At 60.5% G+C, this 56566-nt stretch carries 53 protein-coding genes (2 of these 53 running past the window's edge); 21 read left to right on the top strand and 32 right to left on the bottom strand.

The features are described from left to right. Window positions 1–860 carry the 3' portion of a CaiB/BaiF CoA transferase family protein gene (locus tag CAURIM_RS04575; RefSeq protein ID WP_201828463.1) on the top strand. Its footprint begins 151 nt before the window's first position, so only the last 860 of its 1011 coding nucleotides appear in the window; its start codon lies beyond the left edge, outside the window; the stop codon is at window positions 858–860. A 9-nt stretch (window positions 861–869) separates the two neighbouring features. Here the strand turns inward: CAURIM_RS04575 and CAURIM_RS04570 are convergent, their stop codons facing one another. Beyond that, entirely contained in the window at window positions 870–2369 is a 1500-nt protein-coding gene (locus CAURIM_RS04570) for a GntP family permease (RefSeq protein ID WP_201828464.1), read from the bottom strand. Between the two features lie 75 nt (window positions 2370–2444). Here CAURIM_RS04570 and CAURIM_RS04565 point away from each other — a divergent pair, with 75 nt between their 5' ends. Beyond that, the gene (locus CAURIM_RS04565) at window positions 2445–3026 is read left to right on the top strand and encodes a TetR/AcrR family transcriptional regulator (RefSeq protein ID WP_070447129.1); all 582 of its coding nucleotides are present in this window, start codon (window positions 2445–2447) and stop codon (window positions 3024–3026) included. 52 nt (window positions 3027–3078) lie between these two features. Here the strand turns inward: CAURIM_RS04565 and mmsB are convergent, their stop codons facing one another. Next, entirely contained in the window at window positions 3079–3966 is an 888-nt protein-coding gene (mmsB, locus tag CAURIM_RS04560; protein ID WP_070447131.1) for a 3-hydroxyisobutyrate dehydrogenase, read from the bottom strand. Window positions 3967–3978: 12 nt separating this feature from the next. Continuing rightward, window positions 3979–5493 (bottom strand): CoA-acylating methylmalonate-semialdehyde dehydrogenase, encoded by a 1515-nt coding sequence (locus CAURIM_RS04555; RefSeq protein ID WP_070710703.1) that lies wholly within the window; start codon window positions 5491–5493, stop codon window positions 3979–3981. A gap of 232 nt (window positions 5494–5725) precedes the next feature. On the opposite strand from CAURIM_RS04555, the gene CAURIM_RS04550 reads away from it, so the two are divergent. Together CAURIM_RS04550 and CAURIM_RS04545 are read left to right on the top strand one after the other, a co-directional pair. Next, entirely contained in the window at window positions 5726–8365 is a 2640-nt protein-coding gene (locus tag CAURIM_RS04550) for a GNAT family N-acetyltransferase (RefSeq protein WP_201828465.1), read from the top strand. Further along, window positions 8362–9495 carry an acetoin utilization protein AcuC gene (locus tag CAURIM_RS04545; protein WP_201828466.1) on the top strand — a complete coding sequence of 378 codons (1134 nt, stop codon included), beginning with the start codon at window positions 8362–8364 and terminating at the stop codon, window positions 9493–9495. Before CAURIM_RS04550 ends, CAURIM_RS04545 begins: the two co-directional genes overlap by 4 nt. 41 nt (window positions 9496–9536) lie before the next feature. On the opposite strand, the gene CAURIM_RS04540 is transcribed toward CAURIM_RS04545, so the two are convergent. Next, window positions 9537–10286 (bottom strand): SDR family NAD(P)-dependent oxidoreductase, encoded by a 750-nt coding sequence (locus tag CAURIM_RS04540; protein WP_201828467.1) that lies wholly within the window; start codon window positions 10284–10286, stop codon window positions 9537–9539. A gap of 81 nt (window positions 10287–10367) precedes the next feature. Beyond that, window positions 10368–11576, bottom strand: coding sequence for an acyl-CoA dehydrogenase family protein (locus CAURIM_RS04535; protein ID WP_070717932.1), 1209 nt, complete (start codon window positions 11574–11576; stop codon window positions 10368–10370). Window positions 11577–11808: 232 nt separating this feature from the next. Between CAURIM_RS04535 and CAURIM_RS04530 the strand changes: the two genes are divergently transcribed. The 3 genes from CAURIM_RS04530 to CAURIM_RS04520 all read left to right on the top strand — a co-directional run bounded on the left by CAURIM_RS04530 (window position 11809) and on the right by CAURIM_RS04520 (window position 14902). Next, window positions 11809–12369 (top strand): TetR/AcrR family transcriptional regulator, encoded by a 561-nt coding sequence (locus tag CAURIM_RS04530; protein WP_070646208.1) that lies wholly within the window; start codon window positions 11809–11811, stop codon window positions 12367–12369. A gap of 159 nt (window positions 12370–12528) precedes the next feature. Continuing rightward, window positions 12529–14259 carry an AMP-binding protein gene (locus tag CAURIM_RS04525; RefSeq protein ID WP_201828468.1) on the top strand — a complete coding sequence of 577 codons (1731 nt, stop codon included), beginning with the start codon at window positions 12529–12531 and terminating at the stop codon, window positions 14257–14259. A 142-nt stretch (window positions 14260–14401) separates the two neighbouring features. After that, entirely contained in the window at window positions 14402–14902 is a 501-nt protein-coding gene (locus CAURIM_RS04520; protein ID WP_070646202.1) for a MarR family winged helix-turn-helix transcriptional regulator, read from the top strand. 11 nt (window positions 14903–14913) lie between these two features. Here CAURIM_RS04520 and CAURIM_RS04515 read toward each other — a convergent pair whose 3' ends face one another. From CAURIM_RS04515 to CAURIM_RS04495, 5 genes are all read right to left on the bottom strand, one after another. Next, window positions 14914–15678: an enoyl-CoA hydratase gene (locus CAURIM_RS04515; RefSeq protein ID WP_201828469.1), complete on the bottom strand. Its 765-nt coding sequence runs from the start codon at window positions 15676–15678 to the stop codon at window positions 14914–14916. Between the two features lie 66 nt (window positions 15679–15744). Next, on the bottom strand, window positions 15745–16806 hold the full coding sequence (locus CAURIM_RS04510) for an enoyl-CoA hydratase/isomerase family protein (protein WP_201828470.1): 1062 nt from the start codon (window positions 16804–16806) through the stop codon (window positions 15745–15747). A 40-nt stretch (window positions 16807–16846) separates the two neighbouring features. Then, entirely contained in the window at window positions 16847–18025 is a 1179-nt protein-coding gene (locus CAURIM_RS04505; RefSeq protein WP_070710694.1) for an acetyl-CoA C-acyltransferase, read from the bottom strand. Window positions 18026–18223: 198 nt separating this feature from the next. Further along, on the bottom strand, window positions 18224–19789 hold the full coding sequence (locus CAURIM_RS04500) for an aspartate-alanine antiporter-like transporter (RefSeq protein WP_201828471.1): 1566 nt from the start codon (window positions 19787–19789) through the stop codon (window positions 18224–18226). A gap of 125 nt (window positions 19790–19914) precedes the next feature. Further along, window positions 19915–20784, bottom strand: a complete 870-nt coding sequence (locus tag CAURIM_RS04495) for a patatin-like phospholipase family protein (RefSeq protein ID WP_070646186.1) — start codon at window positions 20782–20784, stop codon at window positions 19915–19917. 35 nt (window positions 20785–20819) lie between these two features. On the opposite strand from CAURIM_RS04495, the gene CAURIM_RS04490 reads away from it, so the two are divergent. Both CAURIM_RS04490 and CAURIM_RS04485 read left to right on the top strand, forming a co-directional pair. Next, on the top strand, window positions 20820–21227 hold the full coding sequence (locus CAURIM_RS04490) for a hypothetical protein (protein WP_201828472.1): 408 nt from the start codon (window positions 20820–20822) through the stop codon (window positions 21225–21227). Between the two features lie 6 nt (window positions 21228–21233). Then, a complete protein-coding gene (locus CAURIM_RS04485) occupies window positions 21234–21779 on the top strand; it encodes a gamma carbonic anhydrase family protein (protein WP_201828473.1) in 546 nt (181 codons plus the stop codon). 148 nt (window positions 21780–21927) lie between these two features. Here CAURIM_RS04485 and CAURIM_RS04480 read toward each other — a convergent pair whose 3' ends face one another. Then, entirely contained in the window at window positions 21928–22584 is a 657-nt protein-coding gene (locus CAURIM_RS04480) for a hypothetical protein (protein ID WP_070710690.1), read from the bottom strand. A gap of 246 nt (window positions 22585–22830) precedes the next feature. Here CAURIM_RS04480 and CAURIM_RS04475 point away from each other — a divergent pair, with 246 nt between their 5' ends. Genes CAURIM_RS04475 through CAURIM_RS04465 form a run of 3 tightly spaced genes read left to right on the top strand, consistent with a single transcriptional unit; the run spans window position 22831 to window position 26357 of the window. Then, a complete protein-coding gene (locus CAURIM_RS04475; RefSeq protein ID WP_201828474.1) occupies window positions 22831–24027 on the top strand; it encodes an NAD-dependent epimerase/dehydratase family protein in 1197 nt (398 codons plus the stop codon). Between the two features lie 6 nt (window positions 24028–24033). Next, window positions 24034–25197 (top strand): glycosyltransferase family 4 protein, encoded by a 1164-nt coding sequence (locus CAURIM_RS04470; RefSeq protein WP_201828475.1) that lies wholly within the window; start codon window positions 24034–24036, stop codon window positions 25195–25197. Continuing rightward, window positions 25197–26357 (top strand): DUF6882 domain-containing protein, encoded by a 1161-nt coding sequence (locus CAURIM_RS04465; RefSeq protein ID WP_201828476.1) that lies wholly within the window; start codon window positions 25197–25199, stop codon window positions 26355–26357. The genes CAURIM_RS04470 and CAURIM_RS04465 overlap by 1 nt, the downstream gene beginning before the upstream one ends. 7 nt (window positions 26358–26364) lie before the next feature. Here CAURIM_RS04465 and CAURIM_RS04460 read toward each other — a convergent pair whose 3' ends face one another. Continuing rightward, window positions 26365–27399 (bottom strand): enoyl-CoA hydratase/isomerase family protein, encoded by a 1035-nt coding sequence (locus CAURIM_RS04460; RefSeq protein ID WP_201828477.1) that lies wholly within the window; start codon window positions 27397–27399, stop codon window positions 26365–26367. 97 nt (window positions 27400–27496) lie between these two features. Here CAURIM_RS04460 and CAURIM_RS04455 point away from each other — a divergent pair, with 97 nt between their 5' ends. After that, the gene (locus tag CAURIM_RS04455) at window positions 27497–28294 is read left to right on the top strand and encodes an HAD family hydrolase (RefSeq protein ID WP_265342643.1); all 798 of its coding nucleotides are present in this window, start codon (window positions 27497–27499) and stop codon (window positions 28292–28294) included. A gap of 60 nt (window positions 28295–28354) precedes the next feature. Here the strand turns inward: CAURIM_RS04455 and CAURIM_RS04450 are convergent, their stop codons facing one another. Beyond that, window positions 28355–28636: a hypothetical protein gene (locus CAURIM_RS04450; RefSeq protein WP_201828478.1), complete on the bottom strand. Its 282-nt coding sequence runs from the start codon at window positions 28634–28636 to the stop codon at window positions 28355–28357. A 115-nt stretch (window positions 28637–28751) separates the two neighbouring features. Here CAURIM_RS04450 and CAURIM_RS04445 point away from each other — a divergent pair, with 115 nt between their 5' ends. After that, window positions 28752–31367 carry an acyltransferase family protein gene (locus CAURIM_RS04445; protein ID WP_290206314.1) on the top strand — a complete coding sequence of 872 codons (2616 nt, stop codon included), beginning with the start codon at window positions 28752–28754 and terminating at the stop codon, window positions 31365–31367. Between the two features lie 72 nt (window positions 31368–31439). Here the strand turns inward: CAURIM_RS04445 and CAURIM_RS04440 are convergent, their stop codons facing one another. Both CAURIM_RS04440 and CAURIM_RS04435 read right to left on the bottom strand, forming a co-directional pair. Beyond that, the gene (locus CAURIM_RS04440) at window positions 31440–31760 is read right to left on the bottom strand and encodes a putative quinol monooxygenase (protein WP_070447180.1); all 321 of its coding nucleotides are present in this window, start codon (window positions 31758–31760) and stop codon (window positions 31440–31442) included. A 98-nt stretch (window positions 31761–31858) separates the two neighbouring features. Continuing rightward, complete coding sequence (locus CAURIM_RS04435; protein ID WP_236659297.1) at window positions 31859–32446, bottom strand: hypothetical protein; 588 nt, start codon at window positions 32444–32446, stop codon at window positions 31859–31861. A gap of 158 nt (window positions 32447–32604) precedes the next feature. Between CAURIM_RS04435 and CAURIM_RS04430 the strand changes: the two genes are divergently transcribed. Continuing rightward, a complete protein-coding gene (locus CAURIM_RS04430; RefSeq protein ID WP_201828479.1) occupies window positions 32605–33519 on the top strand; it encodes an AEC family transporter in 915 nt (304 codons plus the stop codon). Between the two features lie 22 nt (window positions 33520–33541). Here CAURIM_RS04430 and CAURIM_RS04425 read toward each other — a convergent pair whose 3' ends face one another. Beyond that, window positions 33542–35377, bottom strand: a complete 1836-nt coding sequence (locus CAURIM_RS04425; RefSeq protein ID WP_201828480.1) for an ABC-F family ATP-binding cassette domain-containing protein — start codon at window positions 35375–35377, stop codon at window positions 33542–33544. 90 nt (window positions 35378–35467) lie between these two features. Here CAURIM_RS04425 and CAURIM_RS04420 point away from each other — a divergent pair, with 90 nt between their 5' ends. Next, window positions 35468–36778 carry a hypothetical protein gene (locus tag CAURIM_RS04420; RefSeq protein WP_201828481.1) on the top strand — a complete coding sequence of 437 codons (1311 nt, stop codon included), beginning with the start codon at window positions 35468–35470 and terminating at the stop codon, window positions 36776–36778. A gap of 45 nt (window positions 36779–36823) precedes the next feature. On the opposite strand, the gene CAURIM_RS04415 is transcribed toward CAURIM_RS04420, so the two are convergent. The 4 genes from CAURIM_RS04415 to CAURIM_RS04400 form a co-directional block, all read right to left on the bottom strand. Next, window positions 36824–37762, bottom strand: coding sequence for a 4-(cytidine 5'-diphospho)-2-C-methyl-D-erythritol kinase (locus CAURIM_RS04415; protein ID WP_201828482.1), 939 nt, complete (start codon window positions 37760–37762; stop codon window positions 36824–36826). Continuing rightward, window positions 37759–38601, bottom strand: a complete 843-nt coding sequence (gene rsmA, locus CAURIM_RS04410) for a 16S rRNA (adenine(1518)-N(6)/adenine(1519)-N(6))-dimethyltransferase RsmA (RefSeq protein WP_201828483.1) — start codon at window positions 38599–38601, stop codon at window positions 37759–37761. The genes CAURIM_RS04415 and rsmA overlap by 4 nt, the downstream gene beginning before the upstream one ends. A gap of 33 nt (window positions 38602–38634) precedes the next feature. Beyond that, window positions 38635–39783 carry a resuscitation-promoting factor gene (locus CAURIM_RS04405; protein ID WP_201828484.1) on the bottom strand — a complete coding sequence of 383 codons (1149 nt, stop codon included), beginning with the start codon at window positions 39781–39783 and terminating at the stop codon, window positions 38635–38637. 245 nt (window positions 39784–40028) lie between these two features. Further along, window positions 40029–40853, bottom strand: a complete 825-nt coding sequence (locus CAURIM_RS04400) for a TatD family hydrolase (protein ID WP_201828485.1) — start codon at window positions 40851–40853, stop codon at window positions 40029–40031. Window positions 40854–40877: 24 nt separating this feature from the next. Here CAURIM_RS04400 and CAURIM_RS04395 point away from each other — a divergent pair, with 24 nt between their 5' ends. Further along, window positions 40878–41372 carry a GNAT family N-acetyltransferase gene (locus tag CAURIM_RS04395; RefSeq protein ID WP_201828486.1) on the top strand — a complete coding sequence of 165 codons (495 nt, stop codon included), beginning with the start codon at window positions 40878–40880 and terminating at the stop codon, window positions 41370–41372. A gap of 8 nt (window positions 41373–41380) precedes the next feature. Continuing rightward, window positions 41381–41884, top strand: coding sequence for a GNAT family N-acetyltransferase (locus CAURIM_RS04390; protein WP_201828487.1), 504 nt, complete (start codon window positions 41381–41383; stop codon window positions 41882–41884). A gap of 182 nt (window positions 41885–42066) precedes the next feature. On the opposite strand, the gene CAURIM_RS04385 is transcribed toward CAURIM_RS04390, so the two are convergent. The 6 genes from CAURIM_RS04385 to rsmI form a co-directional block, all read right to left on the bottom strand. Continuing rightward, window positions 42067–42327 (bottom strand): HigA family addiction module antitoxin, encoded by a 261-nt coding sequence (locus CAURIM_RS04385; RefSeq protein ID WP_236659298.1) that lies wholly within the window; start codon window positions 42325–42327, stop codon window positions 42067–42069. A 34-nt stretch (window positions 42328–42361) separates the two neighbouring features. Then, window positions 42362–42643 carry a type II toxin-antitoxin system RelE/ParE family toxin gene (locus CAURIM_RS04380; RefSeq protein ID WP_201828489.1) on the bottom strand — a complete coding sequence of 94 codons (282 nt, stop codon included), beginning with the start codon at window positions 42641–42643 and terminating at the stop codon, window positions 42362–42364. Between the two features lie 100 nt (window positions 42644–42743). Further along, window positions 42744–43937, bottom strand: coding sequence for an MFS transporter (locus CAURIM_RS04375; protein WP_201828490.1), 1194 nt, complete (start codon window positions 43935–43937; stop codon window positions 42744–42746). Between the two features lie 4 nt (window positions 43938–43941). Further along, window positions 43942–45774: a methionine--tRNA ligase gene (metG, locus tag CAURIM_RS04370; RefSeq protein WP_201828491.1), complete on the bottom strand. Its 1833-nt coding sequence runs from the start codon at window positions 45772–45774 to the stop codon at window positions 43942–43944. A 75-nt stretch (window positions 45775–45849) separates the two neighbouring features. After that, a complete protein-coding gene (locus CAURIM_RS04365) occupies window positions 45850–47691 on the bottom strand; it encodes a BCCT family transporter (RefSeq protein WP_201828492.1) in 1842 nt (613 codons plus the stop codon). Window positions 47692–47986: 295 nt separating this feature from the next. Further along, window positions 47987–48835, bottom strand: coding sequence for a 16S rRNA (cytidine(1402)-2'-O)-methyltransferase (gene rsmI, locus CAURIM_RS04360; protein WP_201828493.1), 849 nt, complete (start codon window positions 48833–48835; stop codon window positions 47987–47989). Window positions 48836–48873: 38 nt separating this feature from the next. Here rsmI and pmt point away from each other — a divergent pair, with 38 nt between their 5' ends. Further along, the gene (pmt, locus tag CAURIM_RS04355) at window positions 48874–50487 is read left to right on the top strand and encodes a protein O-mannosyltransferase (RefSeq protein ID WP_201828494.1); all 1614 of its coding nucleotides are present in this window, start codon (window positions 48874–48876) and stop codon (window positions 50485–50487) included. On the opposite strand, the gene CAURIM_RS04350 is transcribed toward pmt, so the two are convergent. Both CAURIM_RS04350 and CAURIM_RS04345 read right to left on the bottom strand, forming a co-directional pair. Then, window positions 50484–51173 (bottom strand): zf-HC2 domain-containing protein, encoded by a 690-nt coding sequence (locus CAURIM_RS04350; protein WP_201828495.1) that lies wholly within the window; start codon window positions 51171–51173, stop codon window positions 50484–50486. The genes pmt and CAURIM_RS04350 overlap by 4 nt on opposite strands. Beyond that, window positions 51160–51573 (bottom strand): DoxX family protein, encoded by a 414-nt coding sequence (locus CAURIM_RS04345; protein WP_070529327.1) that lies wholly within the window; start codon window positions 51571–51573, stop codon window positions 51160–51162. The genes CAURIM_RS04350 and CAURIM_RS04345 overlap by 14 nt, the downstream gene beginning before the upstream one ends. Window positions 51574–51592: 19 nt before the next feature. On the opposite strand from CAURIM_RS04345, the gene CAURIM_RS04340 reads away from it, so the two are divergent. Next, entirely contained in the window at window positions 51593–52129 is a 537-nt protein-coding gene (locus CAURIM_RS04340; RefSeq protein ID WP_236659299.1) for a methylated-DNA--[protein]-cysteine S-methyltransferase, read from the top strand. A 24-nt stretch (window positions 52130–52153) separates the two neighbouring features. Beyond that, window positions 52154–52771 (top strand): DNA-3-methyladenine glycosylase I, encoded by a 618-nt coding sequence (locus tag CAURIM_RS04335; RefSeq protein WP_201828496.1) that lies wholly within the window; start codon window positions 52154–52156, stop codon window positions 52769–52771. Between the two features lie 47 nt (window positions 52772–52818). Here CAURIM_RS04335 and sepX read toward each other — a convergent pair whose 3' ends face one another. From sepX to CAURIM_RS04315, 4 genes are all read right to left on the bottom strand, one after another. Beyond that, on the bottom strand, window positions 52819–54066 hold the full coding sequence (gene sepX, locus CAURIM_RS04330; protein ID WP_201828497.1) for a divisome protein SepX/GlpR: 1248 nt from the start codon (window positions 54064–54066) through the stop codon (window positions 52819–52821). Between the two features lie 168 nt (window positions 54067–54234). Next, the gene (locus CAURIM_RS04325; protein ID WP_201828498.1) at window positions 54235–54951 is read right to left on the bottom strand and encodes a GNAT family N-acetyltransferase; all 717 of its coding nucleotides are present in this window, start codon (window positions 54949–54951) and stop codon (window positions 54235–54237) included. Between the two features lie 22 nt (window positions 54952–54973). Continuing rightward, window positions 54974–56266: a molybdotransferase-like divisome protein Glp gene (gene glp, locus CAURIM_RS04320; protein WP_201828499.1), complete on the bottom strand. Its 1293-nt coding sequence runs from the start codon at window positions 56264–56266 to the stop codon at window positions 54974–54976. A gap of 88 nt (window positions 56267–56354) precedes the next feature. Continuing rightward, window positions 56355–56566 carry the 3' end of a UTP--glucose-1-phosphate uridylyltransferase gene (locus CAURIM_RS04315; protein ID WP_201828500.1) on the bottom strand. 718 nt of this gene lie beyond the right edge of the window, so 212 of the gene's 930 nt are visible here — the last part of the coding sequence; its start codon lies off the right edge, out of view — the gene reads right to left on this strand; its stop codon occupies window positions 56355–56357.

Raw genomic sequence — 56566 nt, 5'->3', positions numbered from 1 at the left:
TCTACCGCGGGCAAGAAGTTCTAGAGGCAGACCTCAAGGATCCAGCAGACGTCGACAAGCTGCGTGAGCGCCTAGCCACGACCGATATCCTCATCGAAGGTTTCCGCCCCGGTGTCACTGAGCGCCTTGGTCTAGGCCCAGAGGAGGTGCAGGCGATCAACCCGGCGCTGGTCTACGGGCGTATCACCGGCTGGGGCCAATCCGGCCCGCTCGCCCACACTGCCGGCCACGACATCAACTACATCGCGGTCTCCGGTGCGCTGCACCCCATCGCGGCAAGCGACGGTACTCCTGTTCCACCGGTCAACTTCCTTGGGGATTTCGGCGGCGGAGCGATGTACCTGGTAACAGGCCTTCTGGCGGGCGTGCTGCAGGCAAAGAATACCGGCCGGGGCTGCGTGGTGGATGCCGCTATTGTCGATGGTGCCGCCAACCTCACCGCCATGCTGCATGCCTTCCGCGCCGAAGACCAGTGGCAGGAACGCGGGACAAACCTTCTAGACGGAGGCGCTCCGTTTTATAGCGTGTACCGCACGGCTGATGATCAGTGGATGGCCGCCGGTGCCATTGAGCCGCAGTTTTATGCGCTCATGGTGAAAGGACTCGGCCTTGAAGAGGAACTAGACCGCTACGAGCAGAACGACCGCGACGCGTGGCCAGCCATGAAGGAGATCATCGCGCGGCGTTTTGCGAAAAAGACCCAAGCGGAATGGATCGAAATCTTCCGCGGTAGCGATGCCTGTGTCACCGAGGTTGTCTCCCCCGAGCACGTTCTGGAACACCCGCACCTTGCCGCGCGCGACACTTATGTGGACGCCAAGGGCTACACGGAGCCGGCCGCGGCGCCACGCTTTCTCTAGCTCAGTTTTCTAACTAAGGCCCGGGATGAGCGCGTTGATGCCGAGCATCAACGCCAGCGTTGCCAGCGGGATAACGATGGTCACCACGGCAACATCCTTATAGGACAGACGGTGCGTCATACCGCACACAATCAACATGGTGAGTACCGCACCATTGTGTGGCATGGAATCGAAGGACACCGAGGCCATCGCAGTCACGCGGTGCATCAGCTCGAGGCTGATCCCCTGTTCCGTCGCTAGCTGGGCGAGCTGATCACCCAGGGTCTGCATCGTGATGGATAGACCACCCGAGGAGGAGCCGGTAATACCGGAAATGACGGCGGTAGACACCGTGGAGACCACCAAGGCATTATCGGAGATCCCCATCATGTTGCTTTTAACCACGCTAAAGACCGCCAGGGCTGCAATCACCGCGCCATAGCCCACCTCCGAGGCCGTGGTCAGGCACGGCAGAATAGCGTTCTTGGCGCCATCGGAGAATTCCTTAACGGACTCGGCCGCCCGCTTCGGGAACATCGCCACGATGACAAACACCGCGCAGGCCAGAGCTACCGTCGGCGACCAAATACCCAACAACGAATCGAGGTCGGTCTCACCGTATTTCTCTTCGCCAAGATAAGACGTATCCAGAACCTTGGACACGCCGTAGACCATGGCGAAGTTCACCGCGATGACAACGGCGATGGGAACCAGGCCCAACAATCCCTGCACGTGGACGGAGGGTTCAGTTTCTGCCCGAGCATGAGTAGATACTCGGCCACCGGAGTTGGTGTCAAAGGATTCTCCGCCGATTTCTACGCTGGCTTCTTCCCCGCTGTCGCCGATTCCCTCAGGTGTTTCGATGACCTTGCCGTCAGCATCGAGCGGCTCAAATGTTTCCCCACCCGCGCGCAGGGTGCGCACGCGGTACTCCAGCCACGCGGTTCCCACCGCCAGCATGATCGCAGAAGAGATGAGACCGAAGCGGGGTGCCGCGTAGACGTTGGTACCGAAGTAACTGGTGGGGATTGCGTTATGGATCTGCGGCGAACCGGGAAGCCCGGCCAGCGCGAAGGTGATGGTTCCCAGCGCAATCGCTCCGGGCATGAGCCGTTTGGAAATCCCAGATTCCTTAAACAGGGCGGTCGCGATGGGCACGATGGTAAAAGCCACAACCCACGCAGATACACCGCCATAGGTGAGCAAGGCTGTGGCGACGACCGTCGAGAACATCGCGCGCTTTGGCCCGAATAACGCGGTAATCCCGCGAGCTAGGTACCGGGCAAGCCCCGTGGAAGTCATGAGGAAGCCGAAAATCGCGCCGAAGAGGAAGAGCGGGAAATACTTGGTCACGAAGTTTCCGGCTGCCGGCATAAAGATCTGGGTATAGGTAGCCAGGATCGGCTCCCCAGAGAAAACCACCGCGATCAAGGCCGCGAAGGGGGCGACGACCACCACGGAGTGCCCGCGGTAGGCCATCACGACGAGGAAAATCAGGGAAAGAACCACCCCGATGAATGAGATAACCATAATTTCTACCTCACTGTCTTGGTCATCTGAGGCAAGAGGGCGAATCACCCTTCCTGCGCATGCGTCGCCGGTACCATGTCCTCTATGGAGGAGAAAACAGCTTCGACGCGGGAGAGAATTCTCGAATGTTCACGCGAGCTTTTCAGTGAGCGGAGCTTCTCACAGGTCTCAATGAAAGACATCGCGGAGGAAGCGAATGTTTCTGTCGCGCTGATTGTGAAGCACTTCCACAACAAGGAAGGGCTCTTTGAGGCCACGGTGGATTTCACTGCTTCCTCGGCAGCGCTCTTTGCCGGTCCCTTCAGCGAATTAGGCCGCACCGCGGTGGTTGAAACCCTTACTGCTCCACACAACGCGCCCTACTCCATGGCCCGGACTATTTCCGTGGCGAGCGGTGACTATCAGACGCTCGGCGCCATTGGTAAGAGAATTAAATCCGACTTGCTGGAGGTCTTGGCTTCTCGGATTCGTGAAGAGTCCGGGAAGCACTCGCCTTCGCCGGAGCTGCGGGCCCAATCCGCGCTGGCCCTTCTCATGGGACTGTCGTTCATGCGGCGTTTTGGTGATACCGAGTTTGCGGCCTTTCCTACCGAGGAACTCATCGAGTACTATGCCCCGCTGCTCCAGGGCATCCTCGACGGTGGCCAAGCGCCCTAGCGCTCTCAGCAGGCTAGAGCGCCTAGGAGGCCTTAGAAGCACTTAGGAGCGCTTAGGCTGTTCCTTTGGAACGAACTTCGGAAATGATGGCGGAGAAGTCGAGGCCGCCGTGGCCTTCGTCCACAAAGGAGGAGTACTGCTCCTCCGCAATCCGGCCCAGGACAGTGTCGGTCTTGGTGTCTTCCGCCGCGGCCATGGCCAGTTTGAGGTCCTTGAGCATGAGAGCGGCGGCGAAACCTGGCTTGAAATCGTTGTTCGCCGGTGAGCTCGGCACGATATCCGGAACCGGGGCGTTGACAGACAGCGACCACGAATTGCCGGTGGCGTTGGAGACGACGTCGTAGAAGGCTTGGTGATCCAACCCCAAGCGCTCGCCGAGGACCAGGGCTTCAGCTAGGACAATTTGTTGGACCGCGAGGATCATGTTGTTGCATGCCTTGACCGCTTGGCCGTTGCCGATGTCACCGCAGTGGGTGACTGACTTGCCCATGATGTCGAGCAGCGGTTTGACCTTCGCAAAGTCTTCGGCTGTGCCGCCGACCATGAAGGCGAGCGTTCCCGCTGCCGCCCCGGCGATGCCGCCGGAGACTGGTGCATCAAGAAAGGCGGAGCCAGCCTTGCCCACCGTCTCCGAAAGCTCACGTGCCTCCGCGACCGCGATGGTGGAGACATCAACGTAGGTCTTTGCATCCTCGTTGGCTGCGAGGACCGACTCGATGACCTGCTTGACCAGCCCACCATTAGGCAAACTGGTAAAGACTACCTCGGCGCCCTGCGCGGCTTCCTCCGCGGTCTCGATGATGGTGACGCCCTGCTCGGCGGCGCGCTCCCGAGCCTCTTCCACGACGTCGAATCCGCGGACCTCATGCCCGGCCTCCGCCAAGTTGACGGCCATAGGGCCGCCCATGTTGCCCAATCCGATAAACGCGATAGTCGTCATTGTGTTCTCTCCTTACATGACCGGCATGGTGAACTGAGGACCTGCGGACTCATCATTAGGCCAGCGCGAGGTGATGGTCTTAGTCTTGGTGTAGAAGCGGAAGGAATCCGGTCCGTGCTGGTTGAGGTCGCCGAAACCGGAGGCCTTCCAGCCACCAAAGGTGTGGTAGGCAATCGGCACCGGAATCGGAACGTTGACGCCCACCATGCCGACCTGGACGTTCTTGCAGAAGTCGCGGGCCGCGCCGCCGTTCTGGGTAAAGATGGCGACACCGTTGCCGTAGACGTGGTCGTTGGGGTAAGACACGGCCTCTTCCAGGGTTTCGGCGCGGACCATGACCAGCACCGGGCCGAAGATTTCCTCGCTGTAGACGGACATGTCGGCGGTAACGTTGTCGAAGAAGCTCGGGCCGGAGTAGAAGCCGTCCGCGAGGGAATCCTCGTTATAGGTCTTGTCAGACATGTCCAACTCGCGGCCGTCGGCAAGCAACGTGGCTCCTGCCTCCACGCCCTCGGCGATGAGCCGGTGTACGCGATCGCGTGCCTCTGCCGTGACCAAGGGGCCATAGTCGGCCTCAGGATCGAGGCAGTGGCCTACCTTAAGTTCTGGAATCTTGGCCAGGATGGCATCGCGCAAACGGTCTGCCGTGTCCTGTCCCACGGGGACTACCACGGACAGGGCCATGCAGCGCTCACCCGCGGAGCCGAAGGCAGCGCCCACGATGGCGTCGGCGGTGGCGTCAATGTCGGCGTCGGGAAGCACGATGGCGTGGTTCTTCGCACCGCCGAAGCACTGAGCGCGCTTGCCTGTGGCCGCGCAGCGCTCGTAGATGTACTGCGCAATCGGGGTGGAGCCGACAAAGCCCACGGCCTTGATGGTGTCGGAGTCGAGGATGGCATCGACTGCCTCCTTGCCTCCGTGCACCACGTTGAGAACACCGGCCGGGCCGCCTGCCTCAATGAAAAGCTCCGCTAGGCGTACCGGTACGGAGGGGTCGCGCTCAGAAGGCTTGAGTACGAAGGCGTTGCCCGCTGCCAGTGCCGGGCCGGCCTTCCACAGCGGAATCATGGCCGGGAAATTGAACGGGGTAATACCGGCGACCACACCAAGTGGCTGGCGCATCGAGTAGGTATCGATACCGGTGCCAACCTCCGAAGAATACTCACCCTTGAGCTGGTGCGGGGCGCCAAGCGCGAACTCCAGCACGTCGACGCCGCGCAGGACGTCTCCCTTAGCATCCGGGAAAGTCTTACCGTGCTCCAAGGAGAGCTGCGTGGCCAGTTCATCCATGTTCTCGTGGATGAGACGGATCCATTCCATGATGATGCGGATACGCTTCTGTGGGTTTAGTGCTGCCCAGCCTGGCTGAGCCTTCGCGGATTCCGCGATGACGCTGTCCACATCGGCCTTGTTCGCCAGAGCGACGGCGGCCTGCTCCTTGCCGGTCGAAGGGTTCAGGACGGGCTGGGTGTTGCCCGACGTCCCCTCGAACGTTTCTCCATTGACATAGTGATACACAGTGCGCATGGCGCGTCTCCTTCCTGGAACCTCCGGCTCCTTCTATGGCTTGGGTCACACACTAACCGCAGTCCACAGCCGCACGCCATGGATAATGAGACATAACACACTATTCACCCCCTAGAGTGAGTTGACATACACGCTTTGTCCTGCACTTTCCCCATACGCCTCCCCTCGAAGTAGTGGGGTGAATGCCATTCACCTGGCCTGTGCCCGAGAAAGCGCGGGCTAAGGTGATGACATGGACCACACGGAGCAGCCTGCGACCACCACCCCCGACGGGCCCGGACTAACGAGCTGGGAAGCCGATGTCATCCTCAACGATGGCGATATCGCTACCTTGCGTCCCATCACGCCGGGCGACCGCGATGCCATTCGCGTTTTCTATGATCGCGTCTCGGATCAGTCGAAGTATCTGCGCTTCTTCGGCACGCACCCCACGCTGACCGACGATGATCTTGACCGCTGGCTCCATACAGACGGCTATGACAAGGTCACGCTCGTCATGGTGGAGCGCGGCAGTATCGTGGCGGTGGCCGGATACTCCATTGTCGAACAGTTCTTGCCGGCGCGCGTGGGCGATGTCTCCTTCCTAGTCCAGGATTCCCACCACGGCAAAGGCGTAGCCAACATCCTTCTTGAACACCTGGCGGAGATCGGACGCGAAGGAAAAGTGGAGCGCTTTTTCGCAGAGATGCTCACCCAAAACCGCAGGATGGTGCAGGTCTTCGTGCGTGCAGGCTACTCCGCGAAGCCGGAGCTTGAGGATGGATTCATTCGAGTGGATTTCCACATCGCTCCGAATGAGAATTCCCGCGATGTTATGGAACGCCGCGAGCTGCGCGCCGAAGCCAACTCAATTCACCGTTTGCTCACCCCAAGCTCCGTGGCGGTGGTTGGCACGCTCTCCAGCCAGCAACTGGGCAGCGCCGGCTTCACTGGTTCACTGCATCACCTGCACAGCGTCGATGAACTCCATGACCTTGCTGAACCGGTAGACCTCGTTGTCATCGAATTTCAAGGGCGTGGCGGCGCCAACGTCATGGAGGCGGCTGCCGCCGCAGGCGCTAAAGGGGTCATCGTCATCTCTCGCAGCCAGAACCCTAACCTTTCGCGCGAGGAGGCCCGCGACATCGTACTCGCGGCTAGGGACTACGGTCTGCGCGCCCTCGGCCCCGCTGCATTGGGCCTCATCAACACCGATGACTCGGTTCGCCTCAACGCAAGCCCCGCGCCCATGCCACGGGCCGGCCAAGTAGGACTCTTTACCCAATCGGCTGGCGTGGCGACACTGGCTCTATCCCATGCGCTGCAACTTGGCTGCGGTTTAAGTAACTTCATCGCCGCTGGTTCCTTCGCCGATGTCACCGGCAATGACGTTATGCAGTTCTGGAGCCAAGATGAAAACACACGCATCTGTCTGTTGTCCCTCGACTCGATAGGTAACCCACGTAAGTTCTTCCGCGTTCTGCGTCGCCTAGCGCTGGACAAGCACGTCGTGGTGTTTCTGCCTTCGCGCGCGCTGAAATCCGCCCGGCACTACGCAGTCGATGGATTGTCTGCGGCCAGTCCGGCCGCACTGGATGAGATCATCCGCTACACCGGAGCCATGGTGGTCACCAGCCGCGATGCCATGCTTGACATCGCCCAGCTCCTCGCGCGCCAACCCGTGCCGCAGGGCCGTCGAATTGCCGTGATGTCGAATTCCTCTGGACTCACCGCGCAGATGGAGCAAGCAGCCTGGCGCTTCGGGCTACGCCCGCGCGCTACCACCGTCGTCGACGATCCCGCTCCCGCCATCACTGAGGAGGCACGGCGGGCTTTGGCGGACCCGAATATTGACGCAGTGCTGTGTGCCGTCGTAGAAGTCGGCGAGTTTATCCTCAAGGATGCTTATTCAAGTTTGTCGCAGCTGGCATCCACGACGACGGATACCCCGCTTATCGCCAGCTTTGTTGGCTTCGACGTCCCCGATTTCCGCACCGCTCCGGGCCCAGAGAAACCCGGCCAGCTGCCGGTGTTTGACACCTATGCCGACGCCATCGAAGCATTAGCGACCATCATCGATAACGAACGCCGACGCGCCCTCGCCCGCCCCAACCCTGCCGATGAATTCGCCACCAGCGAGGGTCTGGCTGAAGCACGCGGGGTCGTTGCGGAGGTGCTTCTGGATTCGCCCACCGGGAGGTGGACAACCGATGAGGAGTGCGCGCGAATTCTGAGCGCCTATGGCATCGACATTGTTCCTTGGAATCCGGTCAGCACCCTTGAGGAGGCCATTGCGGCTGGGCACGAGTATGGATGGAATGTGGTCCTCAAGTGCACCTCGCAGATAGTGCGGGGCCGCTCGGAACTTCCCACTGTCGTGCGCAACATCCATGACGAGGAGTCCATGAAGCGCGCGTGGAGCACCATCACTCAACTCACGCGTGATCTCCACTTAGGCGAGGATCCTGCCATCTTGATACCGGTGGTACAGCGCATGGTCACGGCGGGCGCCTCCCTTACTCTGCGGGCCATCGAAGATCCCGTTGTGGGCCCGATGGTTTCTGCAGGTTTCTCCGGACTGCCCTCGGATCTGTTGGGGGACGTCGAGTGGCGCGTGCCTCCGCTACGCCGAACGGATGCCCTGGACATGCTCAGCTGCTTGAAGGCCTCTCCCCTGTTGACCGGCTATCGCGGTACCAAGGCCGCCAAGCTACATCGCGTCGAAGAGGTCATGATGCAGCTGGCACAGCTCAAAGACGACATTGCCGCACTCGTTGACATCGAGCTCTCCCCTGTCATCGCCGGGGTGACACAGACTGATGTGGTGGGGGCCCGCATGCGCATCGCCCCGCTGGGTGATGTCCGCGATCCCCTCGCGAGGTCCTTGTCATGAGTCAGTCAAAACCGCTGCTTTTCGCTTCGGAGGAAATGTACCGCTACTCGCTTGGTCCAGAGCATCCGATGGGGCCGGACCGGGTCGCCGCGGCGATGTCACTGGCTCAGCACTTCGGCGTGCTCGAGGAATTCGATATCGAGTGCCCCGACCCGCTGAACACCTCACACTTGCAGCTCGTGCATAGCCCCGACTACATCGCCGCCACCCGCGCCGAGGTGCCCACTAAACGTTTCGGTCTGGGCACCGAAGACAACCCGATTAGTCATGGCTTGTCGACGGTCGCCGCGCGCATCGCCGGCGGTACCCTAGCGGCCGCACGGGCTGTGTGGGAAGGCCGCGCACCACGCGCAGTCAACCTATCCGGCGGGCTGCACCATGCTTTTGCCGATTCCATGTCGGGGTTCTGTATGTACAACGATGCCGCGATTGCCATCCGGTGGCTGCTGGCTCACGGTGCCCAGCGCGTGGTCTACCTGGATTTAGACGCTCACCACGGCGACGGCGTGGAGAAGATCTTTTGGGACGATCCCAACGTGCTCACGATTTCAGTGCATGAATCGGGACTATATCTCTTCCCCGGCACGGGCTATGCGCACGAGATTGGCGGGCAGGGCGCGGAAGGTACCGCCGTCAACGTGGCCCTGCCCCGTGGGGTTACGGATGAGGAATGGCTGCAGGTGGTCCACGCCATCGTCCCTCCACTGCTCAAGAAGTTCCGCCCCGATTTCATCATTTCCCAACACGGCGCGGATCCGCACCGTTCGGATCCCCTTGCTGACCTAGAGCTCACCATCGATGCGATGGCCCAGGCTTACCGCTCGGTGGCGGTGTGGGCGCAGCAGTTTGCGGCTGGGCGGTGGGTCGCCCTCGGTGGCGGTGGCTATCGAATCGATGCCGTCGCACGCGCGTGGACGCATGTACTCGCCGCGGCCGCCAATGTGGAGCTCACTGCCTCCTCCCGGATGCCAGGCGGCTGGGAGGGCTCCCCTATTTTGGGCGATGAGGGCGCGAGCGCCACCATCGAGGACTTCGACCCCACCAAGGTCATGGCAGAGAGGCCGCACGCAGCGCTGGTGCAGACCACGCGCGCCATCTTCCCCTACTGGGGTTTACCTGCTTATGGTTAGACCCCGCGTGAGGCCTTAGCACTGAATACGCGGCATTCGCCTTAACGCGGCGGCATACGCAGCGCACCATCCAAGCGAATCGTCTCACCATTGATATAGGGGTTTTCAGCAATCGACAGGACCAGGGCAGCGAATTCCTCCGGCTTAGCTAGCCTGGCGGGGAATGGCACGGTGGCTTCCAACTGCTCACGGAACTCCGGAGTGATCTGCTCCATCATCGGGGTGGATACCACCCCCGGAGCGATGGCATTGACGCGAATGCCCAGCGATGCCAAATCTCGAGCCCCCGTAATCGACAGGGCGGCCACCGCACCTTTCGACGCCGCGTAGGCGGCCTGCCCAACCTGCCCTTCAAAGGCTGCGACGGAGGCCGTGTTGATGATGACGCCGCGCTGGCCGTCCTCATCGAATGGTTCTGCCTGAGCCATTGCCTCAGCGGCAGCAGTCATGACGTGGAAGGTACCCATGAGGTTGACGTTGATGGTCTTGGAAAACAGCTCCGGATCATGTGGTCCTTTGCGTCCAAAGATGCGTGCCGAGGGGCAGATTCCCGCGCAGTTCACGGCCACGCGCATGGGTGCTTCCGTTGCTGCACTGAGGACCGCCTCCCGTACCGCGGCGGCATCGGTGACGTCGACGGCTGTGTAGTTGATGTCGCTGTGCTGTTCCTCTGGGACGGACAAGTCGAGCACAGTGACCGTGGCTCCGTGTTCCGCGAGTGCTGCGGCCGTTGCCGCTCCAAGGCCGGATGCCCCGCCGGTCACGACGGCTGATACTTCGTGTAGGTTCATGGTTTTCTCCTTTTGAGAAGAGCGAGGGGTGGGTTCCCTGGTGCTGTGAATCTGTGGCGGTGAGTACGAGGACAGAGCTACTTAAACGAAGGCAGATACGCCAGTCACAGCACGGCCGACGATGAGCGAGTTGATGTCGTAGGTGCCCTCATAAGTGAAGAGAATCTCGGCATCATCCATCATCTTCGACAGGTCATACTCCGTGAGGATGCCGTTTCCACCGCCAATGTTGCGGCCCGCTGCGGCGGATTCGCGCGCTAAGCGTGTGGTGGTTGCCTTCGCCAGGGCGGCAAACGGCATTTCCAGCTTGCCCTGTTCCTGGACCTCCGCCAGCTGGGCCATCATGGCAAGCGACGCAGTAGCGTTGCCCAGGATACGGGAGAGCTGCTCCTGGACGAGCTGGAATTTAGCAATGGGCCGGCCGAACTGCTCGCGCTTAACCGCGTACTCGCGGGCCTTGTCGAAAATGCCCAGCTGCAACCCAGCGCCCTGCCAGCCCACCCAAGCACGGGAATAGCACAAGAAGTCGTTGACGTTGGCGAAGGATTCGGCACCAGGGATCAGGTTCTCATGGGGAATGAGAACGTCGTCGAAGTGCAGATCTGCATTCTGCATGATGCGCAAACCCATTTTGCGCGAGATCTTGTTACGCGTCACGCCGTCGCGGTCGAGCTCAACGATGAAGGCTTTAATCTCATTATCCGCCGTATCGCGGGCGAAGGTGATGGCGAAATCAGCAAAAGTACCGGCGCCGATCCAACGCTTCGATCCATTGATAACCCAGCCCTCGGCGGTGCGCTCCGCCGTTGTGGCTAGTCCGCCAGCGATGTCGGATCCGTGGTCCGGCTCGGTCAGCGCGAAGCACCCCACTTTGGTGAACTGGCGCAAGCCTGCCAACCAGGTGTCTTTTTGTTCCGGGGAACCAAGCTTGTCGATGAGTCCGAGAACAAGCTCATTGTGAATACCCACCAACGCCGATAGTGACACATCTGCGCGGGTAACCTCCGCGTACACCAACCCGCGGTAGAGGCGTGAGGTATCCGTGAGCTCGACTTCCCCTAAACCCATCTCCGCCATGCGAGGAAGAAGGTCGAAAGGCAGCTCTTCACGGTCCCAGTATTCCCCCACGACCGGGCGAATCTCCGTCTGCAGAAACTCGTGGATCTCTGCCAGGCGCGCTTGCTCCTCGGGAACTAGGCGGTCAGCGACTGCGAAGATATCAGCGTGAGGGTACTTAATCTTCTCCAAGTGTTTCCCACTGGGATGTTGCGGTCCAAGGATTGGGGGCATAGTTTTCTACCTTTCTAGCTGAGAGTTTGTGGTGGCCACATGGATTTTCTTAAAGCAATGCGGCGATCTGTGGGACGGGAAATCAATGGGAACTACGCATTGAGTGGGTACGATAATACACCGTTTCGTACCGCACACGGCGTGTTCTATGATCGATTGGCACACCGCCATACGTCAAGCCCCACGAGAAATGGGTGCCCGAAGGCCGGAATCAACACAGACGGAGCGACACATGACCAAACCACTCACACCGCGGCAGCGAGAGCTCTTTAACGCCCTTTTGCAGGACTTTCTAGTCGAGGGTTTCGAGTCCTTCACCATCGACGGTGCAACCAAGCGCTACCAATGCTCCAAATCCACCATTTACGCACTAGGGCCATCGAGAGATGCCATCATTCGGCGCGTACTGGTCAGCTTCTTTAAAGAAATTGCACGCCGTACCGCCGTGAGCAAGACACCCACCTACACGCAGGCGCTTGAGAACTACTTTTCCTCCATGACCACCGCCCTAGAACCTGCCAGCCCGGAGTTTATGCGCGATCTCGCCTCCGAACCCGCTGCCCAGGAGGTTTTTAGCCTCAACACGCGCAGGGCTACCGAAACTATCCACGAGCTACTCAAGCAGGGCGTCGCAGCGGGAGAATTCACTGCGGAATACACAGATTTTGTCTCTCACCTGATTCAGCGCTCCATGACCGACATCCAGCAGGGCTTTTACTCGGATACTTTAGCTCCAGCCGAGGCCTATCACACCCTTGGACAGCTCATCCTTCACGGAATTTCATTGCGCTAGCCTGCGACTTCGGTACGCGTTACCCAAAATCTCTAGCAATTACTTCGAACTCGAAGTAAAGTAGTGTGCGACCCACGTCACATAGACGCACGGTTTGGGATACGGGCCATAGACATTGCAGCGTCCTTTCCCCCATGAGCACAAGCTAGAGGAGAACCAATGACCACGGTGACCGAACAATTCCAAGCAGCACGCGACCTGCTGGTTTCTTTTCAGACTGACTATGAAGAGGCCCGAAGCAACTTCGAGTGGCCGCGCTTCGAACACTTCAATTTCGCACTCGATTGGTTCGATCACCTTGCCACTGCAGAAGACTCTAAAGACCGCGAGGCACTCGTCATTTGTGAGACCGATGGCAGCAGCACCCGCCGTACCTTCGCTGAAATGTCGGCTCGCTCTGCGCAGTTGGCTAATTGGCTCGAGGGTCAAGGCGTCCAGCGCGGTGATCGCGTCATGCTCATGCTCAACAACCAAGTAGAGCTGTGGGAGTGCATGCTGGCCTGCATCAAAGCAGGCTTCGTCCTTAATCCAGCAACCGCCATGCTCGGTGCAGCGGATTTGCAGGACCGCACCGACCGCGCCAACATTTCCTGGGTTGTGGCTAACGCTGAGGATGCCGAGAAGTTCCAAGACGTCACCGGTGATTTCACCATTATTCAGGTGGGTGATGAACCAAATGCACAGTCGGCACACCCCACCCTGCGCTACTCGGATTCTTTCACCGGCCCAGAGGTCTACACGCCAAAGCAAGACACCAAGGCTGACGAAACTCTCCTGCTCTACTTCACTTCCGGAACCACATCGAAGGCGAAGCTCGTCGAACACACCCATACCTCTTATCCGGTCGGCCACCTGACCACGATGTACTGGATTGGCTTAGCGCCTGGCGATGTCCACCTCAACGTCGCTGCCCCTGGCTGGGCTAAGCATGCATGGTCGAACTTCTTCGCCCCCTGGATCGCCGGGGCCACCATCTTCCTGTACAACTATGCCCGCTTCGATGCCGCAGCCCTCATGGACAAGATGGAAGAAGAAGGAGTAACCAGCTTCTGTGCTCCACCGACCGTCTGGCGCATGCTTGTCCAAGCAGACTTGGGACGTATGAAGACCCCACCGAAGAAGCTAGTCGCTGCGGGTGAGCCACTAAACCCCGAGCTCATCAGCACCATCAGCGAGGCCTGGAACACCGATGTTCGCGATGGCTTCGGACAGACGGAAACTACCCTGCAGATTGCCAACACCCCAGAACAAAAGGTCAAGCCAGGCTCAATGGGTCGCCCACTGCCGGGGTGGGAAGTCGTGCTCAAGGATCCCGCTACGGATGAGATTGGAGATACCGGCGAAATCTGTTTGAAGATTGATCCCCGCCCGGTCGGTCTAACGGTGGGCTACTTCAACGACCCCGACAAGAACGCGGAAGTCTTTCGCGATGGTTACTACCACACGGGCGATACAGCGGAGCGCGATGAAGATGGCTACATCTTCTACATTGGTCGTGCCGATGATGTCTTCAAAGCCTCCGACTACCGCCTGTCCCCCTTCGAGCTCGAGTCCGTCGTCATCGAGCACCCAGCTGTCGCCGAAGTAGCGGTAGTTCCCTCCCCCGACCCCATCCGCCTCGCTGTGCCGAAGGCTTATGTGGCGCTGGCCAACGGCTACGAGCCGAATGCCGAAACGGCCGAAGCCATCCTCAAACACTGCCGTGATGGCTTGGCACCCTATAAGCGTATCCGCCGCCTCGAGTTCTACGAGCTACCAAAGACGGTCTCCGGCAAGATTCGCCGCGTCGATCTGCGCAAGCGCGAAACCGAGATTCACTCAGCTGATGGCGGTGAGACCACTGCGTCGACAGAGTTCGCTGATTCCGACTTTCCGTCACTGAAGGGCTAGCCCCACTAATCTTTCGACGATACAGGCCCCAGTTTCCAACTGGGGCCTTTGCTTCTCCTATCCCGGTTCTCAGAACAATGAGGCGGTCATTTATAGTTGTCTCGCGCTCTGAGCGCGCTACAAGGAGGTCTCTTTCCCGCTCATGGACATCATTGCCGAAGCACGCCGCCAGTGGGCCAAGCGCTATTCCACGCACTCCGCGCGTGGCCTGGCCACGGTCTCCTCCTTCGAGCGCGCCGCCCACATTTTAAGAAACGGTGCCGAAGAGGTTCTCACTCCCTTCGGGGTGAGCTATAGCCAGTTTGAAGTCCTCGCTGTGCTTATGTGGTCGCGCGCGGGAAGCATGCCCATGTCGAAGATCAGTTCCCGCCTTCAAGTCCCGCCGGCATCTCTTACCCACACGGTACGCAAACTGGAGAAGGACGGGCTCATCACGCGGGTGAGCGACCCTAAAGATAAGCGCTCGACCTTGGTGATGGTTACCGACCAAGGAATCGTGTTGGCCTCTGCGGCGGGGCCTGCCCTCGACCGCTATTTCGAGTCCATTGCGCTACCCGCCCGCGAACAGGATCGCGTCATCGCTGCTGCGAACCGCGTTCGCCGCGCCGCCGGTGAGGACGTCGAGGGGCCCGAAGCCCAGTAGAGCGGCGAAGCTTAAGCATGCTTGAAGTCTGGATCACGCTTCTCCACGAAGGCCGTCATTCCTTCCTTCTGGTCGTGAGATGAGAAGAGTGCGTGAAAGGTACGGCGCTCAAACTGGATGCCCTGGGACAGGGAGAGCTCGTCCACGGCATTGACCTGTTCCTTGATCTGGGACGTTGCTACGAAGGACTTCGAGGCAATGAGCTCTGCGGTTTCCAGTGCAGAATCGAGGAGCTCATCGGCGGGGACCACACGGGCCACGAGGCCGGAGCGCTCCGCTTCTTCTGCTGCCATCATGCGGCCGGTCAGGCACATCTCCATGGCCTTTGCCTTCCCAATAGCGCGGGTCAGGCGTTGGGAGCCTCCCATACCCGGGGTAACGCCGAGGTTGACCTCCGGTTGACCGAACTTGGCCTTGTCGCCGGCGATAATGAAGTCACACATCATAGCTAGCTCACAGCCGCCACCTAAGGCATATCCGTTGACCGCGGCGATGATCGGCGTGCGGGCGCGGGTAAGTACGTCCCAGCCTGCAAACCAATCCGCGTTGTACATTTCTGTCGCGGTCTTCGACGACATCTCCTTAATATCCGCGCCCGCAGCAAAGGCTTTATCGGAGCCAGTGATAACGATTGCTCCTACCTCGGCATCGGCATCGAATTTCTGCACCGCTTGGGTGACTTCAAGCATGGTGTCGTTGTTCAGCGCGTTGAGCGCCTCTGGGCGGTTGAGAGTAATGAAGGCGACGCGGCCGCGCTTTTCAGTAAGAATTGCCATGGATCTAGTGTCCTTTCTGTGCTTTCGGATAGTGCTGTAATAACTCGTGATGAGTGGTGAGCGTGTTTAATCTTCGGAGGCATCAAATGCGGGGGCTTCCACGCTGCCTTCGCCGGGTTCGAGGATAGACGCCACCACGTCTGCTGGGACGGCACCGATGGACTCGTACTCCCAGGAAGGGTTGCGGTCCTTATCGATGATCTGCGCGCGTATTCCTTCCACGAATTCCTTGTGCTTTTGCATGTTCACGGACATCCAGAATTCTTGCGTCAAGGTTTCTGCGAAGCTCATCGACGCAGTGCGGTTAAGGGATTCCTCGGTAACGCGGATTCCCAGTGGGGAGTTGAGACTCATCCGCTTGGCGGCCTTCGCGGCCCAGTGCCCGTCACCGCGCGTGGCGGCGAGTTCCTGCAGCCGGGTCAAGGTTTCCTCAGCAGTCTCTGCAGCGTAGACCTCTACCATTTCGGCGCGCTCCTCCCCGAAGCCGCGCCCCACCTCCTCGGTGAATTTCTCGATGTCTGCGGGGTCACCCGACTCCACCAGCCGTTCAACCAACGCGTCGAGCTTGTCCTTGGGCACAAAATAGTCCGCAAAACCGGTGTCGATCGCTTCGGCAGCACCCACGTGGATCGCGGTATATGCCAAGTGGCGGCCAAGACGATCTGCGGCCCGGGAAAGCAGGTAGGAGCCGCCGGCATCGGGCGAATACCCAATTCCTACTTCCGGCATTCCGATGCGGGAATCTTCGCTCACAATACGGTGCGAGGCGTGCGCTGAAACGCCGATTCCGCCGCCCAGCACGATGCCTTCCATGAGGGCCACATAAGGCTTGGAATAGGTGGAGATCAGATAGTTCAGCTCGTACTCCGTCTTCCAGAAATGGGCACCGGCGGTTCCGCCTTCCAGGGCATCGTGATACAAAGCCGCGACGTCACCGCCCGCGCACAGTCCTCGATCCCCAGCACCGCGGAGGATGACGAGCTTGACGCGGTCATCATCCTGCCACTGCCTGAGCACCGCCGTCATCTCGTCGATCATCGTCTGGTTGAGCGCATTAATGGACTTGGGGCGGTTGAGTGTAAGCACGCCGGCATGTCCACGAATTTCGCTAAGTATTTCGTTCGTCATGGTCTTCTCCTTATCTCTCCTACTAGCTACTGAGCTGGAGTTAGTTCACAGCCTCAAGCAACAGGGCTTCGCCTTGACCGCCGCCCCCGCACAAAGTGACCCCGGCGCGGCGAGCATGGGATTGCGCCAATTGGTGCGCCGCATGCACCACGAGCCGTGCGCCGGAAGCCCCGATGGGGTGGCCTAGGGCGATGGCTCCGCCTTGCGGATTAACATCATCGGGGTTGATCCCTAGGATCTTCGCGGAGTGCACCACCACCGCGGCGAAAGCCTCGTTGATCTCGATGTGGTCGAGGTCGTCCACGCCCCAACCTTCGCGTTCTAAGGCTTTAAGAAGAGCACGGGCAGGCTGTTCCTGCAGCGAAGAATCCGGACCGGCTACTTGTCCGGGCGCCCGAAGGACTGCCATGACGGGCAGTCCTTCCCTCTCCGCATGCTCGCGGGTGGTGAGGACGACGGAGGCTGCTCCATCCGTGATAGGTGAGGAATTTCCGGCCGTAATGCTGCCCGTGCTCTCGAAGGCCGGACGCAGTGCAGTCAAAGTTTCTTCCGTGACTCCTTCCCGGATGCCTTCATCGTGCGAGACGGTGACCTCATCGCGCCGGCGGTTCACCGTGATGGGAGCGATTTCCTTGTCGAAGGTTCCCTCCTCACTCGCCTGAAGCGCGCGCTGGTGGGACAGTGCCGCACAGCGGTCTTGTTCCTGACGGGTGGCCGGATAGCGTTCGGCATATTTCTCCGACAGCGAGCCCATGGAAATTCCGAGGTCAGCTGCGCGCAGGCCATCGTGCTCCACGTGATCGAGAAGTTCAACAGGACCAAATTTCTTCCCCCTGCGTGATTGCGGAAGCAGGTGGGGAGCCTGTGACATCGACTCCATTCCCCCAGCCACCACGACAGTAGCCTCACCGGAGCGCAGGAGCCGAGAGGCGTCGATAATCGCGGTCAGACCTGACAGACAAACCTTGTTGACCGTGGCGGTATGTGCCCTCGCAGATATCCCTGCCCCCAGCGCCGCCTGTTTTGTAGGATTCTGCCCCACACCCGCCTGCAAGACCTGTCCACAGATGACGGCATCAACATCATCCGGCTTAATCCGTGCTTGTGTGAGTGCGGCGGCGATGGCGTGAGAACCGAGCTCCGTCGCTGTCACGGTGGAAAGGGAACCAAGTAATTTGCCGAAGGGCGTTCGGGCGGCACCCACAATGACGATGTCCATATATCGCTCTCCAAACTGTACGAAGTTAACTCAAATCGTACCGCTGGATTGTGTGCTGCGCCACCCTTTTGAGGCAATCTATGCTCGCATGATTCTGGAGCAGCGCCATACGAAACAGTTTGAAGAGCAATTAAGGCTCACTAGAACCAGCCACATGAGAGAGCCGTCGAGGCTCTACCCAGCTGCATTCCTGAAAGATTAGAACGTGAGCATCAACGGAATGACCACGATCTTGACTATCTGCGCCACCACAATGGTGGCCGCGTAGCCGGTCATGATGCGGGAATCCGTGCTCATACCCGTGGCGTAGTTGACCACGGCAGGCTGACCGAAGATGCCGGAGATACCGCCGGCGGTGCGGGTCTCCGACTGGCCGAGGAACCTATTGACAACAGCGAAGATGGCGACGGCAACCACGGTAATGATGGCGGCCAGAACCATGGACTTCAAGCCCATCCAGGAGAAGGCCGTGGACTGGAAAGCCTCACTCGAAGCGAGGCCCACCGACGCCAAGAAGATGACTAGACCCCACTGTTGAAGAGCCATATTGATAGAGGCCGGGACCTTCCACGGCACGCGACGCGTGCGGTGGAGAGCGCCAAGAACAAGGCCGGTAATCAGCGGCCCCAACGCGAAGCCCAGCTCAAAGGACGTGCCACCCGGCAAGGGCACCACGATGAGCGCAATGAGGTAGCCCAAGAACAGGCCACCTCCCACGGCGATCCAGTTCAGCTGCGAGTAGCCCTGAACCGAGTCACCGAAATAATCGCGAATATCACCCATACGATCCTGATCCACGATCACCGTCACGCGGTCACCGGCATCAAGGTGCGTATCGAAGCTGGCGAGGAACTCCTCATCGCCGCGCTCCACGTGGACGATGCGGCCACCATAGCGCCGGAAAAGATTGAGCTCCTCCACGGTTCGTCCCGCAATATCGGTGTTCGAGACCACCACGTTTTCAATGACCAAGCGCTTGTCCACGAAGGGTACTTGGGGCTGACGTTTACCCAAGGCGGCGGTAAGCTCGCGCCTTTTCGCCTTCGTCACGAGCACGCGCAGGATATCGCCCTTGCGAATCTCTGGATGGTCCCCCGCCACAGTGCGGGTATTGCCGCGGCGAATCGTGGCGATGACAAATTGATCCTCGAAGCGGTCCACGAGCTCCTCATAGGTGATGTCCTTGGTCACCCGAATGGTGCGGGAGCGGAAAACCTCCTCCGCAGAATTGTCTTTGTCTTTAGAACCCGGCCAGGACTGCTTGAGCAGGAATGCCACGAGCAGAATGGCAACGGCTACGCCCACCGGGTAGCCCAAGGAATAGCCCACGGCGGGCAGCTCCTCGCCGGTCTGTTGTTGGGCAACAGCAAGCGACGCCGTCGAGGTCGTCGCACCGGAGAAAACACCCACGGAGAGCAAGGGCGACAGGCCCAACCATCCGCCCGCGAGAAGCGCCACGGCAGCAGCACCCACCACCGCGATGACAGCAGTGATCATGTGTTTCAGCTGCTCAGAGAACCCCTTGAAGAAGCGTTCGCCGGCAGACAAGCCCTGCATATAGATAAAGAGGCCAAGCCCCATCTCTTGCAGGCTGCTTAAAATCGTTCCATCGAGTTCGATAAAGGCGCCGATGGCCAGTCCCACGAACAAGGTGCCGGCTGCGCCGAAGCGCAGCGGGCCGAAGGGGATCATGCCAAACAACGTGCCGAGCAAGGCAACAAAGAATATGCTCAGCCAAATATTTCCATCAAATAGAGCCAACACGAAAGGCCATTGTAGGAAAACGAGAGCAAAAGACCACGTTCAAAGACGCTTTTCTGCGCTAAGGGTGCTCCGTCTCACGTCTGAAGCAGAAAGAAGATCTAAAAATGGCGCCTCAGCTTGGCCAGTTAGCTGCCGAGGAATTCCTTCCACGCCGGCCACTCCGCATAGGTCTGAGCGCGCCCGGCTTCATAGTTCGCACGCAGCTTAGTCACCGAGCGCTCGGTCGAAGCCACCTGCATATCCTCCGGAAAGAAAAGCTGAGCGCGCCCCTTTTTCTCCAGTTCCAGGAGTAGCTCCTTGGAGGCGTTATAGCGTGGTGGGCGCGCAATCATCGCCTCCGCCACAGCCGGGTACTTCCGGAAGACCCGCCGCAGCGCCGCCGGCCGCCCCACTTCCGGGCGCACGTACCCACGCGGTTTCGAACCGAGGAAAAGAAACTTCTCGAACCCGGCCTTCTCCGCTTGCTCGATGAGGATGCCACCGGACTCGCCCATCGCACCGTCGACATAAGGCACGCCATCGATGACGCGCATCGGCATGATCAGCGGCAACGTTGAAGAGGCGCGAACACGCACCATCAGGTCGTCTTGGGTCTTTATGTCTTCGCGCCCCCAGTACACGCTCTCCCCGGTATCGGCACGGGCGGCGGAAATGCACATCTGTGACGGGTGGGCCTGAAATGTTTCCCAGTCAAAAGGCATGTCTTGGTCCGCGGCTTTCTCGTAGATGAACTCCGCGTTGAAGTAGCCGCTACCGCGCAGCAGCGAACCTAGGCCACCGAAGCTGGGGTTCTTGGCAAAGTCTACGAAGGATTCCTCCGAGCGACTCACATCGCGGGAGAGGAAGTTCACGGTGTGCGAGGAGCCCGCGGAAACGCCTCCAACCCAGCCGAATTCCACCTCCTCCTGCAGAAGCTTGACGATGCACGCGGCGGTATAGGAATTGCGCATGCCGCCGCCTTCAATGACGAGTGCTGTATCTTTCGCGTCAATCACAGTGCTCGATGGTACCCCCACGCTAGGATCGCGCCATGGGTTTGTTTTCTGCGGTTAAGGATGTCATCGACAAACTCGGCGGCTCCAGCACTGTCCGTTTGGCTTCCCCGGATCCCCACGCCGTCGAGGTCTCTTTAGATCACCTGTCCGTGCACACGGCGAGCGGTCTCATCATCCTGGCTACCTCCCCCGCCGGCGCGCAGGTGCTCAGTGAGGTGGCCCATTCCGGCGAGCCCGCACAGTTGCGCGGACCGCAATCCACGGTGCACCTCTCCCCCACGGCGAAGACACAGCGCCCTGTCCACGATCCCAAGCGGGGCTGGGCCATCCCGCTATCCCCTGCGGAACGGGACGTACTTGCCAGCCTCGACACCACGCCCGGCGATTATGAAGTCTCCGAGTCCCTCGCGGTCTCCATCGAAACCACCCCTGAAGAAAGCTAACCAACCATGCTTATTCTCCCCTTCCAAGGGCAGACTCCCCGCATCCACCGCAGCGCCTGGATTGCCCCGAATGCCACCATCATCGGTGACGTCACCATCGGGCCAGATTCTTCTGTGTTCTATGGAAGCGTGCTGCGCGGGGACGTCGGTTCCATCCACCTTGGGGCGCGCGTCAATATCCAGGACAACTGCGTCATCCACGTTGAATCCAGTAAGCCTTGTGTGCTGGAGGATGACGTCACCGTAGGACACATGACCATGCTCCATGGCACGCACGTGGGCGCGGGCACGCTCGTTGGCATGAAGGCCTCCCTACTCTCCGGCTCTACCGTGGGCCCAGGTTCTCTCATCGCTGCCGGCGCTGTGGTGCTCGAAGGCCAGGATATTCCCGCCGGCACCCTAGCTGCTGGGGTGCCCGCCAAGGTGCGCCGCGAGTTGAGCCCTGAGGAATCCGCCGCCTTCATCCCGCACGCCGCGCGCTACGTCGACATTGCTCAGAAGCAGGCGCTGCTTGGCGAAGCCCTCCCCCTCGACGAAGTCCTCTACGACTAGCGCCACGACTCTTTCAAACTGCCGTTGTTGCCAAAACTCTTGAGCTCGCCGCAGGATCTGACCAGTTCTTTGGCAACTAGGGCAGTTCTGCTCCGCAAGCTAAGGCCACGAGCTAAGCCACCCATCGATTGCTCTCAGTGCTGAAGCCCTAGAGCAGGGAAACAAGCCCCATGATCACTAGGAAGGCAGCCACGCCATAGCCACTCCACAGCGCAACTGTGGCGGAGTTCTCCCGCGCCCACGCGAAGGCGCGACCGGCCCAGGAATGTGGTTTCGCCCGAACCATAGCGATGAAAAGCCCGCACACCGTGGGCAGTGAGAGCGCGAAAGTGGCATAGAAGAAAAGGCCGCCGTATTTAACGGTGTTGCTAAAGTCCCCTGCCGCAAGGTGCATCAGCCCATAGAAGAAAGGCACGGAGGTCAAGGACTGGATAACCCCCATGGCATAGCCCACCGCGACAGTCTTGGCTGAAGGCGTGCGCAGCGGGCCGAGGAGTTTCTGCACCATGTCATTAGGTTCGCCCTTGGAGCGCCAGGCCAGAAGGCCCAGTCCCAGGCCGATGACCACCAGTCCCCAGCCAAGCAGCGGTGATTCGAGTGCGGCAGCCACCTTGTCCTGGATACCGACGAACACAAACATCACCACGGCGGCTGCGGTGAGCACACCGAACCAATCACCGACGATGACTAGGGCCGCGATCTTGCGGTAGCTGCCCCGCGGAAGCATGATGCCGATAGCTACCAGGATTCCGATCAGTAGAGCATTGACGGAATCGGCAAAGGCATTGAGCACGGCTTCGAGCATGCGGGCCAGTGTACAGGGCGTCGTGTCGGAGCTAATACGGACTCCGAGCCTTCAGCTCCTGCACCGAGCCTCACCCTAGCGGTACAGCCTGAGGAAACATTCACTCACTGTTTACCGTTAAGGGCCCTCATGTGAGGGCTGTCAACGGTAAGGTATTGAAAAGTGCTTGCCGCCGCGACGGGTTTCTCCCCCATCGTCGGCGGCGCCCTAACTCATGCCCCCGACAGTGATGTGGAGAGATAACAAATGAAGGTAGCGATTCTCGGCGGAGACGGCTTCTGCGGTTGGCCTGCTTCCCTCTATCTCTCCGACCAAGGCCACGATGTCATCATCGTGGATAACCTCTCCCGGCGCGCCATCGATAAGGAGTTGGGCGCGGAATCCTTAACACCCATCGCCTCCATTGAGGAGCGCCTGGCTGCGTGGACCGAGGTCTCCGGCAAGACCATCGGCTTCCGCAACCTCGACGTGGCCCAGGACTACGACGGCTTGTTGGATTTCCTGAATACCGAGCGCCCAGATGCTGTGGTGCACTTTGCTGAGCAACGTGCCGCCCCCTATTCCATGAAGAACTCGCGCACCAAGCGCTACACGGTGGATAACAACATCAACGCCACCCACAACTTGCTCGCCGCCATTGTCGAGTCTGAGCAGGATATCCACGTCGCCCACTTGGGCACCATGGGTGTCTACGGTTACGGCACCGCCGGCATGAAGATCCCGGAGGGCTACCTGGATGTACAGGTGGATGCGGGGGAGAATGGCGTCGTCAAGCAGCAAATCCTCTACCCCTCCAACCCGGGCTCGGTCTACCACATGACGAAGGTGCTGGACCAGCACCTGTTTGCCTACTACGCCAAGAACGATGAGCTGCGCATCACCGACCTACACCAGGGCATCATCTGGGGCACGCACACTGAGCAGACCCAGAAAGATGAGCGCCTGATCAACCGCTTTGATTATGACGGTGACTACGGCACGGTGCTCAACCGCTTCCTCATTCAGGCCGGTATTGGTTATCCGCTGACCGTGCACGGTACCGGCGGACAAACCCGCGCCTTTATTCACATCCGTGACATGGTGCGCTGCATCGAGCTAGCGCTGGAGAACCCTCCGGCACGCGGCGAGCGCGTCAAGATCATCAACCAGATGACCGAAACCCACCGTGTGCGTGACCTGGCAGAGTTGCTGGCGAAGATTTCTGGTGCGGAAGTGGCTTATGTGCCGAACCCGCGCAAGGAATCCGCGGAGAATGAACTCCACGTCACCAACGACACCTTCCTCGAACTAGGACTGGAGCCGACCACCTTGTCGGAGGGGTTGCTCCATGAGGTCGAGGAGGTTGCGCGTAAGTACGCCGACCGCGCGGACCGCTCCAAGATTCCGGCGCAGTCGCTGTGGACGCGCCAGCAGCACGCCGGCGTTCCTTCCACGGAGGCTTAAACCTTCGTGCGCATCGCTATCGTTACTGAGGTCTTCCTGCCCAAGATCGACGGCGTGGTCACGCGCCTGACGCGCACGCTGGACCAGTTGGCCGCGATAGGCCACGAGGTCCGGATTTTTGCCACGGGCAAGGCTCCTGACTCCTATGCCGGCTTCGAGGTCACCCGCATCCCCAGTCTGTCGCTGTGGGTCTACCCGGAGATCAAGTTTGGCCTGCCTTCGTGGAAATTCTTCAAGGAGATCCGAGATTTCGATCCCGATGTCATCCACGCGGTCAACCCCATTTGGACTGCAGCCCTCGGCGTCTTCGCCGCGCAGCGCGATGCCGTGCCGCTGGTGGCGAGCTTCCACACCAACGTGCCTGAATACGTCGATGCGCTGGGCATCGGATGGACCCGCCCGCTGACTGAGGCCGCTCTGAAGTACCTGCACAACCAGGCGGCGGTGAACCTGTGTACTTCTGGCCCCATGGTGGATAAGGCTCGGACGATGGGGATCCGCAACGTGCAGTTGTGGCCCAAGGCGGTGGACACGCAGACCTATCACCCTGACCGCGCCACAGCACAGATGCGCGAGCGCCTCACCGGTGGTAACCCGGATACCCCGCTGGTGACCTATATCGGCCGAGTGTCCAAAGAGAAGGACTTGGAGCGCCTCGACCACGTGATGCAGTTAGTGCGGGCACAGCTTAGCGACGCCCGCCTGGCCATCAATGGCGATGGTCCCGCTTTGGAGGAGCTCAAGGCTAGCTTCGATCCTGCACACACAGTGTTCACCGGCTACCTGTCTGGCGAGGAGCTCGCCGCTGCATTCGCCGTGGGGGATGTCTTCCTCTTCCCCTCCGCCACGGAGACCCTGGGGCTGGTAGCACTCGAGTCCTTCGCCTCGGGCGTGCCGGTCGTCGGCACGAATGCCGGTGGTATCCCCTTCGTCATTGAGGAAGGCGTGACCGGTCACCTCATCGCGCCGGACGCCGATGATGAGGCGTGGGCGCGCGCCACGGTCGGACTCCTCGAAGACCCTGCCCGCAGGGAGACGATGGGCGCTGCCGCCCGCCGCGAGGCTGAAAAGTATTCCTGGGTAGAATCCACCCAAGCCCTCCTCCACGCCTACGAGGAGGCTATCGAGCACCCTTTCCGCAGGGATGAGAAACGAGTCAAGGAGCACTAATGGATTCCGCCCAGAACCTGTACTCCGCAGGCGCTTTTATCCAAGCCGGCATCGACGCCACGTTTACGTCCCGCTTGGGCGACGTGCGCGACGTCGAAGTGAACTTCACGCCCGCTGCCCCCGCCCCCGAAGCCCGACAAGCAGCGCAGCCAGACCAAGACCAGCGCGCGGTGGTGCGCTTTAGTACTGATTCAGGGAGCTATGACTTCGATGGGCTGCGTCTAGCCACCATCCAGGATGGACAACTGCACTGGGCCACGGGTTTGACGGAACAAGCGTCCCAACCTCAGTTCCACGGACCACAGCCCGATTCCGCCCTGCTTCGCGGCTTAGCACGGCGGTTGGTGGGTGACCGGCCCGTTCTCCGCGTCCCACAGGGTGAGGGCGAAGCACTCGTCGCCGTCGATTTCACGGAGCTCCCCCCGGATCCCCGTGTTAGCATCCTGGCCGGGCTCGAACGCTCGGGGGATGTCGAAGGGGGCGTCGACGAGCGCCTTGCTACCTCTGAGCTCGCCTCCTATCTAGGCGTGGCACCGGTGGCAGCAGAAGGCCTCGCGCGCTTCCACGGCACTCGGATCGCGGCCCTTCCCCACCCCTCAGGCCAGGCCGGGCTTAGCGCACGCGATGTATTGGCTGACGCCCACTTTCTTGCCACCGAGCATAATTTCTTCTTGGAGGCCCGCTTCCCCAACCTGTCTGCGGACCTCGACCCTGGCACGTCTCGCACCGTGGTCAACTCTGATTATGGTTCGCTCACGGTTCCCGCCCACCTCATTGCTACTCTCGACGCATCCACGGACACGTTCACCTGGGCATGGGCGGACGAGCTATCTAGTTCCATGTCCGCCCAAGCAGCGGCGAACCTGCGCCGCTTCGGCTATGACAATGCTCTCCCCGAGCTGATTCGCGCCCGTGTGTCGATCCCCGAAGCGCGCTCGGTGCGCCTGCCGCAGTTAGCCATGCCGGTCTTGGGGCTGTGGACCCTATTGCCTGTGCAGCTGCCCGATGGTCGCCAGGGGCTGGCGCTTAGCGACGCCCCCGCGTTCCACCTGCCTGCGCCGACTCCAGCCGCCACGCAGGCCACCCTTAACGTTGCCGTTCCTGAAGGAGTGGATGAACACCGGGCGCGCGCCGCCTATCAGCAGGCCCGCGGCCTATAAGCCCTAACTAGGAGTTCAACACTGCGCGGAATTCTTCGGCGTCAACCTCCTCGGTGGTCGCTGGGTTAAAAGCAGCATCCTGGGTCTTGTCCACGAGCACCGCGCGCACGCCTTCGGAAAAATCGGGGCGGCGGTACATGTGCATGCCCAGCTTGAGCTCCAGCAAGAGGGCCTCGCGGATATCGTCGACTGCAGCCTCCGCCTCATAAAGCTCATTGGCCGCAACGATGGCGGCTGGGCAGGCGGCGGCCATGAGGCGGCGTACTTCGCCGGCAATGTTCGGGTGCTTGTCGAGCTCTGCAGAAATCTCCTCCCACGTCGGCAGCGCGAAGGTCTCCTCCAAGTCTTTGGCTACCTGCTCCAACGGCGCCGGCTGTTGTGGTGCCGGCAAAGCTAGATCCTCCAGTGCGGCGTCGATGCCCCGCTCGATAGCTGCCTCAATCAACTCAGCGGCATCCTTAACCACGTGGGTTGCGACACCCGTCCACAGCATGTCCGCAGCATACATGCGGTAGCCGCTGAGCCCCCAGAATTTTGCCAAGCCCGGCGAAGCTACTCCGCGTGTGCCCACCATGCGCTGCGCTGCATAGGCCACTCCCACGTCCGTGACGTAGCCGATATTCATCTCCGGCATCGACGCGAAGGCCTTCTCAGTTACCACGCGGTGCGAACCATGCATGGAGATACCCAATCCACCACCCATCACAACCCCGTCGATGACGGCAATATAGGGCTTCGGGAACTCGGCGATATCACCGTTAGTGAGGTACTCGCTGGCGAAGAAGGCATCGACTTCCTCCAACTGTCCTTCCGCGATTCCCTCCCGTGCGTGGCGCACATCGCCACCGGCGCAAAAAGCTTTGGGGCTGTTGGAATGAATCAGGACTTGCTCAATCTCGTCATCCTGCGCCCACGCTTCGAGGGAGCGGCGGATGATGTCAATCATCTCCGGGTTCAAAGAGTTCAGAGCTTTCGGCCGATTGAGTTCAAGGACTCCGGTACGGTTGCGGACGGAAACGAGTACTGGATCAGTCATAGTCATGAGCACCAGTGTTCCATATCACAAATGTTTCAGCCACCTATTTTTGGCGCTACCTTGGACATGGTTTCTGCTTTTAGCCCAACCCATTTAGATTGGTGTGACTTTCTTGCTCCCACAACTTGTTGCTCTTGACATGGACGGCACGCTGCTCGATGCAAACGGCCAACTACCTGCGGACTTCGCGGAGCTGCAGGAGCTTGCCGCTCACCGTGGCTGCGAGCTAGTTCCGGCTTCAGGGCGCCAACTGGCAACACTCAAGCAGATGTTCCCGCAAGGCGAAACCTTCATCGCTGAAAATGGCTCGGTGGTCATGCGTGGTGGTGAGATCATTGCGACCTTCCCGCTCTCGGAAGCGACCGTACACTCAGCACGCGAGGCCTCAGCGGCCATGGATGTGGAGCACACCGTGGTGCTGTGCTCACCTGAAACCGCCTATGTCGCGCGGGATGCTTCCGATGCAGCCCGCGCAGAGATCTCCAAGTACTACAAGGCGGTCACGTGGGTCGAAGACCTAGACGCCGTCCCCGATAGCAACATCATCAAGATCGCCATCTTCTGCGAATCCGGTTCAGAGGCACACATCTACGCCCCCATCGTCGATGCTGTCCCGGAGGACAACGTGGCGGTATCGGGCAAGGTCTGGCTCGATGTCATGGCTCGCGGCGTGGATAAAGGTGCAGCCTTGGTCAAGCTCGCTGAACTCGCCAACGTACCCATCACCGCCACCGTGGCCTTCGGTGACTACCTCAATGATCTCGAAATGCTGCGCGCTGCCGGGACAGCCGTCGCGATGGAGAACGCACATCCGCAGCTGAAAGACCTAGCGGACATCATTGCCCCTCCCAATACTGACAACGGCGTCAGCACCGTGCTTCGCCAGCTTTTGCGCACCTAACACGCTCCCCTGACTCCTTGACCGACTAGCCACGCGCACAGAGTAGGATTACTCGGGTTACTAAGCCTCAGTATCCGAACCACGGTGTCTACCTGCGGAGTGTGAAGTGAAGAAGTTTTTGCGGTCGATGGTGTCACGCTTGGCAAAAGGCGAATCATCCACATCGAGTTCCACTCCGGACTCCCCTTCCGCTTCACAGAAGCCTTCTTCAACGTCGACTACTGCATCTAAAGTCTCAGCCGCGTCTACTAAGTCCACTACGGCTGTCAAGCCCTCATCGGCTTCTCCTTCCACCGCACCTACTGACACCACGAAGCCTGGAAAGTCGACCTCACCCGCCAAGCCCACCACCTCGGATAAAAGCGCTACGCCCAGAGCTCAGCGGCCCAGCACTCAGCGCCCAGCCGCGCGGCCTGGCCGCGTGCGCCCACGGCCAGCGGAAGACTTCACCCTGGACTTGTCGCCGAGCGCCCTTCCCAAAGCTGCGGCGGTGAAGAAGGCCAAACTCGTCAAAGCCCGCGAGGAGGCTGACGTAGTCTCGACTGGCCGCCGCGGCCCACGACGCACCGTCCCTCGCCGTCCGATCACGCAGAGCCCTGCCCCGCAGAAAACAGGTTCTGAGCAGCAGAACAAGACTTCTGTTCCGGGAAACAAGGTCTCGGAGACCAGCCGTGCCAGCAAGACTCCGGCCGCCACACCAGGTTCCCAGCCCGCTGCGGCAAAGTCCCCTACAGCTGCCACAACACAGAAGCCGGCCTCGACTCCGGCACCGGCTGCACACAAAGAAAAGACTCCCAAGCCTACTAAGAATCCTGCACAGGGCGAAGAGCGCCAAAAAGCCCAGCACACTGAGGCCATCAAGGCCGAGGCACCTGAACAGACCAAAGAACCGGGAAAGGGAAAGGGAAAAAAGAAAAAAGAAACAGCCGGGCCCGAGAATGAGATTTCGCGGGCTCTGGCTCGTCGCTCACAGTCCGTCGGAGTACTGAGCACAAAACAAGAAAAGCGCCGTTCAGCAAAGCGGCCGGTAGCGAAGGAATCCACTGCTGCTGCCGCGGCTCCGGCAGCTGCAACCGCGGCAGCGGTAGGCGCCGCAACGGCAAGCGCGACGTCCGCCACTGCGGCTACGGCCCCCGCCACGGCTCCTGCCGCTGCCAGTGCATCCGCCCGCAGCACAGCCGCCCCGTCTACAACTGCACCTGCAACCAAACCACGCCGTCGACGCGCCCGGCTGCGTCAAGTACCGGGCTTGGATGGTCTGCGTGGTCTCGCGGTGCTCGCCGTAGTGATCTATCACTTCTTCGGGGATATCCTCCCCGGCGGTTACCTCGGCGTGGACATGTTCTTTGTCCTTTCCGGCTTCCTCATTACCTCGCTGCTGGTCCGTGAATTCAACGCGACTGGGCGCATCAGCCTCAAGGATTTTTGGATCCGCCGTTTCCGGCGCATTCTCCCCGCCGCCCTCGTGGTCCTCTCGATATGTACTGCGATTGTGGCCCTCATCGGCGGCGACCTAGCAGTAGGCATCCGCCAGCAATTCTTGGGCACCTTCTTCTTTGTCAACAACTGGACCCAAATCGCCACCAGCCAAACCTACTTTGCGCCAAATGAAGTGCAGGTCTTCGCGCACTATTGGTCCTTGGCCGTCGAGGAACAGTTCTATCTGATTTGGCCCCTGCTGATGTTTGGCATCTTTGCCATTTCCCGCCGCAAGCCCAAGCGTCTGCCCATCGCGGTATCGCTTGTCCTCGCGATTGCTTCGGCCGTCGCGATGGCGCTCATCTTCACCCCGGGCGAGGATCCCACCCGTGTGTACTACGGAACCGATACCCATGCCTTCGGTCTCCTCATTGGCGCAATGTTGTCCCTGCTTTTGACCTCCACCGACAAGGACGTCGACGCCGACTCTTGGCCGGCAGCAAACAAGGGCACTCTTGCCGGTGCCGTTGGTGCTCTCGCACTAGTTGCTTACCTTGCCCAACTGGTATGGATGGGCGCGGACCGCGAATTCACCTACCGCGGTGGTTTGGTCCTCACCAGTGTGCTCGGCGCGGCGATGATTTGGGGAGTGGTGCGGGAAACCGGCCCCCTCACCTGGATTTTCCGCACTCGCGTGATGCGCTGGCTGGGACAGCGTTCCTTCTCTTTGTACCTCTGGCACTGGCCGGTGGTCATGATTGTCCACGCGCTGTCCGATGCCCCTTCGTGGCTCCTGGGTCTCCTTTGCCTTCCGCTGAGCTGCTTGCTGGCAGAGGTGACCTACCAGTTTGTAGAAAACCCCTTCCGCCGCGCCGGATTCCGCCCCACGTGGCATGCCTATTGGTCGGCACGCCCCAGCATGGAGGAGATTAAGGATGGCTTTGGCAAGGCACTGTGGCCTGCAGTCCCCGTCATCGTCGTGCTATCTCTGCTCGGTGTGGGCTATGCCCTGGTGACCTCGGAGGATAAGAGCGAACTAGAGCGCGAGCTTGAGCGCATGGCACAGTCCAACGAGCAGACTGCTAGCTCCGCTCCGGCACAGCCCTCGGAGACTGCAAAGCCGAAGGAGAAGCGCGCGATACCCACTGGCAACGAAATCAGTGCGATCGGTGATTCTGTCATGCTTGCTGCTTCCGAAGCACTTAGTGAGCGTTTCCCGGGTATCAGTATCGACGCTGCTATCTCCCGCCACTATTCGGCAGCCCTGCCCGTGGTTCAGGGGCTGAAGGATTCCGGGCAGTTGCGCTCCACCGTATTTATGGGCTTGGGCACCAACGGAGCTACGTTTGAGAGCCAAATGGACGAGCTCATCGACATCGTTGGCTCCGAGCGCACACTGGTCCTCGTGTTGCCTTACGGTGAGCGCGATTGGATGGGGCCGGCGCGCGCCGAAATCATCGAGGCCGCAACGACGCACGACAACGTCTATATCGCAGACTGGTGCGGAGTAGCGCAGGAGAATCCTGCCATGCTTTACGACGACGGTGTCCACCCGCTACCCGAAGGCGCGCACCTGTACGCGGATGCTCTGTACGCTGCCCTCGAGCAGTACGCAGACGAGGAGAAGAACCTCACTACAGTGTGCTCCAGCTAAGCGACAAAGACCTAAGAATCACGAAAAGCCGCCCAGCTTCACAGCTGGGCGGCTTTTGTTTAAGCATGTGGTTTAGACCGAGAATTCAGCCATCTTATCCCACTCCGTCTTACCTGGAATGGAAGTATTGATGATGTCCGGGGTCTCCACCAGGTACTTCGGGAACTCCTCGCAGGAGCGCTTGAAGTGCTCGGTGTTGACGTGGTCGACGTCAGTGCCATCCTTGTAGGACTCAAGCAGCAGGAAGCGCTGCTTGTCTTCCGGATCGCGGAACCACTTGAAGTCGATGCAGCCGGGCTCTGCCTGGCATGCTTTGGTGTACCAGTCAATCTCGTCCAGGAAGGTATCCGCGTACTCGGGCTTAACGTGGAACTGTACGTTGATCAAAATCATGTGCCCTACTGTAACGCTCTCCACGAAAACGTGCAGAAGGCCCTGCCTGAGGCGGCAGGGCCTTCTGCTAGGGCGGCTTTCATAAACCGCGCGGCGGCTTAGTTGAAGAAGTACTCCGCTACGTAGACGTGGGTGCCATCAAAGGCCTGGGCTACGCCGAAACCGGTGCCATCGGTCTTGGTCACGGGCACGTCGCGGTTGAGCCAGTTCACGCGGTCCTTCGCTTCCGACTCAGTGAGCTTGTAGATGTTGCCGCTGCCCTCTTCCAGGTGGGTCAGGCCATCGCCAACATTGTCTTGGAAGGTGACCTTGCCAGCCGCGGCCTGGTTTGCCCACTCCTGGGCAATGTTCTTGGCGTTGGCATCCTCGTGGTGGCCCTGCTTCAGCAGGTGGGCGTGGGTTGCACCAACGAGCTCATTTGCCACGGCCGGGGTCGGCTTCTTGATGAAGCCTGGCAGCTCGACGTTGTACTGCTTGGCCAGGTCATAAGCCTGCGCAGGCAGCTCGATCTCTAAAGAGTTGACCTGCTCAACGGCCTGGGAGGACAGCTGGTTCAGTTCCTGCGGCTGTGCGGAGGAAAAGTTGACCGGGGCGGCCTGGGCCGCGGAGACCGACAAAGCGGCGCTAAGGGATGCTGCCACGGCGGCAGTAGCGGACAGGCGGGAAACACGACGGAAGGAATTCATGCCTTCTACCGTGCCATACAACTGCGAGCGCAGTGAAGGTCTGATCGGCTCTAGGGGATTTTCGATACCACTTTGTTATCCCCTGCCGGCGTCAGCGCCACGACGTGAAAAAATGACCGAAGGCTAGCTTTCACAATTATTCGAAAGGTTGATCACTGTTGCTGGACGTCTTAACCGGCTTCGCCATCATTTTTGTGGTTATCGGGGTGGGCTTCTTCTTGGCTCACCGAGGCGTTATTGGCGAGGGCGAGGCGCGCCTGCAGTTCAACCGCACAGCGTTCTGGGCAGCCACCCCGGCGCTGATTTTTTCCAGCGTGGCCACCTCAGATACCTCTGCCTTCACCTCTCCCGTTGTCGCTGTCATTGCGATTGCTTCAGTCACCACGATGGCACTGTATGGGTTGCTCAGCTCTCTGTTCTTCCGGCGAAGCGGAGCAGAAACGATGGCCGGTGCGGCAGCGGCGAGCTATTACAACTCCGTCAACATTGGACTGCCCATCGCGACCTATGTCATCGGTGATGCCACCTTTGTGGTGCCAGCACTCGTACTCCAGATGGTGGTACTCTCCCCCTTCATTATCGCCGGCCTCAACGCTCAGGGGACAAGCCTGCGTTCGATCACCAGCTCCGTGGTTTCCGGGCTTACGGCACCTGTCGTCATCGCGGCCATCGCTGGCTTCATCGTTTCTGCGGCTGGCTGGCAGGTCCCCGATGTCATCATGGCGCCCCTCGAGATCCTCGGTGGTGCTTCCATTCCGATGATCCTCATGAGTTTCGGAGCCTCCCTTACAGGTAAAGGGTTGCTGACCAACGACCGCCTGCCGACGATTACCGCCACGGTTCTTAAGCTCATTGCCATGCCAGCCATCGCCTTAGCGGCAGGCCTAGCCTTGGGGCTGAGCGGCAACGAGCTTTACGCAGCGCTCATCTTGGCCGCGCTTCCGACCGCGCAGAACGTCTACAACTATGCCGCGACCTACCAATCGGGAGAAACGGTGGCGCGCGATACGGTCTTCCTCACCACCTTCCTCTCCCTGCCGGCCATGCTGGCTATCGCCGGGTTCTTTGGGTAGGGCTAGGCCAAACCGTCAAGCACTAGCCTTCGAGCTTCTCCCCCAGCTCCAGCCACTCCATCTCGAGTTCTTCGCGCTCGGCGGCAACGGCTTTGAGCTCGGTGTCGAGCTTCGCTAGCTCACCACTGTCCCCCTCGCCAGAAGACATCTTCTCCGCGGCCTGAGCCATCTTTTCATTCAGCTTCGCCGTCTTTTCATCGAGCTTGCCCATCTTGCGCTCCAGCGCATTCATCTTCTTGGTTAGCTCGCGCTCCTCCTGGGAACTCAAACGCTTTGTAGGGGTAGCTTCCGTCTTGTGCTCGTCGGTGTTCTTCGAAGCTTCTCCCAAATCAAGCACACCCCGGGCGGTGGCGGCCTCTATCTCCTGGCGGCGGCGCAGGTATTCCTCGATTCCGCCCGGCAGGTTGGTGAGTTTGCCATCCCCAAACAGCGCATAGGTGTTGTCCGCGATGCGCTCGATGAGGTAGCGGTCGTGAGAAATGACCACCAAGGTTCCCGGCCACGAGTCCAGCAAGGATTCAAGCTCTTGGAGGGTATCGATATCAAGGTCGTTCGTGGGCTCGTCGAGAAGCAGCACGTTTGGCTCCGCCATGAGCACACGGGTCAGCTGCAAGCGGCGGCGCTCACCGCCCGAGAGGTCACCGAGGGGTGTGCGCTGGCGCTTGGCGGAAAAGCCCAGGCGCTCGGCCAGCTGGGAGGCAGAAAGCTCTTTCTTGCCCAGATGGACGTAGGTGGCGACGTCTTCGACGGCGTCGAGAAGCCGGCGCTGCGGATCGAGGTCATCGAGTTCCTGGCGCAGCCAGCCCAGGCGCACGGTCTTGCCCTCGATGCGCTTGCCCGCGGCAAGCTCTACTTCCCCAGCAAGGGCGCGCAGCAGCGTGGTCTTGCCCGAACCGTTAACGCCGACGAGACCGATACGCTCGCCCGGCGCCAACCGCCAGGTGAGGTGATCCACCAGTGTGCGACCATCCGGAGTGGTGACCTTTGCATCCTCAAGCTCAATGACAACTCGTCCCTGGCGCTGCTTAGAAAAGGCCATGAGCTCAACCTTGTCGCGCGGCGCAGGAACATCCGCGATGAGCGCCTCGGCCGCCTCAATGCGGTAGCGCGGCTTCGAGGTACGTGCCGGTGCCCCGCGGCGCAGCCACGCCAACTCCTTGCGGGCCAGGTTCTGCCGGCGCTGCTCGATAGCATCGGCCTGGCGGGCACGCTCGGCGCGGGCAAAGGTCCAGTCGTTATAGCCACCCTCGTAGGCATCGACGACGCCATCGTGCACCTCCCAGGTCGTGGTGGCGACGGTGTCGAGGAACCAGCGGTCGTGCGTGACAACGACCACCGCCAGTTTGCGCGAAAGCAGGTGGCTGGCCAGCCACTGCACACCTTCGACGTCAAGGTGGTTTGTCGGCTCATCGAGCACCACGATGTCGAGGTCTTGGACGAGCGCAGCAGCAAGGTTGACGCGGCGGCGCTCACCACCGGAAAGTGACCCCACGGGAGTGTCCAGCCCTAGGTCAACGATGCCGAGGCCACCGAGAACATCGCGCACCTTCGCGTTGGATGCCCACTCGAAGGTTTCCAAGCCCAGTGGTTCGATGATGGCCTGGGCGATGGTAAGGGACTCCTCCAGCTCGAAGCGTTGGGTCACCACCGCCATGCGCAGGTCAGAGTTATGGGATACACGTCCCGAATCTGGCGGCTCAATACCGGTGAGGACCTCCAGCAGCGTGGTTTTGCCGCCGCCGTTGATGCCGACGATGCCGATGCGATCACCGGTTTGAACGCCGAGGGAGACCCCGTCCAGCAGGGTCTTCAGACCAAAGGACTTGGTTACATTTTCCAGGTTAATGAGGTTCGCCATATCGAGAGTCCATCTTAGTACCTCGGCGCGGTTACCCCCGCACCATTACCTTTATTGCTATTGATTTTCATTTCCAATACTCTTCACGCCATGAAAAAAGAACACCTCATCCTGTGCACCGCACTATCCGCAAGCATCCTCACCCTGTCCTCCTGCTCCTCCTCCGAGAGCAACGAAGCTTCATCTCCCTCCAGCGTTGAAGCCTCCCACGCGCATGACGAACACGGTGAAGGCCACAACGATGAGCACAGTCATGAAGGCTTCGAAGCCTCTGATGGTGAGACTGAGGTGGCCGAACTGCCTCCCCGCATCCTCATCTCCCACAAGGACGGTCTCACCACGCTAGATGGAGAGACTGGTGAGGTCATCGACAACGAAGAACTGAAGGCATTTCTCCGGCTTAGCGATTCCGGCGATAACCGCCACATCATGGTGACCAAAGGCGATAGCTTCCTCACCTTCGACACCGGGCGCATCACGAAGCCGCACGGAGACCACAAGCACTATTACGCGGCGCAGCCACAGCTTAACGACGCTTCCATTGACGCACCTCACGCTGGCCATGTGGTGCACCACGACGGTTTTACCGCACTCTTCTCCGACGGCGACGGTGTAGCAAAGATCTACAAAACCGAGGACATCGGCAAGGAAGACGCTACGCCCGTCACCACCATCGAGACAGGTGCCGCCCACCACGGAGTAGCCGTCCCACTGAAAGACGGCTCCGTAGTCACCACCAAGGGCACGGAAGACGAGCGCCACACCATTCAGCACTTAGACAAGTCTGGCAAGGTCCTTGCGGAAACCACCGAGTGCCCCGGCGTCCACGGTGAAGCCGCCGCCGGCAACGGCACTCTCTTCTTCGGCTGCGAAGACGGGCCCGTCGTCTTCGACGGCACCGACTTCCACAAGATTGACGTCTCCGCTTATGCGGGCAAGGACGGCTACCAGCGCTCCGGCAACTCCGCAGGCTCGGAGGAATCCAACATCATTCTGGCGGATAACAAAACCGACAAAGATGCCGAATTTGAGCGCCCGACCTCGGTGACCCTTATCAATACGGAGGACTACTCCGCCAAGAAGGTCGAGCTGGGCGAATCCTACTGGTTCCGCTCCTTGGCCCGCGGCCCCTTGGGCGAGGCACTGGTGCTCACGACCGACGGCAAGCTCAACGTCATCGACCCGGATTCCGGCGAGGTAGCTAAGAAAATTGACGCCATCTCCCCGTGGAAGGAAAACGAGGAGTGGCAACAGCCGGGACCAATTCTGAAGGCAGCAAACGGCTATGCCTATGTCACCGATGCCAACAAGCAGGAACTGGTGATCCTTGATCTCCTCGGTGACCAGGAGCCGCAGCGCTACAAGCTCGACTTCAAGCCCGTGGAGATGGCCGTCCTTTAAGTCCCCCTGCCTAGTGCAACGCGGTTGCTAGACCGGCGTTTGGCGCTAGACCAGTGTTGCCCCGGTTGCGGGGCCGGTGGTCACCAGGCCACGGGTTCCACGGTTATCGGCGCAGACCTGGGCCACAACCTCCTGGGCGGTCTCCTCGTCTTCACAGAGGAAAGCGCAGGTGGGCCCGGAGCCGGAGACGATTCCCTTGAGGGCACCGGCAGCCTCACCAGTATCCAGAATCTTGCGAAGGTCCGGGCGCAGCGAGAGTGCTGCTGGCTGGAGGTCGTTGTGCATCACTGCGGCGAGCTCGCGGGGGTTGCCGCCTACGAGCGCTTGCCCCACGGCTTCCGTGTCCAAGTGCGGTGTGCTTCCACGGCCGGCAGCGCGCAGCTCATCCAGCTTGCGGAATACCGACGGCGTCGACAAGCCCTCAGCATTGGTGATGATCGCCCAGATATAGCGCCCACGCGCAAGCATCGGAGTCAGAAGCTCACCGCGCCCGCGCCCCAACGCTGTGCCGCCCATCAGCGTAAAAGGCACGTCGGAGCCTAGCTCTGCGGCGAGCTCATAGAGCTTTTCTGTACTGAGAGGCTCACGACCAAACTCAGCGCTCAGCGCGTGATTGGCCAAAAGCAGGGCCGCGGCGGCATCGGCGGAGCCACCGGCCATACCTCCGGCGGCCGGGATGTTTTTCTCCATCGTGAGCGTGCCAGCGGCCGGCAGCATGAGGTTCTGCGCCACAAAGTCCACCGCGCGCCATGCCAGGTTCTCGGTTGATGCCGGCACGCCCTTCGCATGGTTGCCAGTGACCTCCACGGCGCAGCCTTCGCCCCAGCGATAGCTCACGCGATCGTGCACGTCGAGGGACTGGAAGACGGTGGCCAGCTCGTGGAAACCATCCGCGCGGGCTTCGCCCACGCCCAGGTGTAGGTTGACCTTGGCGTGGGCGCGCGCCTGCCAGAGCTGCGGGGACTCGTTTACTGGTTTGCTCATGAGACTTCCGCCAATCGGACGAAGTCCTCCACGCCTAGCTTCTCGCCGCGCAGGCGCGGATCGATTTCCGCCGCGCGCAGCGCTTCCTCGGCTGCCGCAGCGGAACCAAAAAAGCCCGCTAAGGCGGCGCGCAGCGTCTTGCGACGTTGGGCAAAGGCGGCGTCGATCAGCACAAAGAGCCGTGGTCGCAGCGTCTCGTCGAAGGGGCGGGTGCAATCAATGCGCACCAGACCCGACTCAATTTTCGGCGCCGGCCAGAATACGTTCTTCCCAATCGTCCCGGCCTGGCGGACGGGGCCGTAGAAGGACGCTTTGAGGCTCGGAATGCCATAAACCTTGCTGCCCGGCGCGGCGGCGAGGCGCTCAGCCACCTCCAGCTGCACCATGACTAGGACACGACGAATGGATGGGTAGATCTCCAATAGGTGTAGCAAAACCGGTACCGCGACGTTATAGGGCAGGTTGGCCACCAAAGCCGTCGGTTCCCCCAACTCACCCGCCTCAACGGTGAGTGCATCCTTCTCCACGACCGTGAGACGCTCAGCAAAGTCGGCTGCCCGCGCGGCCACGGTATCTGGGAGTTTGCGGGCGAGCCGCGGGTCAATCTCCACGGCTGTGACGTGCTCGACCTCTCCCAGCAACCCCAAGGTCAGCGAGCCCAGCCCAGGGCCGACTTCCACCACGCGGTCCTCCGAATGGAGATCCGCCGCGGCAACGATGCGCCGGATGGTGTTAGGGTCATGCAAAAAGTTCTGGCCCAGCTTTTTCGTCGGCGTCACGTCGAGCTCAGCGGCGAGCTCGCGGATCTCCACTGGACCCAGCAGGAGAGGTTGTGTCATGACATCCAGACTAATACGCGCAGCGCTGAAGCTTTAGCGCAGGCCAAGCTTCGAGGTGCAGGCAGGCCATGCGCCCCAACCCTGTGCGGCCTGAACCTTCTGCGCCACGGCAATTTGCTGCTCGCGGGAGGCCTGCCAAGCCTGCGGGGCGTATTCGGTACCACCGAAGGCCGCCCACGTCGACGGGGTGAACTGCAGACCACCGGAGAAACCATTACCGGTGTTGATGGACCAGTTGCCAGTGGCCTCACACTGTGCGAGAGCATCCCACACGGAACCCTCAGCGACGGCTGGGGCGGTGGACTTGGGCTTGGTACCGCGCGCGATCACTGCGGCGACAGCTTCAGTGCGGACGTCTTCCTTGATAATCTCGTTGGACTCTTCCTTACCGTTGACCTTCACAATCTTGCGAGTCACGGTGCGCGAACCCGGAGTGCCTTCCTCGCGAACTTCCTCGGTGCCCTCTTCCAACTCAGGATCATCGACAAAATTAGCGGGTGCGTCGAAGTCCTCCGTCTTTTCTTCCTCGGAGATCTCCACGCGGTCCACGGTGATGGCCGTACCGGCCTTGACCGGGGTATCCAAGGCTGGGGATACTCGGTCATCCTTACCCACAGTGATCCCACGGGCTTCCAATACATCTTCCACGGTTTTAGCTGCAACGCTGGCGTAGGAGACGGAACCGCCGTCAGAAAGCTTGATGATCTTCGGGGACGTAACCTCAAGGTTCATGCCCTCAGTCACCGTTTCATCCTCCTTCACGGTCTTGGATCCGGAAGTGATAGCAGCACCGGGGGCGATACCATCGAGGCCGCCCAACAGGTCAGAGACCGTAAGATCGGTAGAGGAGAGCTGCTTCTCAACACCATCGATGGTCACCGCAACCGGCTTAGCAGTACGAACAGTAATCGAGTCTCCGTCGGACACCTGCTCCGAGAGCGCAGGGTAGACAACGTCTTCTCCCCCGACGTTGACGCCTGCAGCCTCCAGTGCGGCGTTGACATCGCCGGCGAAGGTAGCCAGCTCGGTGGTCTCACCGTTAACGTCGAGCGTGATGTCCTTCTGGGCGCCAACAGCTACTACACCGCCCACGGCAAGGGTGCCAAGCACACCGCCGGTGGCCATGCGCAGCGGCAAGGAGCGGGAGTTATTGATTCGCTTGATCTGCTTCTTCGGGGACATAAACCTTTACTCGTCTCTGCGATGCTTCGTATCCGAAAGGCGGTCCCCCGCCTTTCGGCACCTGTCATGGCGCGCCCTGGGCGCGCCGGCCGGCAACATCAAGGCCGGACTAACTTTGAATAACGATACGGTAACAGAACTCAACGATCGAAACGTATTTACACGCCAGGACCACTAGCAACACACTCGCCACAACAAACACGCGCGCCACCTATGAGCAGCTGCTTTATACTTAGTGAAGATCATCACACCCCGAAGACCTGCGCGAAGGTATCAGCGACCTCGGCAGCCAAATCCTCTACTTCCTGGCCACGCGCCTGGGCCACGCAGCGATACGTGTGCCCGATCAGGGAAGGTTCGTTGCGTGCACCGCGGAAAGGCTCCGGTGTCATGTACGGTGCATCCGTCTCAATGAGCAGTTGTCCGGCCGGGGCAAGCGCTGCGGCCTGGCGCATCTCCTCATTACGCTTAAACGTCACGTTGCCGGCAAAGGACAGAATATATCCGCGCTCAAGAGCCTCCTTGGCTACCTCCAGCGGTGACGAGAAACAGTGCAGCATCACCTTCGGGACTTCCGAGCACTCCCCCAACACACGCATGAGATCCTCATCGGCCTCACGGTTGTGAATCATGAGTGTCTTCCCCACCTTCGCCGCCAACTCAGCGTGCCAACGAAGAGCCTCTTCCTGTACCTCGAGGGGCGCGGTGGTTTCCGGCTCGTGGTGAATCCAATAGGTATCAAGGCCCGTCTCCCCGATGGCCACGCAGCGCGCGTCCGCAGCCATCTCGCTCAAGCGCGAACGAGCAGCCTCATCTAGCTCATTCGCTTTCGTCGGATGAATCGCGCACGCGGCATAGACGTTGTCGAAATCCTGCGCCGCGGCCAAAGCCTTCTCCGCCTCCGCTAGGCCATCACCCACGGTAACGATGCGCTCAACACCAGCAGCACGAGCGCGCTCAACGAGGTCGGCATCAGCATCACGGCAGGAGGCGAGGTGCGTGTGGGCGTCGATAAGCTGGCTCAAACCTTCGGCGGGAACGGGCGTGGGGCGTGGCTTCTTCTTAGACATGGCTGCGAGTGTAGTCTTGCGCGCATGATTATCCGTGAAGCGACGGACGCCGACGTCCCCGCGATGACCGCCACGCTGAATTGGGCCATCCGGGAGACCCATTTCATCTTTCGCAGCGAACCCGCCACCGTGGAGGAACGCACCGAGTACCTGCATCAACTACGTCGCGACAAGTGTCCCTGTTTCGTGGCTTTCGAGGATGACGGCACGTATTTAGGCTGGGCACTCTACCGCCCCTACCGCGATCCGAAAGTGTGGCAGGGATGCTACGAGACGACGATCTACGTTGATCCCACCGCCCACGGCCGCGGGGTAGGGACTCGTTTACTTGATGCAGTGGTTCAGCATGCCCGCCAGGCGGAGCAGGTCCATACGCTGCTAGCACTCATCGTGGCGGACAACGCCGCATCCATCAAGTTGCATGAAAAGTTCGGCTTTGCCACTGTAGGAACGTTAAAAGAAGTCAGCCGCAAAGCTGGGCGCTGGATAGACCTCACCCACTTGCAACTCATGGTTTAAGGAACATCATGCACGTCCGTCCCGCAGAGCTTGCCGACGCCCCCGCAATCTCCGCCATCTACAACTCCGCCTCCGCCGCGAAACCGGCGACCAACCTCGTCACCTGGCAAGAGTCCGTGGAAGACCGCGAAGAGTGGCTGGCACAGATGGACAAGGAAGGTTATCCAGTCTATGTCGCGGTCGATGACGATGAGATCGTTGGCTGGGCCGCCTACTTCCAGTTTGTCACCCCAGCTATCTACTACGGTACTGCGGAGGATTCCATTTACATCGCGGAGTCTGCGCGCGGCAAGGGTGTAGGCAGCGAGCTCATGGACACGCTCATGGACCACGCGAAGGAAAATGACTACGTGGAGACGATAATCACCTACATCGTGGACACCAACGAGTCCTCCATCGCCCTGCACAAGAAGTTCGGCTTCGTGGAGACCGGCCGCATGCCCAATATCCACACCAAGGACGGCGTGCGGCTAGGGCTGGTGCACCTGCAGCGCGACTTCGACCGCTCCTAAAGCGGCTTGACGGCCACTACCTCAGGGAGGCGCGTGCCAGCCGCCCCACCACCAGTGACGGCACTGCCATTGTTGCCAAAGATCTGGCCAGATCCTGAGACGAAGCGGGAAACTTTGGCAACAACGGCAGTTTCAACCCAAGAGACTCACACTGTGTTGCTCAGTCACTCCCAGCGCACAAGTTAAGCCGACGCCGCCTGAAGCGGCACAATATCGTCCAACTCAGCAAGAATTTTGTCTTCCGCGACATCCAAGTCGTAGTGAGTCTGCAGCCCCAGCCAGAACTGTGGGGATATTCCAAAATATTTAGCCAATCGGAGAGCCGTATCGGCGGTAATAGCCCGTTTTCCGTGGACGATTTCGTTAATACGTCGAGGCGGGACCCCTATCGAAACAGCGAGTTTGTGTTGGGTAATCCCCATGTCCTTGAGAAAGTCCTCCATAAGGATTTCACCTGGGTGCACTGGGGGGAGCTTGTTAGTGGTAGTCAACGATCTCAACCTCCTCTGGCCCTAAAGCGGTCCACCGGAAGCAGATCCGCCACTGGTCATTGATACGAATGCTATATTGACCCCGCCGATCGCCCTTCAAAGCTTCGAGCCTATTTCCCGGAGGAATCCGAAGATCATCAAGCCTCTGAGCGTAGCCCAACTGCCTCAGTTTGCGAAGAGCTACCGAGTGAATACGTGAATCTATCGAGGGCACCCTCTCTCGATTCCATAAGCGCTCCGTATCCCTATCCGCGAACGACTGAATCATAAACGCACCATACCCCCCGTAACGCGACACGTCAATAACGTGAGGCGTTAACTCTAACTAACGCTGTAATACAAAAGCTACCGTAACTGTTAATGCCCCGCTAGGCGGCGAGCTCGTCGTCAATGTAGACCCGCGTGGTCGCGCGCAAACCCGCCACCAGCATGCAGAGGCTGAGCACCATAAGACCAATGAGCACAGCGGTCCAATTGCCGGTGGCGCCGCGCACCACTCCCACGGACAGCGGCACGAGGCCCGCCAGGACGTAGCCGCCAGGCTGCACGAAACCGGAGAGACGCGCGGTAGTCAGCGCGCTTCGTGTGCGTGCGGTGAGCAATGCCAGCGCCAGCGGGAAACACATACCACCGATCCCCATGAGGCAAGCCCAAGCCAGCGGGGCGGCGTCGGCGGCCACGAGGACCCCACCCCACCCGGCGCAGGTGCATAGCGCCAGCACCACGGGCACGGGGGCAAGACGGTCCAGTCGCGAGATAAGCCACGGCATGACCACGCCGCCGAGAATGTTAAAGACTCCAATGACGGCGAGCGACACACTGGCGGTGTTCTCACTCACCCCCTTCTCCACCAGCATGCGCGGCAGCCACCCCATCTGGACATAGGCCATGGTGGACTGCAGTCCAAAGAAGAAAAGCATGGCTACCGCCGTGGGCGAGGCGAACATGGGGCGCTGCGCGCCCGCCGCGTCAATCGTGCCGTGAGCGACATCCTTGCCAGCCTGCGGAAGGACCACTATCCAGGCCACCAGCTGTGCGACGGCCGGCAGACACCAGATCCACAGAGCACCTTGCCACGTACTTTGGGTCACCGCGGACAGCGGGCCGAGAGCGCTGGAAACACCCAGCATCGTGGTGTAGGTGGTCATCAATGCCACCAGTGCGCGGCCTGAACCATGCTGCTTGATCCATGCGGGAAGCAGCACGTTCGCCAGCGCGATTCCGGCAACGACGCATAGAGTAAGCGCTACGAAGAGCGGAAAGCTACTTACCCACGGTCGGAGAGCGAGCCCCGCAACCAAGGCCACCGTGCCGCCGGCCAAGGTGCGGCTTAGCCCCGCGCGGCGCGCGATGGGAACCGCCGCCAATCCCATGGCAGCAAAACACAGGCCAGGAAGCGCGGTCAACAAACCTGCCTGCCCAGAACTAATCCCAAAGAAACTCTGGATCTGCCCCAGCACCGGTGCCACCGAAGCGATACCGGATCGCAGGTTCAGCGCGGTGAGGCAAACAACGGAAAAGAGCAGGAAGGGCGCAAGCGAGCGCCGAAACGCCGAGCCCACGCCTTTACTTCTGAACCGGGGCCCACTCCGGGCCGGTCTCACCGAGCTCCGGGTCAAGCTTAGCCACCAGTGGCTTCGGCTTCTGCAGCGCGGTGCCCGGCGTAATGTCGAAACGCTTCCACACAGCCTGCTGCGCGGAGTAGTCACCGGTGATGATCGGGTACGGGTGGTTCTCCGGCGGGAGGTCTACACCAACGAGCTCGACCGGCATATCATCCACCACCTCTTCGACTCGCGGCTGTGCGGCCCACACGCCCTCACGTCCCAGAGTTTCGTGTACCTTCTGCGCAGTAAAGGGCAGGAACGGCGTGAGCATCACGTTGCAATCGGAGACTACCTGCAGTGCGGTCCACAGCACGGTGGCCAGACGCTCCCGCTGGGTCTCGTCCTTGGCCAGCTTCCACGGCTCCATCGCCGCGACATAAGCATTGGCCTCGCCGACGACGTGCATGATGGCCGTCATGGCCTGCTTGAACTTGGACTGTTCGAGGAATTCCGCGGCAGTAGCGAAGGTTTCCTCTGCGAGGGAAAGAATATCCTTATCCGCCTGCTCCAACGCCGCAGGGGCCGGTACCTCGCCGAAGTTCTTGTGCGCCATCGATACAGTGCGGTTGACCAGGTTGCCCCAGCCGTTAGCGAGCTCGTTGTTGATGCGGCGCACGAACTCGTCCCAGGTGAAGTCGGTGTCGTTGTTCTCTGGGCCAGCCACGGCGATGAAGTAACGCAGTGCGTCCGGGCCAAACTCCGCAAGGAAGTCCTTGACGTAGATAACAACGCCCTTGGAGGAGGAGAACTTGGAACCGGACATGGTCAGGTACTCCGAGGACACGATTTCCGTCGGCAGGTTGAGATCACCATAGGTGTGCAGCTCACCGCCCTTGGAGCCCTTGCCCGCGTAACCCAAAAGCTCAGCCGGCCAGATCTGGGAGTGGAAGGTGATGTTGTCCTTGCCCTGGAAGTAGTAGTGGCGTGCCTGCGGGTTCTGCCAGTAGTCCTTCCAAGCCTCCGGGTTGCCGGTGCGGTGGGCCCACTCGATGGAGGAAGACAGGTAACCAATCACCGCGTCGAACCACACGTAGAGCTTCTTCGCACCGTTATCCTCCCAGCCTTCGACCGGAATGGGAATGCCCCAGTCGATGTCACGGGTCATGGTGCGCGGGCGCATATCCTCCAACAGGTTGAGGGAGAATTTGAGGACGTTCGGGCGCCAATCCTCGCGGCTCTTCAGCCACTCTTCGAGGACGTCCTTAACCGCAGGCAGGTCCAGCAGGAAGTGCTCGGTATCGATGAACTCCGGGGTTTCACCGTTGATCTTGGACACCGGGTTGATGAGATCTACCGGATCGAGTTGGTTGCCGCAGTTATCGCACTGGTCACCGCGCGCGCCATCGGCACCACACAGCGGACAGGTTCCCTCGATATAGCGGTCAGGCAAGGTACGGCCCGTGGACGGCGAAATGGCGCCCTGGGTGGTCTCCTTAATCATGTAGCCGTTCTCGTACAAGCCCTTGAACAGCTCCTGCACCACCGCGTAGTGGTTGCGGGTGGTGGTGCGGGTAAAGAGATCATAAGACAGGCCGAGGCCAGCCAGGTCGGTGACAATCTGGCGGTTGTAGCGATCCGCCAATTCACGAACCGTCACGCCTTCCTTATCCGCCTGTACCAGCAGCGGGGTGCCGTGCTCGTCGGTACCGGAAACCATGAGGACGTCGTTGCCGCGCATTCGCTGGAAGCGGGCGAACACGTCGGAAGGAACGCCGAAACCCGCCACGTGTCCGATGTGGCGGGGTCCGTTGGCATAAGGCCAAGCAACATTAACGACAACTGTCTCAGTCATGGCCCCTACTCTATCGAACACCCCCTCACCGGCAATGCAGTGAGGGGGTGTAAGGAAGAAATGCTCGCGCCAGAACTAGTGCTTGTGGCTGTGCTGGCGACGGCGGGCCTTGTAGGCCTGCTCGCGCTGGAACTCGCGGTGCAGGCGACGCTCACGCGCTAGCTTGCGCTGGAAGGCCTGGGACTCGCGGTACTCGCGGTAAATCACATCGTTGCTCAAGTCCTTGAAAATAGCGAACATGAGGCCAACGAGGATGAAGAGGAATGGCAGCGCTGCCACGATGGTGACGTTCTGCAGGTTGGACAGGGCATCTTCGCTCGACAGCAGCAAGGTCAGGCCGACGGCAGCGGTAAGCACACCCCACGCCGCGGATAGCCACGGCTTAGCGGTAGTGGCACCAGACTGGGACATCGAACCCATGACTGTCGACGCCGAGTCGGCCGACGTAATGAAGAACGTAGCCAGCAGCAGTGCCGCAACGATGCCCGCAATGAAGCCGCCGGGAAGGCTCTGCAGAAGGTTGAACAGCTCCTGCTCAGCAGACTCGCCAGAGATGGAGTTACCCTTCTGCTCCATGTGGATAGCGGTACCGCCGAAGATGGCGAACCACACGGTGGAGACACCAGCCGGGACGAGGAGCACGCCAACGCAGAACTCGCGGACGGAACGGCCGCGGGAAATGCGAGCAAGGAACATGCCCACGAACGGTGACCAGGAAACCCACCATGCCCAGTAGAAGATGGTCCATGTCGACAGCCACTCACCGGCAGTTCCATTATCGGACTCGGCGGTGCGAGCGATCATCTCGGTGAAGTTCGCCAGGTAGTTACCGATGGAACCCGGAATCTGGTTCAGGATCGACACCGTCGGACCAAAGATGAACACGAAGATGGCCAGCAGAGCTGCCAGAACCATGTTGGTATTAGAAAGGTACTGAATGCCCTTGCCCACACCCGACATGGCCGACAGAATAAAGGCCAAGGTCAGTACGAGAACAATGCCGATGACGACGTTCTGCGTGGGGTTCTCAATGATTCCGGAGGCCTGCAGGCCTGCCTGAATCTGCATGGCACCCAGACCCAACGAACAAGCCGTGCCAAAAACAGTGGCAAAGATGGCCAAGATGTCAATGATCTTGCCCACGGCACCGTCCGCAGCGCGCTGGCCAATGAGCGGCACGAAAGCCTGGCTCAGCAGCTGCTTGCGACCAATACGGAAGGTGGAATAAGCGATGGCGAGGCCCACGATGGCGTACACGGCCCACGGGTGCAGGGTCCAGTGGAACATGGCCGTGGCCATTGAGGTTCCTACCTCATTCTCACCATGGCCCGGAACGCCATTCTTAAAGTAGTTGAGCGGCTCGGAAGCGCCGTAGAACATCAGGCCGATGCCCATGCCGGCAGCGAACATCATCGCAATCCAAGAGACCGTGGAGAATTCCGGTTCTTCGTTGATCTTGCCCAAGCGGATGGTACCGAACTTAGAGGCAGCAATGCAGATGACAAAAATAACGAAGATTGTTCCGAAGAGGACATAGGCCCAACCAAAGTTATTCACCACGAAGCTCAGAGCATTGCTGGAGAAGGACGCAAAGCTCTCTGGAGCGGCCAAGCCCCATGCCACAAAGGCGGCAACGAGCAGGCCGGCGATTCCCACGATGGTCCAGTCGATCGGCGAATCGATGCCACCGGGCCCGTACTCGTCGTTTTCTTGTTCTTCAACTGGTGCAGGTTCAGCCGCAGGATCGAACGCCTTGTTGGTGAGCATGTCCTGGAGCTGGCTCGTGGCTGAAGATGCCTCGAGGCGCTCGTCGACAGTGCGGTATTCCTCCACCGCAGCCGGCGAGCTCTGCCCTTGGGAAGCAGCCGAAGACACCTCCGTGTCCTTCACATTGTCTGAATTTGTCGAGTCTGTCATACCTACCGACCTTGGTGCTGTCCCATCAACTAGTCAAACCCTAATGGAAACAAAAAGGCTGCACAGCGCCCCAGTTGCAGAGATTCGGCATCAGCAAAGTTGGTGGGGTTGCCCTCTAATCCCACTGCAACGAGCACCCCTTTTTGCACCGCCCTGTGCAGCAACTATGCAGCGTGCCCACACAATCCAACGTTTTCCCAACCGCTCCACAGCCATGCCATTTTTCAAGGCACATAACGATGCCATAACGATTACCCCAAAAGAGACCTCTATCACCAGACGCTAGTGATAGTGCTCAGTCGCGGGCAGCGAGGTAGGCATCATAAAGCTCACGATTGGACCACGCCGTTCCAGCTGCCGCCTTCTTGCATGCATCTTTCGCCCGCACACCGCGTTCCACCTCGGCACGGACCTGCTCCACGAGGACCTCTATCGAGACGGGTGCGGCAGCACCGCCCTCGATGACCACGGTGATTTCACCTCGCGCATTCTCTTGTGCCCATTCGGCAAGCTCGCCCAGGCAGCCACGTTTGATCTCTTCATAAGTTTTTGTCAGCTCGCGGCACACGGCCGCGCGACGGTCGGCGCCAAGGATCGCGGAGGCGTCGCCAAGCGTCTGCGCCAAGCGGTGTGGGGACTCGAAGAAGGCAATAGCACGCTGCTCCCCCACCAAGGACTCGAGCCACGCCTTACGCGGGCCGGGCTTGCGCGGTGGGAAGGCATCGAAGAGGAAATGCCCCACTCCCAACCCCGAAAGCGCGAGGGCGGTCGGTACCGCCGAAGGACCCGGGAAACACGTCACGGGCACACCCGCCTCCACAGCGGCGGTCACGATGGAATGCCCCGGATCAGAAACCAGCGGCATGCCGGCGTCCGACACGACAAGCACGGTTCCCGTCCGGGCAGCGGCGACTAACGTGCGCGAGCGTTCCTCTTCGTTGTGGTCGAAGTTGGAGACCACCTTGCCGCGGATCTCTACTCCTAGCGTTTGGGCAAGATTGCGAACACGGCGGGTATCTTCCGCCGCAATCACGTTTGCGTGGCCCAAAGCCTGCATTAGTCGGGCGGAAGCATCACCGGGATTTCCCAGCGGCGTAGCGGCAAGGATGACACCGCGGGGCAAGGGATCAAGCTGAAGACTCATACTCACCAGCATGGCACACGCAAGCTAGACTGTTCCGGGTGAGTATCGCAACCCCTACACAACGATTTGGCCGCACCAAGCGCACGCGCCCTTCCGCCGCGCGTGGCGCCCATACCCGGCCAGCTCCCCCCGCTCCCCGGACCTACACCTGGTCGCGGGCCGACACCATCAGCACCGCGATCATCGCGGTACTAGCTTTCCTCACGCGTTTCATCGGCCTGGCTACGCCGGTCTCTGAAGACACTCCTGTCTTCGATGAGAAACACTACGTGCCGCAGGCCTGGGACATGGTCACTAGCTGGCATAACCTCTTCCTCGGCGGTATTGAGTCCAACCCAGGCTATGGCCTGGTTGTGCACCCGCCGCTGGCCAAACAAATCATCGCGATTTCGGAGGCGATGTTTGGATACACCCCACTAGGATGGCGCTGCATGGCCGCGCTGTTTGGCGTGGGCACAGTACTGTTGACGATGGCGCTTGCCCGCCGCTTGTCAGGCTCATGGCAGGTGGGTTTCCTGGCTGGTCTTCTCGCCGTGTGCGATGGCGTGCTGCTCGTGTCCTCCAAATTCGGAATGCTCGACATCTTCCAAGTCTTCTTTGTCGTCGCCGCCGCGTGGGCTTTGGCGCGCGATCACCAGCAGATGCGTGAGCGTCTCCACTCCGCTTTCGTGTCGGGCACGATGGGTGACTCCGACTTCGGGCCCCGCTTTGGTTTCCGGTGGTGGCGTTTTGCGGCCGGTGTTTTCTTGGGGCTGACGCTTGCTGTGAAGTGGTCCGGCCTGTACTACATCATGTTCTTCGGTCTGATGAGCGTTTTCTCGGATCTCGCGCTGCGCCGTCTCTACGGCGTGCGCCGCTACATTGTCGGCACGCTGGTACGCGATACACCAGCGGCCCTCGCCTCCATCGTCGCGGTTCCCGTTGCCCTGTACACCTGGTCCTGGCGTGCGTGGTTCGCTGACGAAACAGCCGTTTACCGCCACGCCAAAGTGGACGGAACCATTGAGGAGGGCTCTTGGTTGCTTCACCTCCCCGAGCCACTCGCCGGCTGGTTCTACTACCACTCTTCAGTGCTGGAGTTTCATGCTTCTTTGACCACCTCCGGTGGGCACAGCCACCCCTGGGATTCCAAGCCGTGGGCCTGGCTGGTGGCCGCACGCCCTATCCTCTACTACTCCTCCACGGACATCTCCTGCGGGGACGGCGGCTCCTGCCGCAAGATGCTGTACCTCTTCGGTACTCCCGCCATTTGGTGGCTGGTCGTCCCTGCAGTGTTGTGGGGACTGTGGTCCCTGCTTGTTCGCCGAAACCGGGCCTTCCTCATCCCACTCGTGGGTGCTGCCGCAGGATTCCTGCCCTGGCTGGCAGTCTTCGACCGCCAGATGTATTTCTTCTACGCCACGGCGTTCATCCCGTTCATCATCGTGCTGATTTCCTTGGCTTTGGGCCAAATGATCGGCCGCGGACGGCTACTGCAGTGGCGCAGGCTCACAGGACTCTTTGGTTCCGCGATGCCGTTGGGCACCTTCCTTACGGTGTGCTATGCCGCACTAGTTGTGGCAATGTTTGCCTACTTCTCCCCGATTCTTTATGGATACCTCATCCCTGATTCGTGGTACAACTCCATGATGTGGCTGCCGTCCTGGTCCTAGCGTGGGCTAGCGGAAATCGCCCGAAAGGCGTCGTGCAACAGGAATCCCCGGTCCGCTGCCCAAGCCCAGCCCAAGCTGACGGTGGCCAGGCCCGTGCCGATGAGGATATAAACCTGCCCCGCAGCGACGCTGCCTAAGGCAAAGTCGCGCATTGTAAAACCGCACAAGAACGCGAACATCGTACAAGCTACCGGCAGCAATCCAGGGGCCGAGGCTGGGCGCCATGCGGCAAAAGCCAAACCGCTTGCGATACCGAAACGCAGCGCTGCAGCCTCCATCAACAGGTGTGCGCGTCCTGGGTCAGCGCCGTCCGCGAGTGTTCCTTCGCTCGCCAGAGTTGTTAGCCCCGAGGCACTGACGACGACCACGACCGCCCACACCACAAACGCTAGGGACAGCACCCCGAGGGCTACCCGCGCCAAGGTCAGCGATGCCTGTCGCGCGCTGGAAGCTCGCTGCCATTCCGGCTCCACGCCGGCGAGGATGACATCAGATAAGTCGTGCGGCGGAACACCAGCGGGTTCCACAACGCTCAATGAGCGTGATAGGGCTGCGGCCTTGTCCCGGAATGCCGCGCACTCAGAGCACCCAGACACGTGTGCTTCGATGACGTCTGGTGAGAGCTGTGGAGCTTCCCCATCAAGCTGTGCGGAAATCGCCGCCTGCACCTGCTCATGCGTCAGCACGGCTCAGCACTCCATCTACGCTCGCCCGGCCGGAACCGAAGACCACAATCATGAGCAGTGACACGATGAGAACTAGCGGGTACTCGATGCCACCATCGGTAGCGAAGAGGCCGTTGCCCATGTGCACGAAATACAACGCACATGCCATGAGCAGCGCTAAAGCCCCCGCAACAAAGGTCGTGAGCAAACCTACGACCAGGGCCGCCCCGCCCAGCATTTCTGCGAAGGCAGCCAAGTACGCCGATGTTTGTGGCTGTGGGACGCCCATGGCGGAGAACTGCCCGGTTACTTCGTCCATTCCGCTAAAAAACATCTTGTCTACACCGTGCGCCACGAAGATGACTCCCAGCACCGCGCGAAAGATGAGAAGCGCGGCATCGCGTACGGCGGGTCTATTCATGGTTCATAGACTACCCTGGATGGCCACCGCCCTCCGAAAGGACTCCCCTCCCAACATGCACATGTGGACCTCTCTGGACACTCCCCTCGGCCGTCTCACCCTCGTGGGATCTGCACAGGGTTTATCTCACGTATATTTCGACGGCGAATCTCCGGATCTCGGAAGCATGCAACGCCTCACGGATGTCACCGAACCTGGCTCTGCGGGCGCGGTGCTTGTCGACGCCTCTCAACAAATTGCCGAGTACTTTGCCGGTACCCGGAGGGAATTTAAGTTGCTTCTCGCCGTCCCGGCGACTCCTCGTGCCTTCCGCGACCGGGCACAACGCGCGCTTCGCGACATCCCCTTCGGCGAACGTTGGACCTATTCGGCTCTTGCCACCGCCGCCGGTAGCGCTCAAGCTGCCCGTGCCGCGGGTAGCGCCTGTGCCAGCAACCCGCTTCCTATTGTGGTGCCGTGCCATCGCGTCGTGCCAGCCAGCGGCGGCCTAGGCTCCTATCGCGGGGGTGTGGCCGCAAAACGGCTACTGCTGGAGCACGAAGCAGGGAACCAATAACTAGATTTTGCAGTCTAAAAAGGCATGACGACTACACACATGGCAAACGATACGAAACTTGTATATGACTCTGCGGGCCTTGGCCGCCCCGCGTGGGCAATGACTTCTCCACTGCTCAAGGAGTATTACGACACCGAATGGGGCATGCCCGTCCATGAGGAATCCGCTCTGTTGGAACGGCTCTGTCTGGAAGGCTTCCAGGCCGGGCTGAGCTGGGAGCTCGTGTTGCGCAAACGCGAAGCCTTCCGCGCTGCCTTCGTCGGCTTTGATGCTGACCTTCTGGCCAGCTTTGGCGAGGAAGAAGTCGAACGCCTCATGAACAATCCAGAAATTATCCGCAACCGCCTTAAGATCAACGCGGTGCTCGCCAACGCCAAAGCCACGGTGGCCCTGCGCGAGCAAGGCGGGCTGGATGAATTCATTTGGAGCTTCTTGCCGGAAGAGACGATTGCGCCAGAAAGCGAAGAGGACATCCCGAAATACACAAAAGAAGCCTTGGACATGTCCAAGGCTTTGAAGAAGGCTGGGTTCAAATTCGTTGGCCCGGTAACCTGCTTTTCCCTCATGGAGGCCATCGGGATGGTCGACGCCCACCTCGTGGGCTCGCATCGCCGCGGCACGTCGGGAGTCTGGCCGGCCTAGTGCTCAGCCTCAGTGACGCTCGGGCGCATGGCGCTATCGCGCGCCGCTTAGCCTACCCGGCGCGCAGCAAGATCATCACGTCGCTGGCGCGGGGAAGGATGGGGACCGTCGAAACCGCCGTCAGAATCATCTTCCGAGTACACCGGAAGGTAATCAAAGTCCGGGCTTTCATCATCGATTTCCAAGATGAGAGCGCCCGGGCGGCGCAGGTTCGGCGGCAGTGACTCAGCGGGGTTCTCTGCATTGCGCACACCCAAGCGTGCGCGGCGCAGGTGGTAAACGCGGCGACGCAGTAGCTCCTGCTCGCGGCGCACCTGGGCGCGCAGCGCCACCAGGTAAACCGTGGTCATAACGCCTGCGATGGCTGCCGGCCACCACGTCCAACCGCCCACAACGATGCCCAGGCATACCGTTGCCACTACTGCTACGGCGAGACCGATGAGCGTGCGCTGGCGGCGCTGGTACCGCGTGGCGGAAGCCTCTTTCTCCTTTACCGGGTCCCAGCCGCCGCGACCAAGGCGGCGCTGTGCGAATGCCAGCTCTTCCGCAGACAGCTCAGTATCACTGTGGGAGGTTTCGGAGTCTTCAGTGTTCGCCTCTGCGAGATCAGCACTCTCGCTCTCCGAGGTTGTGGATTCTTCTTGCACGCCGTCCTGTTCCGAAGCATCATCCGTGCCTTCTGCGTTCTCTACGCGGGAATCCTCCGGAGTTTCCTCTACAGCATCGATAGCACCCGGATACATCAGGTCGACCGGTGAAGTATAGGTGTCATCGAAGGCATAGGCATCTTCTGCCACGCTAGCGTTGGCTGGGGTTGTGAAAACCTCGGCGGCATCGGCCTCCACCTTCTCGCCTTCACCGTCTAGGTCCTGCTCATCTTCGGTGTCATGCTCGGACTCCGCTACAAGCTCGAAATCTTCTTCCGAGTCCTCAGCCTCGACAACTTCGCCGTCGATAGTCTCCGCAACGTCTGGCTGCTCGGCAGCAGCGGCAGCAGCGGCCTCTGCGCGAGCGGACTGTGAGTCCTCACTGACACCTTCGGCCTCGACCAGTTCATAGTCTGCATCCTCTGCACCGGATTCAGCGCCTGCCGTAGCATGCGGACGGATATCTTCCTTACCCAAGCGCGGCTTCCGACGGCCCGGCACGGAGCCCGAATCTCCTTCGAAGAGCACGCGGGTCTCTTCAAAGGCCTCACCGGTGTGGCTCATCGGACGCTGCGAACGCAAAAGCAACGGGGCGAGGATGAAGAGCCACAACACGATTACGAGAATGATCGGCACGGCAGTCATCATGCGGCTGGGTCCCAACTTTCAGGGGTCGACAAAAGGGGAATATAACTAGGCCCCTACTCTAGCCTCCCAACCCCAGCCCGTGGGCATCAACGAGCCCATAAATTACAAGGTTGTTACTTAAGTGAAAGCAGAGGTAGTTGACCCAAAATATCTGCCCTTGCGTATTGACTACGTGCTGCTGATTCGGTCCGCAGCACGCAGGCGCTCGACCGCCCCAGAGGCAAAATCCTCACGGTTCAGTGCCAAAAAATGGTGGTCCCTCCACGCGCCATCGATATGCAAGTTCCGCCGTAGGAAACCTTCATCCCGAAACCCATTGTGGTGAAGCACCTTGCCCGACGCGGGATTTTCCGGCAGGTAAGTAGCTGTCACACGATGCAACCCCACACGGTAAAAAGCATGGTCCACGCCGAGAGCGCAGGCGGCAGTAGCCACGCCAGCTCCGTGCACCGCGGAATGAACCCAATAGCCAATCCAGCACTCGCTGCCCCCACCATGCTGAATATTCCCCAAGGTCAACTGCCCGCGGAACTGACCATCGACGTCGATAACGAGCGGCACCACAGTTCCAGCGCGGGCCGAATCACGCAGAAACATCAAGTGATTCCACCATGCCGACTGTGAATGCGCCGCATCCCACGAGGTCGGCAAAGTCGGCTCCACCGGTTTGAGAAAATCCCTATCCTCCATGCGCTGTCGCCGCCACGCTTCGCCATCGCGGCGCAAGAGCGGGCGCAAACGAACTGTCGCCCCATGTGGGAAGACACTGGACGCCCGCAACCGAACCGCAGGAGTTGCCTCCGGCCAGCCTGGATGGTCGGGATTGGCTTCACCGCTGGCGGGGGTGGCAAAGCGCCCAGCGGCGGTACCGAAAGGATCAAGCATGACCGTGAGTATCTGCCTGCATCTAGCTGCGTTGGGTCAGGAAGAGGACGTCCACCACATCTCCTGGGCGGATCTCGGTGGCTTCCTCCGGGATGCGAATCATCGCGTTGGCCTCAGATAGTCCGGCGAGCAGGTGCGCCGGTGCGCCCGCCGCACCACCCAGGCCTTCCACCAGGTAATCGGATGTTTCGGCATCCCGCATCAGCCGGGCACGAATATAGCCGCGACGGCCCGGGCGGGACTCCATGTGGTTGAGCACGCGTGCGCGCACCACGCGACGCTGACCGCTGCGCTTGCCCAGGGAGAGCCGGATCAGCGGGCGCACAAAGACCTCAAAAATAACCAGCGCGGACACCGGGTTCGAGGGCAGCAAGAAGGTCGGGATGCGTTCCTCACCTAATAGCCCGAAGCCTTGGACCGAACCGGGGTGCATGGCCACGCGGGAGGTGTCCACATCCCCTAGCTCATCGAGGACCTCGCGGATCTCCTCCGAACCCGCACCGCCCACGGCACCGGAAATCACCAGCACCTCACTGCGCGCCAGGTAGGTCTCCAAGGCCTCCCGCACGCGGCGCGGCTCACCGGCAGCAATGCCCACGCGGTGCACGTCCGCCCCGGCCTCCTTTGCGGCCGCCGCGAGCGAATAAGAGTTCACGTCGAAGACCTGGCCCAAGCCAGGCTCGCGGTCGACGTCGACAAGCTCCTTGCCATAGGACACGATGGTCACGCGCGGGCGCGGATAGGCCAGCACCTTCGAGCGTCCGACTGCCGCAAGCAGGCCAATTTGTGCTGGCCCCAAGATAGTTCCGGACGACACTGCCACATCGCCGGGTTGAATATCATCACCCACGCGGCGCACGAAGTCTCCCGAGCGCACCGGGCGGTGCGATGTCACGCGCTTGCGGCCGCGATCGGTCCATTCGAGGGGAAGGACGGCGTCGGCAAGCGTGGGCAAAGGCGCGCCAGTATATACCCGCACCGCCTGCTTAGGCTGCAAGCGCAAAGGCTGGCGCGAGCCTGCAGGAACCTCTCCCACCACCGGAAGCGAGCGCTCAACCTCTGTCTCCGAGGCAGGAGCATCCGCATCCTCAGCGTCGTGGCGAGTGCGCGCCTTGAGGGCCTTCTCTCCCCCGACGTCCACAGCGCGCACGGCATAGCCGTCAATGGCTGCTTGCGGAAAGCCTGGAAGCGGCTGGTTTGCCTGCACCTCCTCCGCGCACTTGAGACCTAGGGCATTCGCGATGGCGATGCGTACCGGCTCAGGAGTCATCGCTGCATCAAGAATGAACGCCATCTGGTCATCGACCGAACGCATGTACCGCCTACCTTTGCTCTGGGGTATGTGGGGCCTAAAGGGATGGAAGTTACTGGAGTAGAGCTTAGCGCGCTGGGCGTGCGAAAACTTAGTCCTTCAGTCCGTTTTCTTCTTCGTAGTCCTCCACGATTTTCTTGATTGCCTTGTAGAGCGCGGGACCGTATTTCTCATCGCGCAGACCAAAGTCCACGTTGGCCGGGATATAGCCGCCCGGGTTACCCAGGTCGTGGCGCTTGCCTTGGTGGACTACGACGTGAACGGGGTGGCCTTCCTTAATGAGGAGCTCGATGGCATCGGTCA

The organism is Corynebacterium aurimucosum, assembly GCF_030408555.1.
Taxonomy (GTDB): Bacteria; Actinomycetota; Actinomycetes; order Mycobacteriales; family Mycobacteriaceae; genus Corynebacterium; species Corynebacterium aurimucosum.
This window is presented reverse-complemented; position numbering and strand designations above follow the sequence as displayed.

Excerpts from the sequence above, each read along its gene's own strand:
- CAURIM_RS04570 (WP_201828464.1), bottom strand. The coding sequence starts at position 2,369 with ATGGTTATCTCATTCATCGGGGTGGTTCTTTCCCTGATTTTCCTCGTC.
- CAURIM_RS04565 (WP_070447129.1), top strand. The coding sequence starts at position 2,445 with ATGTCCTCTATGGAGGAGAAAACAGCTTCGACGCGGGAGAGAATTCTC.
- mmsB (WP_070447131.1), bottom strand. The coding sequence starts at position 3,966 with ATGACGACTATCGCGTTTATCGGATTGGGCAACATGGGCGGCCCTATG.
- CAURIM_RS04555 (WP_070710703.1), bottom strand. The coding sequence starts at position 5,493 with ATGCGCACTGTGTATCACTATGTCAATGGAGAAACGTTCGAGGGGACG.
- CAURIM_RS04550 (WP_201828465.1), top strand. The coding sequence starts at position 5,726 with ATGGACCACACGGAGCAGCCTGCGACCACCACCCCCGACGGGCCCGGA.
- CAURIM_RS04545 (WP_201828466.1), top strand. The coding sequence starts at position 8,362 with ATGAGTCAGTCAAAACCGCTGCTTTTCGCTTCGGAGGAAATGTACCGC.
- CAURIM_RS04540 (WP_201828467.1), bottom strand. The coding sequence starts at position 10,286 with ATGAACCTACACGAAGTATCAGCCGTCGTGACCGGCGGGGCATCCGGC.
- CAURIM_RS04535 (WP_070717932.1), bottom strand. The coding sequence starts at position 11,576 with ATGCCCCCAATCCTTGGACCGCAACATCCCAGTGGGAAACACTTGGAG.
- CAURIM_RS04530 (WP_070646208.1), top strand. The coding sequence starts at position 11,809 with ATGACCAAACCACTCACACCGCGGCAGCGAGAGCTCTTTAACGCCCTT.
- CAURIM_RS04525 (WP_201828468.1), top strand. The coding sequence starts at position 12,529 with ATGACCACGGTGACCGAACAATTCCAAGCAGCACGCGACCTGCTGGTT.
- CAURIM_RS04520 (WP_070646202.1), top strand. The coding sequence starts at position 14,402 with ATGGACATCATTGCCGAAGCACGCCGCCAGTGGGCCAAGCGCTATTCC.
- CAURIM_RS04515 (WP_201828469.1), bottom strand. The coding sequence starts at position 15,678 with ATGGCAATTCTTACTGAAAAGCGCGGCCGCGTCGCCTTCATTACTCTC.
- CAURIM_RS04510 (WP_201828470.1), bottom strand. The coding sequence starts at position 16,806 with ATGACGAACGAAATACTTAGCGAAATTCGTGGACATGCCGGCGTGCTT.
- CAURIM_RS04505 (WP_070710694.1), bottom strand. The coding sequence starts at position 18,025 with ATGGACATCGTCATTGTGGGTGCCGCCCGAACGCCCTTCGGCAAATTA.
- CAURIM_RS04490 (WP_201828472.1), top strand. The coding sequence starts at position 20,820 with ATGGGTTTGTTTTCTGCGGTTAAGGATGTCATCGACAAACTCGGCGGC.
- CAURIM_RS04485 (WP_201828473.1), top strand. The coding sequence starts at position 21,234 with ATGCTTATTCTCCCCTTCCAAGGGCAGACTCCCCGCATCCACCGCAGC.
- CAURIM_RS04480 (WP_070710690.1), bottom strand. The coding sequence starts at position 22,584 with ATGCTCGAAGCCGTGCTCAATGCCTTTGCCGATTCCGTCAATGCTCTA.
- CAURIM_RS04475 (WP_201828474.1), top strand. The coding sequence starts at position 22,831 with ATGAAGGTAGCGATTCTCGGCGGAGACGGCTTCTGCGGTTGGCCTGCT.
- CAURIM_RS04465 (WP_201828476.1), top strand. The coding sequence starts at position 25,197 with ATGGATTCCGCCCAGAACCTGTACTCCGCAGGCGCTTTTATCCAAGCC.
- CAURIM_RS04460 (WP_201828477.1), bottom strand. The coding sequence starts at position 27,399 with ATGACTATGACTGATCCAGTACTCGTTTCCGTCCGCAACCGTACCGGA.
- CAURIM_RS04440 (WP_070447180.1), bottom strand. The coding sequence starts at position 31,760 with ATGATTTTGATCAACGTACAGTTCCACGTTAAGCCCGAGTACGCGGAT.
- CAURIM_RS04435 (WP_236659297.1), bottom strand. The coding sequence starts at position 32,446 with ATGAATTCCTTCCGTCGTGTTTCCCGCCTGTCCGCTACTGCCGCCGTG.
- CAURIM_RS04425 (WP_201828480.1), bottom strand. The coding sequence starts at position 35,377 with ATGGCGAACCTCATTAACCTGGAAAATGTAACCAAGTCCTTTGGTCTG.
- CAURIM_RS04420 (WP_201828481.1), top strand. The coding sequence starts at position 35,468 with ATGAAAAAAGAACACCTCATCCTGTGCACCGCACTATCCGCAAGCATC.
- CAURIM_RS04415 (WP_201828482.1), bottom strand. The coding sequence starts at position 37,762 with ATGAGCAAACCAGTAAACGAGTCCCCGCAGCTCTGGCAGGCGCGCGCC.
- rsmA (WP_201828483.1), bottom strand. The coding sequence starts at position 38,601 with ATGACACAACCTCTCCTGCTGGGTCCAGTGGAGATCCGCGAGCTCGCC.
- CAURIM_RS04405 (WP_201828484.1), bottom strand. The coding sequence starts at position 39,783 with ATGTCCCCGAAGAAGCAGATCAAGCGAATCAATAACTCCCGCTCCTTG.
- CAURIM_RS04400 (WP_201828485.1), bottom strand. The coding sequence starts at position 40,853 with ATGTCTAAGAAGAAGCCACGCCCCACGCCCGTTCCCGCCGAAGGTTTG.
- CAURIM_RS04395 (WP_201828486.1), top strand. The coding sequence starts at position 40,878 with ATGATTATCCGTGAAGCGACGGACGCCGACGTCCCCGCGATGACCGCC.
- CAURIM_RS04390 (WP_201828487.1), top strand. The coding sequence starts at position 41,381 with ATGCACGTCCGTCCCGCAGAGCTTGCCGACGCCCCCGCAATCTCCGCC.
- CAURIM_RS04385 (WP_236659298.1), bottom strand. The coding sequence starts at position 42,327 with ATGGAGGACTTTCTCAAGGACATGGGGATTACCCAACACAAACTCGCT.
- CAURIM_RS04380 (WP_201828489.1), bottom strand. The coding sequence starts at position 42,643 with ATGATTCAGTCGTTCGCGGATAGGGATACGGAGCGCTTATGGAATCGA.
- metG (WP_201828491.1), bottom strand. The coding sequence starts at position 45,774 with ATGACTGAGACAGTTGTCGTTAATGTTGCTTGGCCTTATGCCAACGGA.
- CAURIM_RS04365 (WP_201828492.1), bottom strand. The coding sequence starts at position 47,691 with ATGACAGACTCGACAAATTCAGACAATGTGAAGGACACGGAGGTGTCT.
- rsmI (WP_201828493.1), bottom strand. The coding sequence starts at position 48,835 with ATGAGTCTTCAGCTTGATCCCTTGCCCCGCGGTGTCATCCTTGCCGCT.
- CAURIM_RS04345 (WP_070529327.1), bottom strand. The coding sequence starts at position 51,573 with ATGAATAGACCCGCCGTACGCGATGCCGCGCTTCTCATCTTTCGCGCG.
- CAURIM_RS04340 (WP_236659299.1), top strand. The coding sequence starts at position 51,593 with ATGGCCACCGCCCTCCGAAAGGACTCCCCTCCCAACATGCACATGTGG.
- CAURIM_RS04335 (WP_201828496.1), top strand. The coding sequence starts at position 52,154 with ATGACGACTACACACATGGCAAACGATACGAAACTTGTATATGACTCT.
- sepX (WP_201828497.1), bottom strand. The coding sequence starts at position 54,066 with ATGATGACTGCCGTGCCGATCATTCTCGTAATCGTGTTGTGGCTCTTC.
- CAURIM_RS04325 (WP_201828498.1), bottom strand. The coding sequence starts at position 54,951 with ATGCTTGATCCTTTCGGTACCGCCGCTGGGCGCTTTGCCACCCCCGCC.
- glp (WP_201828499.1), bottom strand. The coding sequence starts at position 56,266 with ATGCGTTCGGTCGATGACCAGATGGCGTTCATTCTTGATGCAGCGATG.